Source organism: Streptomyces mesophilus, from assembly GCF_011044995.1.
Classification (GTDB): domain Bacteria; phylum Actinomycetota; class Actinomycetes; order Streptomycetales; family Streptomycetaceae; genus Streptomyces; species Streptomyces mesophilus.
In genome coordinates this window covers 113594-167493 of the sequence record NZ_JAAKZW010000004.1, presented here as the reverse complement: position 1 = coordinate 167493, position 53900 = coordinate 113594, and the positions used below count along the sequence as shown (strand labels likewise).

The 53900-nt window shown below is 70.7% G+C and carries 41 protein-coding genes (1 of these 41 cut by a window edge); 25 read left to right on the top strand and 16 right to left on the bottom strand.

The genetic code is table 11. The annotated features are described in order from the left end of the window. The coding region (locus G6045_RS02990) for an aminotransferase-like domain-containing protein (protein ID WP_165330163.1) at positions 1-1223 on the top strand (1223 nt) is incomplete at its 5' end. Here G6045_RS02990 and G6045_RS02985 read toward each other — a convergent pair. Continuing rightward, the gene (locus G6045_RS02985; protein ID WP_165330162.1) at positions 1199-1873 is read right to left on the bottom strand and encodes a hypothetical protein; all 675 of its coding nucleotides are present in this window, start codon (positions 1871-1873) and stop codon (positions 1199-1201) included. The genes G6045_RS02990 and G6045_RS02985 overlap by 25 nt on opposite strands. Before the next feature lie 31 nt (positions 1874-1904). Then, positions 1905-2315 (bottom strand): VOC family protein, encoded by a 411-nt coding sequence (locus tag G6045_RS02980; RefSeq protein ID WP_165330161.1) that lies wholly within the window; start codon positions 2313-2315, stop codon positions 1905-1907. A 406-nt stretch (positions 2316-2721) separates the two neighbouring features. Here G6045_RS02980 and G6045_RS02975 point away from each other — a divergent pair, with 406 nt between their 5' ends. The 5 genes from G6045_RS02975 (at position 2722) to G6045_RS02955 (ending at position 11596) form a co-directional block, all read left to right on the top strand. Beyond that, positions 2722-3990 (top strand): RNA-guided endonuclease InsQ/TnpB family protein, encoded by a 1269-nt coding sequence (locus tag G6045_RS02975; protein ID WP_235967501.1) that lies wholly within the window; start codon positions 2722-2724, stop codon positions 3988-3990. Positions 3991-4072: 82 nt separating this feature from the next. After that, positions 4073-5650 (top strand): alkaline phosphatase D family protein, encoded by a 1578-nt coding sequence (locus G6045_RS02970; RefSeq protein ID WP_165330160.1) that lies wholly within the window; start codon positions 4073-4075, stop codon positions 5648-5650. 77 nt (positions 5651-5727) lie between these two features. Continuing rightward, on the top strand, positions 5728-7149 hold the full coding sequence (locus G6045_RS02965) for an SWIM zinc finger family protein (RefSeq protein WP_165330159.1): 1422 nt from the start codon (positions 5728-5730) through the stop codon (positions 7147-7149). Continuing rightward, a complete protein-coding gene (locus G6045_RS02960; RefSeq protein ID WP_206343196.1) occupies positions 7146-9887 on the top strand; it encodes a DUF6493 family protein in 2742 nt (913 codons plus the stop codon). The genes G6045_RS02965 and G6045_RS02960 overlap by 4 nt, the downstream gene beginning before the upstream one ends. Positions 9888-10123: 236 nt before the next feature. Continuing rightward, positions 10124-11596: a GNAT family N-acetyltransferase gene (locus G6045_RS02955; RefSeq protein WP_165330158.1), complete on the top strand. Its 1473-nt coding sequence runs from the start codon at positions 10124-10126 to the stop codon at positions 11594-11596. Here the strand turns inward: G6045_RS02955 and G6045_RS02950 are convergent. Beyond that, positions 11538-12728 (bottom strand): trans-sulfuration enzyme family protein, encoded by a 1191-nt coding sequence (locus G6045_RS02950; protein ID WP_165330157.1) that lies wholly within the window; start codon positions 12726-12728, stop codon positions 11538-11540. The genes G6045_RS02955 and G6045_RS02950 overlap by 59 nt on opposite strands. Before the next feature lie 59 nt (positions 12729-12787). Between G6045_RS02950 and G6045_RS02945 the strand changes: the two genes are divergently transcribed. After that, complete coding sequence (locus G6045_RS02945) at positions 12788-13267, top strand: Lrp/AsnC family transcriptional regulator (protein ID WP_165330156.1); 480 nt, start codon at positions 12788-12790, stop codon at positions 13265-13267. Positions 13268-13368: 101 nt separating this feature from the next. Continuing rightward, complete coding sequence (locus G6045_RS02940) at positions 13369-15054, top strand: DUF885 domain-containing protein (RefSeq protein ID WP_165330155.1); 1686 nt, start codon at positions 13369-13371, stop codon at positions 15052-15054. Positions 15055-15140: 86 nt separating this feature from the next. Here the strand turns inward: G6045_RS02940 and G6045_RS02935 are convergent, their stop codons facing one another. After that, the gene (locus tag G6045_RS02935) at positions 15141-15986 is read right to left on the bottom strand and encodes an SDR family oxidoreductase (protein WP_165330154.1); all 846 of its coding nucleotides are present in this window, start codon (positions 15984-15986) and stop codon (positions 15141-15143) included. A 71-nt stretch (positions 15987-16057) separates the two neighbouring features. Then, on the bottom strand, positions 16058-16546 hold the full coding sequence (locus G6045_RS02930; protein ID WP_165330153.1) for a rhodanese-like domain-containing protein: 489 nt from the start codon (positions 16544-16546) through the stop codon (positions 16058-16060). A 95-nt stretch (positions 16547-16641) separates the two neighbouring features. Between G6045_RS02930 and G6045_RS02925 the strand changes: the two genes are divergently transcribed. Then, entirely contained in the window at positions 16642-17088 is a 447-nt protein-coding gene (locus tag G6045_RS02925) for an Lrp/AsnC family transcriptional regulator (protein WP_165330152.1), read from the top strand. A gap of 15 nt (positions 17089-17103) precedes the next feature. On the opposite strand, the gene G6045_RS02920 is transcribed toward G6045_RS02925, so the two are convergent. From G6045_RS02920 to G6045_RS02910, 3 genes are all read right to left on the bottom strand, one after another. Further along, the gene (locus tag G6045_RS02920; protein WP_165330151.1) at positions 17104-17337 is read right to left on the bottom strand and encodes a hypothetical protein; all 234 of its coding nucleotides are present in this window, start codon (positions 17335-17337) and stop codon (positions 17104-17106) included. A 124-nt stretch (positions 17338-17461) separates the two neighbouring features. Beyond that, positions 17462-20464 carry an AAA family ATPase gene (locus tag G6045_RS02915; RefSeq protein WP_165330150.1) on the bottom strand — a complete coding sequence of 1001 codons (3003 nt, stop codon included), beginning with the start codon at positions 20462-20464 and terminating at the stop codon, positions 17462-17464. Further along, on the bottom strand, positions 20461-21624 hold the full coding sequence (locus G6045_RS02910; protein WP_165330149.1) for an exonuclease SbcCD subunit D: 1164 nt from the start codon (positions 21622-21624) through the stop codon (positions 20461-20463). The genes G6045_RS02915 and G6045_RS02910 overlap by 4 nt, the downstream gene beginning before the upstream one ends. Before the next feature lie 242 nt (positions 21625-21866). On the opposite strand from G6045_RS02910, the gene G6045_RS02905 reads away from it, so the two are divergent. From G6045_RS02905 to G6045_RS02895, 3 genes are all read left to right on the top strand, one after another. Next, positions 21867-22403: a dihydrofolate reductase family protein gene (locus G6045_RS02905; RefSeq protein WP_165330148.1), complete on the top strand. Its 537-nt coding sequence runs from the start codon at positions 21867-21869 to the stop codon at positions 22401-22403. A 76-nt stretch (positions 22404-22479) separates the two neighbouring features. Continuing rightward, complete coding sequence (locus tag G6045_RS02900) at positions 22480-23091, top strand: dihydrofolate reductase family protein (protein ID WP_165330147.1); 612 nt, start codon at positions 22480-22482, stop codon at positions 23089-23091. 215 nt (positions 23092-23306) lie between these two features. Then, on the top strand, positions 23307-24251 hold the full coding sequence (locus tag G6045_RS02895; RefSeq protein ID WP_165330146.1) for a GNAT family N-acetyltransferase: 945 nt from the start codon (positions 23307-23309) through the stop codon (positions 24249-24251). Here the strand turns inward: G6045_RS02895 and G6045_RS02890 are convergent. Together G6045_RS02890 and G6045_RS02885 are read right to left on the bottom strand one after the other, a co-directional pair. Beyond that, positions 24246-27287: a helix-turn-helix transcriptional regulator gene (locus G6045_RS02890; RefSeq protein WP_206343195.1), complete on the bottom strand. Its 3042-nt coding sequence runs from the start codon at positions 27285-27287 to the stop codon at positions 24246-24248. The two genes, G6045_RS02895 and G6045_RS02890, sit on opposite strands and share 6 nt — an antisense overlap. A gap of 138 nt (positions 27288-27425) precedes the next feature. Next, a complete protein-coding gene (locus G6045_RS02885; RefSeq protein ID WP_165330145.1) occupies positions 27426-30167 on the bottom strand; it encodes a hypothetical protein in 2742 nt (913 codons plus the stop codon). Positions 30168-30434: 267 nt separating this feature from the next. Between G6045_RS02885 and G6045_RS02880 the strand changes: the two genes are divergently transcribed. Beyond that, positions 30435-32054, top strand: a complete 1620-nt coding sequence (locus G6045_RS02880; protein WP_165330144.1) for a serine/threonine-protein kinase — start codon at positions 30435-30437, stop codon at positions 32052-32054. A gap of 59 nt (positions 32055-32113) precedes the next feature. Here G6045_RS02880 and G6045_RS02875 read toward each other — a convergent pair whose 3' ends face one another. Next, the gene (locus G6045_RS02875; RefSeq protein WP_165330143.1) at positions 32114-32740 is read right to left on the bottom strand and encodes a YigZ family protein; all 627 of its coding nucleotides are present in this window, start codon (positions 32738-32740) and stop codon (positions 32114-32116) included. Positions 32741-32892: 152 nt separating this feature from the next. On the opposite strand from G6045_RS02875, the gene G6045_RS02870 reads away from it, so the two are divergent. Beyond that, entirely contained in the window at positions 32893-33792 is a 900-nt protein-coding gene (locus G6045_RS02870; protein WP_165330142.1) for an ABC transporter substrate-binding protein, read from the top strand. 114 nt (positions 33793-33906) lie between these two features. On the opposite strand, the gene G6045_RS02865 is transcribed toward G6045_RS02870, so the two are convergent. Continuing rightward, positions 33907-35634, bottom strand: coding sequence for a serine/threonine protein kinase (locus G6045_RS02865; RefSeq protein ID WP_165330141.1), 1728 nt, complete (start codon positions 35632-35634; stop codon positions 33907-33909). Positions 35635-35781: 147 nt separating this feature from the next. Beyond that, positions 35782-38004: a hypothetical protein gene (locus tag G6045_RS02860; protein WP_165330140.1), complete on the bottom strand. Its 2223-nt coding sequence runs from the start codon at positions 38002-38004 to the stop codon at positions 35782-35784. Positions 38005-38267: 263 nt separating this feature from the next. Here G6045_RS02860 and G6045_RS02855 point away from each other — a divergent pair, with 263 nt between their 5' ends. The 7 genes from G6045_RS02855 to G6045_RS02825 all read left to right on the top strand — a co-directional run bounded on the left by G6045_RS02855 (position 38268) and on the right by G6045_RS02825 (position 48997). Then, complete coding sequence (locus tag G6045_RS02855; RefSeq protein WP_165330139.1) at positions 38268-38675, top strand: CoA-binding protein; 408 nt, start codon at positions 38268-38270, stop codon at positions 38673-38675. A 415-nt stretch (positions 38676-39090) separates the two neighbouring features. Then, positions 39091-39528, top strand: coding sequence for a CU044_2847 family protein (locus G6045_RS02850; RefSeq protein WP_165330138.1), 438 nt, complete (start codon positions 39091-39093; stop codon positions 39526-39528). A gap of 3 nt (positions 39529-39531) precedes the next feature. Next, a complete protein-coding gene (locus G6045_RS02845) occupies positions 39532-41751 on the top strand; it encodes a VMAP-C domain-containing protein (protein WP_165330137.1) in 2220 nt (739 codons plus the stop codon). Next, complete coding sequence (locus G6045_RS02840) at positions 41748-42752, top strand: AAA family ATPase (RefSeq protein WP_165330136.1); 1005 nt, start codon at positions 41748-41750, stop codon at positions 42750-42752. Before G6045_RS02845 ends, G6045_RS02840 begins: the two co-directional genes overlap by 4 nt. A 6-nt stretch (positions 42753-42758) precedes the next feature. After that, positions 42759-46718 carry an SAV_2336 N-terminal domain-related protein gene (locus G6045_RS02835; RefSeq protein WP_165330135.1) on the top strand — a complete coding sequence of 1320 codons (3960 nt, stop codon included), beginning with the start codon at positions 42759-42761 and terminating at the stop codon, positions 46716-46718. Between the two features lie 208 nt (positions 46719-46926). Continuing rightward, complete coding sequence (locus G6045_RS02830) at positions 46927-47349, top strand: DoxX family protein (RefSeq protein ID WP_165330134.1); 423 nt, start codon at positions 46927-46929, stop codon at positions 47347-47349. A gap of 745 nt (positions 47350-48094) precedes the next feature. Beyond that, positions 48095-48997, top strand: coding sequence for a hypothetical protein (locus tag G6045_RS02825; protein ID WP_165330133.1), 903 nt, complete (start codon positions 48095-48097; stop codon positions 48995-48997). A gap of 197 nt (positions 48998-49194) precedes the next feature. Here G6045_RS02825 and G6045_RS02820 read toward each other — a convergent pair whose 3' ends face one another. The 3 genes from G6045_RS02820 to G6045_RS02810 form a co-directional block, all read right to left on the bottom strand. Continuing rightward, entirely contained in the window at positions 49195-49452 is a 258-nt protein-coding gene (locus G6045_RS02820) for a DUF6479 family protein (RefSeq protein ID WP_165330132.1), read from the bottom strand. 128 nt (positions 49453-49580) lie between these two features. Then, positions 49581-50003: a CBS domain-containing protein gene (locus G6045_RS02815; protein WP_165330131.1), complete on the bottom strand. Its 423-nt coding sequence runs from the start codon at positions 50001-50003 to the stop codon at positions 49581-49583. Positions 50004-50286: 283 nt separating this feature from the next. After that, a complete protein-coding gene (locus tag G6045_RS02810; RefSeq protein WP_165330130.1) occupies positions 50287-50910 on the bottom strand; it encodes a hypothetical protein in 624 nt (207 codons plus the stop codon). Between the two features lie 248 nt (positions 50911-51158). On the opposite strand from G6045_RS02810, the gene G6045_RS02805 reads away from it, so the two are divergent. From G6045_RS02805 to G6045_RS02790, 4 genes are all read left to right on the top strand, one after another. Then, on the top strand, positions 51159-52589 hold the full coding sequence (locus tag G6045_RS02805; RefSeq protein ID WP_328707634.1) for a helix-turn-helix domain-containing protein: 1431 nt from the start codon (positions 51159-51161) through the stop codon (positions 52587-52589). A 233-nt stretch (positions 52590-52822) separates the two neighbouring features. Next, positions 52823-52975: a DUF5133 domain-containing protein gene (locus G6045_RS02800; RefSeq protein ID WP_165330128.1), complete on the top strand. Its 153-nt coding sequence runs from the start codon at positions 52823-52825 to the stop codon at positions 52973-52975. Between the two features lie 9 nt (positions 52976-52984). Beyond that, a complete protein-coding gene (locus tag G6045_RS02795) occupies positions 52985-53491 on the top strand; it encodes a hemerythrin domain-containing protein (RefSeq protein WP_328707633.1) in 507 nt (168 codons plus the stop codon). Positions 53492-53501: 10 nt separating this feature from the next. Then, a protein-coding gene (locus tag G6045_RS02790) for an ABC transporter permease (protein ID WP_165330127.1) crosses the window boundary here: on the top strand, positions 53502-53900 show its 5' end (the start). The gene runs 702 nt beyond the window's last position; 399 of the gene's 1101 nt are visible here — the first part of the coding sequence; it begins with the start codon at positions 53502-53504; the stop codon falls past the right edge of the window.

The following is a 53900-nucleotide window of genomic DNA, read 5'->3' as shown; positions in this document are numbered from 1 at the left end:
CCTGGGTGGGCGGGGCGGTGGCGGCCTCAGCAGCCGTTCCGTCACCTGCTCCTCGCGGCGGCGCCACACCGCACACCCGGCTCAGCCTCCTGCCCGGCATCCCCGACCTGTCCCTGTTCCCGCGTTCCGCCTGGTCCGCGGCCCAGCGCGGGGTGCTCGCCGAACTGCCCCACGCCTCGCTCGGCTACCCGGATCCGCGCGGTCTGCCCCGACTGCGTACCGCCGTGGCCCAACTCCTCGTCCGCAGAAGGGGCGTGGTCGTCTCTCCCGAACAGGTCGTGATCTGCTCCGGGGTCTCCCAGGCCATGACGCTGCTCGGCCTGGTCCTGTACGCGCGCGGTGAGCGGACGGTGGCCGCGGAGGACCCGGGCAGCCCCGAACACGCGGAGCTCTTCGCCCACTCGGGGATGCGGACCGTACGGATACCTCTGGACGCGCAGGGCCCTGACCTGGCACTGCTGCGCGAGCACGGGGTGCGCACGCTGGTGGCCACACCCTCGCATCAGTTCCCGTCGGGGATCGCCTACTCGGCGCGGCGGCGTGCTCAACTCCTCGACTGGGCACGGTCGGTGGACGGCCTGGTCATCGAGGACGACTACGACGGGGACTTCCGCTACGACCGCGCGCCGGTGGGCGCCCTGCAGGGCCTCGACCCGGACCACGTCGCGTACACCGGCTCGGTCAGCAAGTCACTGGCTCCCGGGATGCGGCTCGGCTGGGTGGTCGTGCCCGAGGGACTGACCGAGGCGATCGTGGCCCGCAAACGCCTCATGGACCTCGGGAACCCCGCACTCGACCAGGAAACGCTCGCGCGGTTCATCGAACGCGGCGACTACGACCGGCACTTGAGGCGCTGTCTGCGGACGTATCGCGAGCGGCGCAACGTCCTGTTGGCGGCGCTCGCGCGGTGGCTGCCGGGCACAGATGTGACGGGGATCGCCGCCGGTCTGCATGTGATCGCCGCCCTTCCCCCGGGCGCAGGCGCGGGTCCCGCGCTTGCGGAGCGGGCGGCGGAGCTCGGCCTGTCCATCCGTCCTCTGGAGGCGTACTCCTCCGCTCCCCCGCCCGGCGGCCGGGCGCATCTGGTCATCGGATACGCGCACTTGGCGCCGGAGCGGATCGCCGAGGCCGTGGGACTGCTCGCTCAGGTGGTGCGGAACGCTCAGCTGCTGCGGAACGATCAGGCGGATCGCGGTGATCAGGGACTGCCCGCCGCCAGATAGCCGAGGATGAGCAGACCGAAGCCCACCGGCAGATAGACGAGGGTGAGCAGGACCGGCATCCAGCCGACGACCCAGCCGCGCAGGCAGCGGCCGGGCACCATCTTGTTGTTGGCCCTGCGCACCTCGTCCTCCAGTCCGAGCCGCTCGGCAGCCCGGGCGGACACCACGACGCCGGCGTCGATCGGCCGTTCCAGAAGCGCGCGGCGTACGAGCCGGTCGACGTCCCCGGTGCCGCCCCGCAGCTTGTTCACGATGACCCGTACACCATGGGCGTCCGTCAGGATGAGCCGGTCGTCCGTGGAGCCCTGGCCCGCGACCTCGCTCCGGCCGACCTTGGTGAGCCGGGCGAGGTCGAGGGTCCGGCGGCCGGTCAGCGTGCGCGCGGACAGCAAGTCCTTCTCGTACGGCGTGACATGCCAGCCGGTGGAGGCGTAGAAGAGGACCAGGAGGCTGATCAACGGCGTGGCCATGTTGCCGAAGACCAGGGCGTCGGAGACGAGCTCGGCCTGGACGAGGAGCGCCGTGGCCACCAGGTACACCGGGGGCAGCAGCCACGCGAACCAGTCCGTCACCTGACGCGCTCTGCGGCCTTTGCCCGGGGATGTCGCGAGATCGGGCAGGGCTGTGGAAGCACCGGAGTTGAGCGTCATGAGCATGACGCTATCGCGGAGGGCTCCCGGTTCAGGAGTTGGACCAGGCGCGGGTGCACAGGACGAGGCGGTAGCCGTCGGGGTCCTGGAGCGTGACGCCCCATTCGTTCCAGTACGGGTTCGGCGACTGGACGCGCTTGCCGCCGTGCTCCTCGATCCGGGCGATGAGCTCCTGCGGAACCGGTCCGTCCAGGTAGAGCACGAGGAGGTCCTCCTCGGTGGGGCGCGGGGCGACCGGGTGCTCCGCGTCGTGGACGAGCTCCAAGTGCCAGTCTGCGTCCGGCCGACCGAGCATCAGCAGGTCGTGGGCGCCGGGACCGTGGTCGCCCTCGGTGCGCCAGACCACGCTCAGGCCGAGCCCGTCCACGTAGAACCTCTCCGCGGCGGCGAGGTCCAGGGACGGGCGGGCGATACGGATGTGGCTGCGGCCGTCGATGGTCATGCGGGGCTCCCCCAGGTCGTTCCCGATCTTGCGGGGCAGCCTATGCGGCACCGATCACCAGGTCATCGGGCTCTGGTCGTACGACCTGGGGCGACCGGGCCGCGACCCTAGGACCCTGTGCCTCGCGCGGGCCCTGGGCCCCGGTGCCTGGAGCGCCGCCTCATGAGGGCGGAGTCAATGTGCCTTGTTCGGCGAAGCTGTGGCCCTCTTCAGGCTGGACAACAGACACACCCGATCCGGGAGGGCCCTCTGTAGACGCGCCGCGCATGCGAGCCATCCACTCATGAGGCCGCGTGTGCCGCCGATACAGGTTACAGGGCAACACATGTTCGACACATCGCCGGTTCGCGCAAACCCGAACGAAAGTCGTTCGCGCGTGCGGGATTTGGCCGTAGCGTCGACGGTCATGAAGCTAGTAGTGCAGGTGAAGCTACTGCCGTCACCCGACCAGGCGACGGCACTCAAGGCGACTCTGCGCTCCTGTAATCAGGCTGCAAACACGGCGTCCGAGGTGGCGTTCGCGAACGGCCTGAAGCGACGCAACACGCTGCAAAGCGTCGTCTACCACCGACTCAGGGCCGACTTCCGGCTCGGCGCGCAGGCTGCGGTGCGGGTCGTGAAGAAGGTGTGCGACGCCTACAGCGCGCTCAACGCGAACCTCGCGGCGGGCAATCTCGGGCGCGAGGGCTCCAAACGTCGCATCCGCGCCCTCGCGAAGCCGATCCGCTTTCGTGCGGATGCGGCGCAGCCGTTCGATGACCGCATCCTGTCCTGGAACCTCAAACAGCGAACGGTCTCCATCTGGACGATCGTCGGCCGGTTGAAGGGCATCAAGTTCATCAGCTCCGAACAGGCGCTCGTGCTGCTTACTTCGCGTCACGGCGAGTCGGATCTGGTGTGCAGCGACGGCGAGTTCTACCTGATGGCGACGATCGAGATCGCCGAACCGAAGCCATACGAGCCGAACGGATTCCTCGGTGTGGATCTGGGGATCGTGAACATCGCGACCACCAGCGACGGCCACAGCATGTCCGGCCGCAGCCTGAACCGGTACCGCAAACGGCAGCAGGCGCTGCGGGCGAAACTGCAGAAGAAGCGCACCAAGTCTGCGAAGCGCCGGCTCAAGCGGATGTGTCGCCGTGAGTCCCGGCACGCAACACACACCAACCACCGCATCGCAAAGGCGATCGTTGAAACCGCTGAACGCACCTCGCGTGGGATTGCCCTAGAGGACCTGGGCGGTATCCGGCAGAGGGTCACGGCCAAGAAAAACCAGCGGTCCCGCCTGCACTCCTGGGCATTCGCCCAACTCGGCAAGTTCGTCGAGTACAAAGCTCGCCGGGTGGGTGTGCCCGTGGTCTTCGTGGACCCGCGCAACACCTCCCGCCAGTGCTCGGAGTGCGGCTACACCCACCGTACAAACAGGGTGAATCAAGCAAAGTTCGTGTGCCGGTCCTGCGGGACCGTGCAGCACGCGGACCACAATGGCTCCCGCAACATCTCCGTACGTGGTGATGCTGTGTGGCAGCGGGGCGCAGTCAATCGCCCCAGTACGGCGACCGACCACCGTACCGGACGCAGGGGACCCACGCCGCAGCCAGCCGCGCTCCACTTGCAATCAACGCCCGGCAAACACCGAGTGACAAGCTCGGTCTGTTCAGGGACGAGAAGTTGACTTGGGGTTCGCATGCGCGCCGCTGTGCACCAGTAGGTCTGTTCCCGCGCACTTGTCGGTCCCGTCCCAGGAGGCTCACCCGATGTCATCAGGTCAGCAGGGCTCCGTTCCCGGCCGCCGCTCCGTGCTGCGCGGTTCGCTCGCCGCGTCCGCCGCGCTGGCACTGCCCGCGGTCGGCGCCGCTCCGGCGCTCGCCCTGTCGGGGCGTCCGCGCGCCGAGTGGGGTGTGCAGACCGGGGACGTGGACGCGCACTCCGGTCTGGTGTGGGTGCGCTCCGACCGGCCGGCCCGGATGATCGTGGAGACCTCCGCGAGCGAATCGTTCCGCCGTACGCACACTTGGCACGGCCCACTGCTCGGTCCGGGCAGCGACTTCACGGGAACGACGCGGCTGCGGGGGCTGCCCGCGGGTGAGCAGATCCACTACCGCGTGACGCTGGCCGATCCCGAGGACCCCCGGCGTACCGGACGTCCGATCACCGGCACGTTCCGCACCGCGCCCGAGCGGCGGCACCAGGATGTGCGCTTCGTGTGGTCCGGTGACATCGCGGGCCAGGGCTGGGGCATCAACCCGGAACTCGGTGGCTACCGGGTCTTCGAGGAAATGCGCCGCAGACACCCCGATTTCTTCCTGTGCAGCGGCGACACGGTGTACGCGGACGGGCCGCTGCAGCCGACGGTGACGCTGCCGGACGGGCGGATCTGGCGGAACGTGACGACCGAGGAGAAGGCGAAGGTCGCCGAGACGCTGGCCGAGTTCCGCGGCACGTTCCGCTACAACCTGCTCGACGAGAACCTGCGCCGCTTCAACGCCGAGGTCCCCTCGATCGTCCAGTGGGACGACCACGAGGTCCGCAACAACTGGTACCCGGGCCAGACCCTGGACGACGTCCGCTATACGGAGAAGAACGTCGACGTGCTCGCCGCCCGGGCCCGGCAGGCCTTCGGCGAGTACTTCCCGATCAGCACCCTGCCCGGCGGGCGCGACGAGGGGCGGGTGCACCGGGTGGTGCGCCACGGTCCGCTGCTCGATGTGTTCGTCCTGGACATGCGCACGTATCGCAACGCGAACTCCCCGAACCGGCAGACCGACGACCCGGTGGGCATCCTCGGTGCCGAGCAGCTCGCCTGGCTGAAGCGGGAGTTGTCGCGTTCGCGCGCGGTGTGGAAGGTGATCGCCTCCGACATGCCGCTCGGCCTGGTCGTGGCGGACGGTGCGGTGAACTTCGAGGCGGTCGCGCAGGGCGACCCGGGTGCGCCGCTGGGGCGCGAGCTGCAGATCGCGGAGCTGCTGCGGTACATCAAGCACCAGCGGATCACCGGCACCCTGTGGCTGACCGCCGACGTCCACTACACCTCCGCGCAGCACTACGACCCGTCTCGGGCGGCGTTCAAGGACTTCGCCCCGTTCTGGGAGTTCGTGTCCGGGCCGTTGGCAGCGGGCGGGTTCCCGGCGGTGAAGCTGGACGGCACGTTCGGGCCCGAGCAGTCCTTCGTGAAGGCGCCGACGCGCGCCAATGTGTCGCCGGCCGAGTCGCCGCAGTACTTCGGTGAGGTGGACATCGACGGTGGCAGCGGGGAGTTGACGGTGCGGCTGCGGGAGGACACCGGGGCCGTGCTGTTCACGAAGGTGCTGCAGCCGGGCCGGGTCGGGCAGTGAGCGGCCTCAACCCGTCCTGACCTGCGGATTGTTGATGCCCACGGCCGTTGTCAGTGGCGCCGTCTACGGTCTTTTGCATGACGCGATCACTGCAGGCCGTGGCCTATCACCGACCCTCCGCGCTGGAGTCGGGACCGCTGGGACAGCGGCTCGGACTCGAGACCTCGCGCGGGGCCACTCCCGCGGGGCGGGTGGACCATCCGCGGTTCTTCTCGGGGTTCGTGACCGAGCCGCGGACAGCCGCCGCGGCGCTCCTCGCCGTGGCCGATGTGGCGGCCGCGCGGTATTGGCAGCCGCAGCGGCCCGCGTCCTACGACCCGGTGGTGACGGGCAGCGGTGACCGCTTGCGGTTCGAGTCCTTCTCCGGGTGCGGTGGTGTGCTGGCCCGCCTCGACATCCTGAGTGAGGGCCTGGACGGGGGCGAGGTCGGGCACGGTACAACCAATGTGGACGTCAACCATCCGCTCAGGGAGGCGTTGTCGCGGGTCGGCTCGGACGATCCGCTCCATCTGCGGGTCGGCCCGGAGGAGTTGGCGGTCACCACCGTGGACGGTGCGGTGATCGAGAAGAAGGTGCCGCTGCCCGACCGCTGGCTGCGCGGCTTCGCTGAGGCCCAGGTGGTGGCCGCCGGCTTCGAGTTGCGCGCCGAGTTGCCGGCCGCGGAGGCGGTGCGCTTCCTGCGCGGTCTGCCGCGTGCGGGCGCACGGGGCGCCTCCCGAGGGGCGATGTGGGTGGTGCCGGCGGGACGGGGACTACGGCCGACCACCCGTCCGGTGCCCGGCGCGGTGTGCCTGCCGGGACCCGAGCGGCTTTCCGCGCTGCAACGGGTGCTGCGCCATGCCACGGCGCTCCGGGTGTACGGACCGGCCGCCACGGACGCGTCACCGCTGGCCGGAGCGTGGGAGGCCGTGCTGCCGGGGATGCGGCTCACCCTCACCCTCTCCCCCGATGCGGCCCGCGGATTCTCGGGCGAAGGCGGTGTGCTGGATGCGCTCGCGGGGGCCGAAGCGGCCGAGGACGCGGAGCTGATCTCGGTGCTGCTCGCCTGGGAGCCCCGGATCGACCTCGCCGAACTGGCCGCGTCCGCCGGGCTCTCCGTGGAGCGGGTGCGGGCGGCGCTCGTGCATTTGGGCACGTCGGGCCGGGTGGGGTACGACGCGGCGGAGGCGGCGTACTTCCATCGCGAACTGCCGTATGACAGCGACCGGGTGGAGCGGCACAACCCACGGCTGAAGGACGCGCGTGCCCTGGTGGCCCGCCACGCGGTCACGCTGGACGGACAGATGGCCACGGTGCGGGCCGAGGACGGGCATGTGCATCGGGTCCGCGCGGAGGGTGGCGTGCTGACCTGTACGTGTCTGTGGTGGGCCCAGTACAGGGGCGGGCGCGGACCGTGCAAGCATGCGCTCGCGGTGCGGCTGGTGCGGCGGGGTGAGACCGGCGTGGCCGGTGCGTCCGTTGAGCCGCGTACGCCGGTGACCGAGGGGGATGTGCGATGACCATCAGACTGTTGACCGGTGGGGCCGTGGACGCGGCGCTCGCCGAGGCCGGGCCCGGCGTGCTCGACGTGTACGAGGCGATTCAGCAGGGCAAGGCCGAGCTCGCGGCGCAGTACGTCGTCAAGCTCGACCTGGCGGAACGGCGCTCCTGCATGGGCCTGCTGAAGAAGCTGAGGTCGGCCAACCGCGGCGTGTGGAACTGGCAGAACCGTGAGCGCACGCGGGCACTCGCCGTGGCCGGAGCGGGCTGCCAGACCGGTGCCGCCGCGGCCGCTGCCTGGCTCGCGTCACGGGACACCTTGTGGACGGAACCTCCGCACGCGCTGCTCCTCGACGTCCTGGCCGAGCGCGACCCCGCGTGGCTGGCCGACGTGGCACACCGGCTGGCCGAGCGGCCCCGGTCGGCCGGGATCCCCTATGACTTGATGGCCGGACTCGTCGGAAGGTCGGGCTGTGCGGCCCCGACGACCGAGAGCTATGTGCACGGCTGGATGTTCTCGCACTTCCGCAGCCGGAAGGGGTCCCTGCTCACCCGGCTTCGCCACGATCCGGATCTCACCCGGCTCATGGCCGCGTTCTTCGTGACGCCGGACGTTGGCAGCTACGCCCAGTTCACCTTCCCCGGCGAGCCGGGCCAGAACACCTGGCCCGAAGCGCTGGCTCTGCTCACCCGGGACGGCGTCCTCGACCGGCCCACCATGATCGCCTCCAGTCTGGCCCGACTGCTGCGCGGCGGGCGTCAGATGGACGAGCGGATGTTCCTGCGGCTGCTCGAAGAGCTGGCCCCGACGCGTGCGGAGCAGCTCGCCCATCTCGCGGACTGGACCGCCCTTGCCGCCGATGCGAGCTCACCGGTCGCCGCACACGCGCAGTCCGTGCTCGGGGCCTTGGCCCTCGACGGCGGCCTGTCCGACGGGCGGCTGGCGGACGTGTCGCGCGCGATGCTGTTCCGTACGGAGAAGAAGCTGGTGCGGGCGCAGTTGGTGCTGCTCGGCAAGGTACTCAAGGCCCGGCCCACGGCAGCCGGGGAGCTGCTGCCGGCGGTGGCGGAGGCGTTCGCGCATCCGGACACCGACGCCCAGGAGCGGGCGCTGAAGCTGGTGGGCCGGCACACCGAGGCGCTCGACCGGATGCAGCTCGCCGAGCTGGCGACGGCGGCGGAGTTGCTCACGCCGGGGCTGCGGGGCGGCGCTGCGGAGATCTTGGGGCAGGCGATCGGTGAGGGGGACGAACTCCCTTACGCGTACGAGGAGTTCCTGCCTCCTGCGCCCGAGTGGACGCCGGTGAGCCCGGCCGGGGCGACACCTGCCGAGGTGGCGGAGGACGTCAGCGTGCTCCTGGCAGGGGCGCCCAATGACCTCGTCACGTTCGAGCGGGCCCTGGACGGGCTGATGCGGCAGGCCGCACGCGACCGCGCGGCGCTGACCGACGCACTGCGTCCGGTGGTCGAGGGCCGGCGCTGGTGGGAGCACATCGGCTCATGGATCGAGCGCCAGGACTCCTTTCACTTCCTCGCGAGCGGTATCGAGATCGTCGTCGCGGCAGTTCTCGGCCGGCTGCGCATGGAGGTGCTGCACCGCAGGGCCCAGCACACTTCGTCCGGAGCCTCGGCCACGCGGGGCGGGCCGGCCGCTGTCCACGATGCGCGCTGCTGGGAGGCGGCTCATCGGATCCACTCGGACCCCAGCCCGTTCCTTCTCGCGCCACCGACGGACAGCTCCGGCGCCATCGAGGCGGCGATCCTTGTCGAACGCCTGGAGGAGTACACGCGGTTCGGGGCCCGTGTCGGCGAGATGGACTTCGGTCAGGCGCTGCTGCGCGTTCGGTTCGAGGGCCCTTCAGGCATCGACGGCGCCACGGGTGCCGGCGTCCCCTCGGGACCTGACGGCCCTGCGGGAGATGCGCAGTTGAGTGCCCTGGCCGCCCGGGCCGATGCCCTCGGCACCTCCCACGGAACACGCCTGGCCCAGCATCTGCGCGAGGGATCGCTGCCGGCGCCGGCGTCGCACCGCGAGCACCGCGAGGTCTACCGCGCCCGCACGGTGCTGGTCGACCTCGGGGAGCTGCCCGGGCTGCGTGAGCGCTTCAGCGGGCCCCTCGCTCGCCTCGGGCGTCCGGTGACTCCGGCAGAACCCGATCACTCCCCTGTCACGCACTACCGGCATCTGCTCGCCGTGCTGCCCGCACAGCCCGAGCTGGTCGCCGCGCGGCTGCTGCACTTCATGTCGGGTGTGGCCTGCCACAACTTCGGGCCGCAGCAGGGCTACCTGCCCGCCCTCGCCGAAGCACCCGGCCCTGCGGGCCAGGCCGTGCACCTCTCGGTGGCGTACGGGCTCGCCGCCCGTCGGCCGCAGGACCGCCTCGAAGCCGTCGACGCCCTGCTCGTCCTGGCCGCCCGCGGCGTGCTGGATCCCGAGCGCTTGGGAGCGGACATCGCCGAGCTGTCGGAGCTGACGCTCATCAAGCCGGGCCGTTTCGCGGACGGGTTGCGCGCGGGGGCCGGCACGGGTGCGTACGCCACCGTCTGGGCGATACTCCGCTCCGCCCTGCCCGGGCTGCTCACCCAGGAGAATCTTCCGGCCAAGGCACTCGGCGACTTCCTCGAAGTCGGAGCCGACTGCGCGGAACGCTGCGGTGCCCGTGCCGAGATACCGGAACTGACCGAGCGGGCGGGCCGGACCGGCACGTCGCGCGTGCAGAACCAGGCCCGGCGCCTGCACCGGGCGTTGGGCGGATAGCGGGCGGCTCGGTGCGGACGGCCCGGCGCCGATGGAGAGCGGCTCAAGAACGGGTGGAGCCGTGCGCCGGCCGACCGACAGCCGCCCGCCCCGCCCCCGTTCACAGCCGCTCCGACCTGGGGCGATTCCCGATGCAACCCGGAAGCAATCTGACCGCAAAAAGGGCAGAAGGGAACTTAACCGCTCAGTCACAAAGCGTTCGTGATCACGCAACACCGATCGTCCAGAGTGCTGGCATGACGGAAGTGACTTCTGAGACCACCACCCGGTCCACACCCGGGACCCGGACCAAGCCCACGTCCCGACGGTGGGGCAAACTCCGCGCCGACCGCTCCCTGCGCACCGCACGCCATCACTGGCGTCGTGATGTCGTCGAGCTCGCCGCGCTGTTCACCGCCGTGGCGGTCGCGGACACCATCGCGAAGACCGTGGTCAAGGGGCCGCGCGGCCCGTTCATGCTGATCGCCTCGGCCGTGGCCCTGGTGGCCACAGCCGTATTTCACACCTGGTGGGCGCGACGACATAGCCACGCACCGCCGGCCCCGCCACCGCCCGCACCAGCCCTTGCCGAGGAGCACACCGACGCCACACCCCTGGAGCTGCCGACCACCCTGTGGCGGATGCGGACCACCGTGCGCGACGCACCGGGTTCGCTGGCCGCGCTGTGCGCCGCGCTCGCCGGGCTGCGGGTGGACATCCTGAGCCTGCAGACGCATCCGCTCGCGCAGGGCACGGTCGACGAATTCCTGCTGCGCGCCCCGCAGTCCCTCCCCACCGCCGACCTCACCCGCGCGGTCGCGGCGGCCGGAGGCTCCGGCACCTGGATCGAGCGGGCCGATACCCACGACCTGGTGGACGCACCCACCCGCATCCTGGGCCTGGCGACCCGTACGGCCCTGGACGCCGCCGAACTCCCGCTCGCGCTGAGGCAGTTGCTCGGGCGGTGCACCATCCGCTCCGTGCCCGCCAAGTCCCGGGCCCGCACCGCGCAGAACTCGCCCGTCGAGGGCCGTCTCGACGACTGTGTACTGCGGCTGCAGGACGGTGAGGGCGGCGAGATCGTGATCGAGCGGCCGTATCTGCCGTTCACGCCCACCGAGTTCGCCCGCGCCCGGGCCCTCGTGGAGCTGGACGCCCGGCTCGGGCCGCGGATTCCGCGCGCCCAGGACGTACTGACGCTGCCCGAGGGCAACGCGATCACGGTGCGCCGCGCGGACCTCTCCGACGTCGGAGCGGCCAAGGCGATGCACGAGCGCTGCTCCCCCGACACCCTGCGGCTGCGCTACCACGGTCCGGTCGGCGACGCCGACAAGTACCTCAACCACCTGCTCGGCCCGCGCCACGGACGCACCCTCGCCGTGCAGACCGCATCCGGCCGCCTGGTCGCGCTCGGGCATCTGCTGTGGGACGGCGACGAGACCGAGGTGGCGCTGCTCGTCGAGGACGACTGGCAGCGCCGCGGCATCGGCGCCGAACTCCTCGACCGCCTGGTCGCGATGGCGGTCGAGGCCGGCTGCGCGAGCGTGTACGCGGTGACCCGGGCCGCCAACACCGGCATGGTCGCGGCGATGCGCGGCCTGGGTCTGCCGCTCGACTACCAGATCGAGGAGGGCACGCTGGTGATCACGGCACGCCTCGACGCCGTCCCCGTCAACTCGCCGCTTCCGTCCGCCGTCCGTCCCTCGCCCGCAGACCCCGAGGACCGCTGAGCGCCTGGTCCAGATCGGCCCACAGGTCCTCGACGTCCTCCAGGCCGACCGACATCCGGAGCAGCCGGTCGCTCACACCCGACGAGCGGCGGTCCCCGGCGTCCACGATCCGATGGCTGATGGACGCCGGGTGCTGGATGAGGGTGTCGACGCTGCCGAGGCTGACCGCAGGGGTGATCAGCCGTACCGAGCCGATCACCTCGTGCGGGTCGCCCACCGTCTCGAAGGCCACCATCGCCCCGCCGATCCGCGGATAGTGCACGGCACTGATCCGCGGATCGGCGGACAGCCGCGCGACCAGTTCCGCGGCAGTGGCGGACGCCGCCCGCACCCGTACGGGAAGGGTCGCAAGCCCCCGGAGCAGCAGATAGCCGGCGAAGGGGTGCAGCACCCCACCGGTCGTGAACCGCACCTGCCGCAGCTTGCGCGCGAACTCCTCGTCGCAGGCCACGATGCCGCCCATGACATCGCCGTGCCCGCCGAGGTACTTGGTCGCGCTGTGCAGCACGAGGCGCGCCCCGCTCTCGACCGGCCGCTGCAGCACGGGTGTGGCGAAGGTGTTGTCGGCGAGCAGCGGCACCGAGCCGCAGGAGTGGGCGATGGCCCGCAGATCGAGCTCGCGCAGCGTGGGGTTGGCCGGGGACTCGACGAGGACAAGACCGGTGTCGGGCCGGATCGCGTCGGCGATGCCCGCCGGATCGACCCAGGTGACCTCCGTACCGAGGAGTCCGGCGTTCAGGAGGTGGTCGCTGCAGCCGTACAGCGGGCGGACGGCCACGACGTGGCGCAGGCCGAGGCTCGCGCGCACCAGGAGCACGGCGGTCAACGCGGCCATCCCGCTGGCGAAGGAGACGGCGCTCTCGGTGCCTTCGAGCTTGGCGAGCGCGGTCTCGAAACGGGCAACGGTCGGATTGCTCAGGCGCGCGTACACGGGCGGCCCGTCGTCGAGCGCGCCGGTCGCCGCGAAGGCGTCGATCCGGGCGGCTTCGTCGCGGCTGTCGTACGAGGGGTAGGTGGTCGACAGATCGAGCGGCGGGGCGTGCAGTCCGAGCCCGGCGAGGTCCTCGCGGCCGGCGTGCACGGCTTCGGTGGCGAGCGCCCGGGATACGGCGCTGAAGTCGTCGGTTGCCATACGCGGATTCTGAACACTGCACCGGAATCAGCCGCAGAACCCCGTGCTACGTTCGGCCGATGAACGACTCCGTCGCACTTGATCCGGTCGATCTGGACATATTGCGTCTGCTGCAGAACGACGCCCGGACCACCTACCGCGATCTCGCCGCCGAGGTGGGCGTCGCCGCCTCCACCTGCCTCGACCGGGTGGCACGACTGCGCCGGGCCGGTGTGATCCTCGGGCATCAGCTGCGCCTGGATCCGGCGAAGCTGGGGCGGGGACTGCAGGCGCTGTTGATGGTGCAGGTGCGGCCGCACCGGCGGGAGCTGGTCGGGCCGTTCGTGGAACGGATCCGGGCGCTTTCGGAGTCACGGGCGGTCTTCCATCTGACCGGCCCCGACGACTATCTGGTGCATGTGGCCGTGAGCGACACCGCCGATCTGCAGCGGCTCGTGATCGACGAGTTCACCTCGCGCCGGGAAGTGGCACGGGTGGAAACCCGGTTGATCTTCCAGCAGTGGGACTGCGGACCACTGCTGCCGCCGGCCGTAGGCTGACCGCTTATCGTGCGCTAGGTTCCGGATTCCGCCACGTCAGGCGGAAAGCCGAGAGCGGAATCCGGTGACGCGAGGCATGTCGCCGTATGAAGATTGCCCGCATGTCAGACACCACTCGCAGCCTTCTCCCCCGTCAGGTCGCCGATGCCTACGTGGACGACCTGATCGCCCTCGACCCGGTCACAGGCACTTATCTCGGCGACCCCGAAAGCGCCACCCGGCTCCCGGACTTGTCGCCCGAGGGCACCCGCCGGATGGCCGAGCTCGCCCGCACCACGCTCAGCCGGCTCGACGCCGCCGAGCAGGTGCCCGGTGCGGACAGCGAGCACGAGCGGCGCTGCGCGCGCCTGCTCCGCGAGCGGCTGACGGCGCAGCTCCAGGTGCTCGACGCGGAGGAGACGCTGTGCGCGATCAGCAACATCATGTCGCCCACGCATGAGGTGCACGATGTGTTCGCGCTGATGCCGGTGGACACCGAGGACGACTGGCGCGCGGTGGCCGCGAGGCTGCGGGCCGTGCCCGCCGCGTTCGCGGGATACCAGGAGTCGCTCGCGCTCGGTCTGGAGAAGAAGATCTACGGCGGACCGCGCGCGACGGCCACGTTCATCGAGCAGCTCACCGAGTGGGCGGGCACGGAGCGCGGCTGGTTCGAGGAGTTCACCGACCCGGCGCCCGCCGCGCTGCGCGCCGAACTCGACGCGGCCGGACGCCTCGCGACGGCTGCCGTGGTGGAGCTGCGCGACTGGCTGCGCGAGGTGTACGCCCCGGCGGTCGCGGACGCGTCCGACACGGTCGGGCGGGAGCGATACGCGCGCTGGTCGCGCTATTTCAACGGGACGGATCTCGATCTCGACGAGGCCTACGCGTACGGCTGGACGGAGTTCCACCGGCTGCTCGGCGAGATGCGCAGCGAGGCCGAGAAGATCCTGCCCGGCGCGGAAACCCCCTGGGTGGCGCTGGCGCATCTCGATGAGCACGGCCGTCATATCGAAGGCGTGGAGGAGGTGCGCGCCTGGCTGCAGCAGGTGATGGACGAGGCCATCGAGGCGCTCGACGGCACCCACTTCGAACTCGCCGAGCGGGTACGGAAGGTGGAGTCCCGGATCGCCCCGCCCGGGGGCGCCGCGGCTCCGTACTACACCTCGCCGTCCGAGGACTTCTCGCGCCCGGGCCGCACCTGGCTGCCGACGATGGGCCAGACCCGCTTCCCCGTCTACGACCTGGTGTCCACCTGGTACCACGAGGGTGTGCCCGGCCACCATCTGCAGCTCGCGCAGTGGGTGCACGTCGCGGACAACCTGTCGCGCTACCAGGCCTCCGTGGGCATGGTCAGCGCCAACGCCGAGGGCTGGGCGCTGTATGCCGAGCGGCTGATGGACGAGCTGGGCTTCCTGCGCGACGCCGAGGAGCGGCTCGGCTATCTCGACGCGCAGATGATGCGCGCGGTCCGCGTGATCATCGACATCGGGATGCATCTGGAGCTGGAGATCCCGGCGGACTCGCCGTTCCACCCCGGCGAGCGCTGGACGCCGGAGCTGGCGCATGAGTTCTTCGCGGGGCACTCCAGCCGGCCCGCGGATTTCGTGCAGAGCGAGCTGATCCGCTATCTGTCCACGCCGGGCCAGGCCATCGGCTACAAGCTGGGCGAACGCGCCTGGCTGCTCGGCCGGGAGAACGCCCGCCGTGCGCACGGCGACTCCTTCGACGCGAAGGCCTGGCACATGGCGGCGCTGTCGCAGGGGTCGCTGGGACTGGACGATCTGGTCGAGGAGCTTTCGCGGCTTTGAGTTCCACGGTCCACGCTCCACGGTCTACGGGGAGAGGGCTGCGTCGCAGTTGCCCGTGACGCAGCCCTCTCGCTGTCCCACCGGACTCAGCGCCGGAATCCGCCCTCCGAGTCGATCACGTTGCCGGTGATCCACTCGGCCTCGTCCGTGGCCAGCCAGGCGATCAGGCGGGCCGGGTCGTCGGGCATGCCCCAGCGGCCGGCGGGAAAGCGGTCCGCGATCGCGTCGTAGATCTCTCCGGTGAGGTAATCGGTGTCCACCGGGCCGGGGTTGACGGTGTTCACGGTGACGAGGTGTTCGCCGAGCGCCGTGGCGAGGGTGCGGGTGGCCGAGGCGAGCGCGCCCTTCTGCAGGGAGTACGCGATCTCGTGCGGCATACCGCCGGCCTGGTCCTGTCCGGAGGTCATCATCACCACCCGCCCGCCGGGAGCGGGTTCGGGCAATGCGGCCCGCAGGCGGGCGTAGGCCTGCACGAGCAGCAGCACCGAACGGGTGTCGACGGCCCAGTGCCGGTCGAGCATCGCGGCGTCGATCTCGTGCAGTTGGCCGTCGCTGCCGCTGAGCGCGTGGTTGGCGACGAGGATGTCGAGCCGCCCGCCGAGCGCGGCCGCAGCAGTCTCGATCAGCTGGGCGGGGACGGCGGGGTCGGACAGATCGCCCGGCCCGTCGACGACCACCGCTTCGGGGTCGCCGAGCACTTCGCGTACGCCTGCGACGACCTCCTCCAGGCGGTCACCGCCCCAGGGCATCTCGTCGTCGTGCGGCACATGGTGGTGCAGATAGACGCTCGCGCCGTACGCGGCGAGCCGTCGGGCGACCGCGTAGCCGATGCCGCCGCGCCGGCTCGCACCGGTCACCAGCGCGGTGCGGCCGCGCAGGGGAAGGGGGTCGCGGCGGAGCTGTCCGGGTGTGGGGTGCGGGAGTTGAGGCATGACGGATCATGATGCCTGCCGTCGGCGGCACCCTCAAACACCTTTTGCCGCCGGACACCCGCGCCCTCCCGTCAGCAGCCGCAGTCGCCCTCGACCGGCGCGGTCAGCGGGTCGGCGTCGCGCTGGGCGGAGCCTTCCCAGGTCTCGTACGCGAAGCCCTCACGCGCCCAGTACTCGAAGCCGCCCAGCATCTCCTTGACCTGGAAGCCGAGTCGGGCCAGGGCGAGCGCCGCGCGGGTCGCTCCGTTGCAGCCGGGGCCCCAGCAGTACGTGACCACGGGGACGGACCTGTCCAGGAGCTGCTCGGCCTGCTCGGGTATCTGCGCGGTCGGCAGGTGGATCGCGCCGGGCACGTGGCCCTGGTCCCAGGAGGCGGTGGAGCGCGTGTCGATGACCACGAAACCGGGGTCGCCGCCGGCGGCCAGGGCGGCCGCGACATCGGAGACGTCGGCGTGGAAAGCGAGCGAGGCGGCGAAGTAGGCGGCCGCCGCGGCAGGGGCGGCCGGGGGCACTCGCAGAACGGGGTTGTCGCTGGTCAGGGCGGTCTGTGTCGTCGTCATGCCCAGTAATCTATGGCCGGTGATCATGCGTCGGCCAGGGAATTCCCCCGGCGTACACCTTGATCGGCCGGTGATTCCCCTGCTATCTCTCGGACATGACCGGCTATTCCCCAGACGCCACCGACTGGCTGATCCTCGACGCCCTGCAACGTGACGGACGGGCCAGTTTCGCGGAACTCGCCCGCACCGTCTCCATGTCCTCGAGCGCCGTCACCGAGCGGGTGCGCCGCCTGGAGGAGGCGGGCGTGATCCAGGGCTATTCGGCCGTCGTCGTCCCCGAGGAACTGGGTCTGCCGATCCTGGCCTTCGTCCGTCTCAGGTATCCGAACGGCAATTACAAGCCGTTCCACGATCTGGTGGAGGTGACCCCGGAGATCCTCGAGGCGCACCATGTCACAGGTGACGACTGCTTCGTCCTCAAGGTCGCGGCCCGCTCCATGAGCCACCTCGAGGAGATCTCCGGGAAGATCGGCACGCTGGGCTCGGTGACGACGAGCGTGGTGTACTCCTCGCCCCTGCCCCGGCGCGCGATCAGCCGCTGATCAGCGGGCCGGGCATCAGCCGGCCAGGCGCTCGCGCAGCAGCTTCTTGCCGAACTCGGCACCCTTGCGGCTGTCGGCCTGCGCCTTGCGGAACAGTTCGACGACCGCTTCGTCCTTCTCACGCTCCGCATCCTGGATGTACGTCTCCAGACGCAGCACGTTGTTCAAACAGGACTCGACATACCAGACAAGGTTGTAGTCCTTGTCCTTGGTACCCGTGACGGCTCCGGTTTCGCGGCCGGTGGGCATGGTGGCATTCCCTCCTTCGGGATGGGTTCGCCGCCGCTTGCCTTGCTGATGGCGACGTGGCCGCCGAGTACCCGAGGGCAGCTGCCGTACGCACCGGCAGACCGTAAAGCGGGCCGCGAAACGGTCAGCCCGAAAGCCCCCGCTGCCGCACCACCGAGCCCGCGCGCCCTTTCACCACTTCCAGCTGGGCGTGGATGCGCCGCCGCAGGTCCGCGACGTGGCTGACGATGCCGACGCTGCGGTCGCGTTCGCGCAGCGAGTCGAGGACGTCGAGGACCTCGTCGAGGGTCTGGTCGTCGAGGCTGCCGAAGCCCTCGTCGATGAAGAGGGTGTCGAGGCGGACCCCGCCGGCCTCGTCGGTGACCACATCGGCCAGGCCGAGGGCCAGCGCGAGCGAGGCGAAGAAGGTCTCGCCGCCGGAGAGCGTCGCGGTGTCGCGCTCGCGTCCGGTCCAGGCGTCGATGACGTGGAGTCCGAGTCCGCTGCGCGCTCCGCGGCCTGCGCGGTCGTCGGAGTGGACCAGGGTGTAGCGGCCCCCGGACATCCGCTGCAGCCGCATGGTCGCGGCGGCGGCGACCTGTTCGAGGCGGGCCGCGAGCACATAGGACTCGAGGCGCATCTTGCGTTCGTTGTCCGCCGAGGTGCCGGCCGCGAGCGTCGCCAGGCGCGCGACCCGGTCGTACTCCTCGCGCAGCGGCGCCAGTTGGCGCGCCTCCGATGCGGCCTGGCGCGAGAGCCGGTCGAGCTCGCGGCAGCGCTCCTCGGCGGCCGCCTGGGCGCTGACCGCACGCCGCAGCGTCTGTTCCGCGCTCTGCGCGGCCTGCTCGGCCGCGGCCGGGTCGGCGGCCGGACGCCGGGCGGCGGCTTGCGTGTCGGGTTCGGCCAGGACCGCTCGTACGGTGAGGTCCTCCTGCTGCCAGGCGTCGAGCCGGCGCTGGAGTTCCCGGTGGGATGCGGCGTCGAGTGCGGCCGCGGCCGCGGACCGCGGGGTGTCGAAGCCGGCCCGGTAGGCGGCTTCGGCGAGCCGGCCGTCGGCCTCCTTGAGTCGCTCGGCCGCCTCCTGTGCGGCCCGTGACGCCTCGGCCGCTTCGGTGAGCAGTGCGGCCTGCCGCTCCAGCTGCCGTGCCCGGTCGGCGACGTTCGCCGCGCCGCCCCGCGCCTTGGTCAACTCCTCCTGGAGTAGCACCTGTTCGCGTACGAGGTTCTCGCGCCGCGAGGTGCGGGAGGCGGCGCGCCGCTCGGCGTCCTGTTGGGCGGCGACCCGTCGGTCGTGCTCGTGTTCGTCGTGCGCGTAGGCCTCGCGTGCGGCGTGCAGGGTGGAGGCGAGGGCGCGGACCTGCGCGTACTCCTGCTCCAACTCGCTTAGTGCGGCGGCGAGTTCATCGGCGGGAGCGCCGCCCGCGGAGGCGGTGGCGGCGGCGAGGGCCTCGCGTACGGAGGCGAGTGCGCCTTCGGCTTCGGCGCGCTCCTGGTCGGCTCGCTGGTATGCGCCGAGGGCCGTTTCCTCGGCCTGGCGGTCGACGTGTCCTTCGCTTCTGCGCGCGGGAGCGGGGTGTTCGACGGAGCCGCAGACCGCGCAGGGGTGGCCGTCGGCCAGCTGGGCGGCGAGTTCGGCGGCGATGCCGCGCAGACGCTGCTCCTTGAGGGTGAGCCAGTGCTCGCGCGCGTCCCCCGCCCGCCGGCCGGCCGCGAGCGCCTCTTCCTGGGCTTCGGTGACGGACGAGCCGAGCGCGTCACGGCGCCGGGCCGCCTCGACCTGGTCGCGGGCCGGGCCGATCCGGCCTTCGAGCTGTCCCGCGCGGGTGGCGGCTTCCTGTGCCTCGTCGATCCGGCTCTGGTGGCCGTGGCGTACGGCGTCCCAGTCCGCGAGCCACGCCGAGGCCTCCTCCAGAGCCGCTGCGTCGGCGCGCTCCTCGTGCTCCAACTCGCCGAGTTCGTGGCCCAGTTCGCGCAGGCGCTGCTCGGCGCGCCGGGCGGAGGTGAGCGAGCCCAGCTCTTCGTGGGCCTTGCGTGCGGCGGCGGCGAGCGCGGCGGCCTCGGCCCCGTCGAACGACTCGGGCAGGGCGCGCCGTGCCCGGCTCTCCTCGTCGGCGGCCCGCCGCTGTGCGGTATCGGCCGAGGAGCGCAGCGCAAGGGCGGGCGCCACGGCCTCCGCCTTGCGCGCCCGCTCCATCCGCTCCTGGTCGGCGCGGTGCTCCTCGATATGTCCGGCGAGCCGCTCGGCGTGCTCCTGCGCCTCGGTGTGGCGGCGCTGAAGCCGATGTGTCTCCCGTACGCCGTCAAGGTTGTCCTGGGCAGCGTCCCGCGTCCGCTGTGCGGCGTCCTGGGACACGCGCGCGACCGTGAGGGCCTCGCGCGCGGCGGACCGGGCGCAGGCCGCCCAGGTCAACACGCCTTCCGCCAGGCCTGGTTCACCCGCGGCGACCTCCGGAAGCGGCAGCTGCGCCACGCGCCCGGCGGCCTGTTCCATCCGCTGCGCGGCGGCGAGCAGCCGCTCGTCGGCGGATCGGACCTGCGCCTCGGTGCCCCGGCGCAGCTCGGCGAGATGCTGCTCGACGGCCGCGAAGCGCCGGGTGTCGAAGAGGCGGCCGAGGAGCTTTCCGCGCGCCTCGGCGTCGGCCCGCAGAAAGCGCGCGAAGTCGCCCTGCGGCAACAGGACCACCTGGCAGAACTGCTCCTTGCTCATGCCGAGCAGCTGCCCGATCTCCTCACCGATCTCCTGGTGGGAGCGGCTGAGGTCCTTCCACGCATCCGCCGAAGCGTCGTACTCGCGCAGCCACGACTGGGCCTTCTCCATGGTGGTGCCGGTGCCGCGCTTCTTGGGCCGCATCCACTGCGGCTGCCGCCCGACCTCCAAGTGCCGCCCGGCCACGGTCAGTTCGAGCACCACTTCGGTACGGGCCGCGGGCGCCGCATGATCGCTGCGCAGGGTCGTGCCGGCGCCCTGTCTGGCGCCGGGTACGGAGCCGTACAGGGCGTAGCAGACCGCGTCGAGGACCGAGGTCTTGCCCGCGCCCGTCGGTCCGTGCAGCAGGAAGAGACCGGCCTCGGACAGCGCACCGAAGTCGACCTCCTGTACGCCGCCGAACGGTCCGAAGGCCGTGAGGGTCATCCGGTGCAGCCTCATCGGGCCACCTCACGGAGGGTCTCGTCGACGCGTACGGCGTCGAACGCCCCGCGCAGTACGGTCTGTTCGGCGTCGTCGGGGCCCGCGCCGCGCACATGCGCCACGAAGTCCTCGGCGATCTGCTCGTCGCTGCGGTCCTTGAGCCGTTGCGCGTACGACACCTGCGGTTCGCCCGGCTGCCGTTCGGGAGCGAAGACGAGGCTGAGGACGTGCGGGAAACGCTCGGCGAGCTGCGCCATCGGCTCGTCGGGCCGTACGGGGTCGGTGAGCGTGGCCTCCACCCAGTGCTCGGTGACGCCTGCGAGGTCCGGGTCCGCGAGCAATTCGTCGAGCTTGCCCTCGATCCTGGCGAGCGGGCGGGGCACGGGGCAGTCGATGCGTTCGGCGCTCAGTTCGCCGCGGGGGCCGAGGTCGATCAGCCACATCGACTTGCGGTGGTGCTGTTCCGAGAAGGAGTAGGCGAGCGGGGAGCCGGAGTAGCGGACGCGTTCGGTGAGGGTCTGGCAGCCGTGCAGATGGCCGAGCGCCACGTAGTCGACGCCGTCGAAGACCCCGGCCGGCACGGACTGGACGCCGCCGACGGTGATGTCCCGCTCGCTGTCGCTGGGTTCGCCGCCCGTCACGAAGGCGTGCGCGAGCACGACGGAACGGGTGCCTGCCGCCCGTACGGAAAGATCGGCGCGCACGCGGTCCATGGCCGCGGCGAGCACCGTCTCGTGGGCGGGCTTGTCGACCTTGAACTCGTCCTTGACCAGGGCCGGTTCGAGATACGGCAGTCCGTAGAACGCGATGTCGCCGTGCTCGTCGGCGAGCACCACCGGGGTGGCGCACGCGGCAGGTGAGGTGCGCAGGTGGATGCCCGCCTTGCCGATGAGGCCGGCGCCCACGCCGAGGCGGCGGGCCGAGTCATGGTTTCCGGAGATCATCACGACCGGCACATCGAGGTCGGCGAGCCGGTGCAGGGCGTCGTCGTACAGCTCCACGGCGGACAGCGGCGGCACGGCCCTGTCGTACACATCCCCGGCGACGACGACCGCGTCGACCCGCTCCTCGCGTACGACGGATACGAGGTGATCGATGAACGCGGCCTGGGCGTCGAGCAGGCTGACGCGGTGAAAGGCCCGCCCCAAGTGCCAGTCCGATGTGTGCAGCACTCTCATAGAACCGCTCTGACCTGCAATTTCTCTCAGTGACCCCAGAAAACAGCACCCGTCGGCCCAGCAAGCCGGATCGACAGCCACCACGCTAACGCCTGACGGCACCTGACTTACCACCGACCTCGGAACGCATCGACCTCATCGACGCATTACGTCATGGCGCCCGATACCGGACCCTCCCGCTGCCCTCGTAGATTCGCACCACTTCCGTCACACTTCGCACCCGAACGTATCTGGAGACGACCATGCGCAAGCTGGTGGAGACGACGTTCCTGACCCTCGACGGCGTGATCTCGACGCCGGAGAAATACGGGCCGCCCTACTGGGACGACGAGCACGACGCCTACGCGGCCAAACTCGCGGACCGCGCCGACGCACTGCTGCTGGGCCGCAAGACCTACGAGGGTTTCGCCCAGGCCTGGCCGCAGCGGTCCGATGCCTACGCCGACCACATCAACTCCATGCCGAAGTACGTCGCTTCGCGCACGCTGCCCGCCGGGGATGCTCCCTGGAACGCGACCGTCCTGTCCGGCGACCTGGCGGAGGCGGTGGCGGAGCTGAAGCGGCAGCCGGGCCGGGACATCCTGAAGTTCGGTACGGGGGACAGCGACCGGACCCTGATCGAGCATGGCCTGGTGGACGAGTTCCACCTGTGGATCCTGCCCGTCATCGCCGGTGGAGGGGAGCGCATCCTGGACGGCCTGGACGTCACCCACCTCAAGCACACCGGCAGCACCACGCTCACCAGCGGGATCGTGGTGGCCACGTACGCACCGAAATAGCACGATTTCCTGGACCGTTCCCGGGCGGTCCGACGACCTCACGGCAACCCGCGACCCATCTTTGGGAAAGAGGCTGATGTCCGACACCACCTGCCACATGTCCATCTCGCTCGACGGCTTCGTCGCCGGACCCGAGCAGAGCCGCGAGAATCCGTTGGGCAAGCGCGGTAAAGAGCTGCATCTCTGGCATATCGGCGACCCGCGCGCGACCGGAGCCAACAAGACGGCCGTCAGTTGGCTGATGCGACCGCGTGGCGCCTACGTCATGGGCCGAAATATGTTCGGGCCGGTCCGAGGCGAGTGGAACGAGGCGTGGGACGGATGGTGGGGCCCCGAGCCCCCGTACCACGCCCCGGTCTTCGTGCTCACTCGCTACGCCCACGAACCGATCAAGATGGAGGGAGGGACCACCTTTCACTTCGTCACCGAAGGCTTCGCCGCCGCTTACGCGCAGGCGCTCGAAGCCGCCGACGGCAAGGGGGTGGACATCGCCGGTGGCGCTTCGACGGTTCGCCAGGCACTCACCGCCGGCGTGATCGATGAACTCACCCTCGACATCGCACCCGTGCTGCTCGGCAGCGGCGAGCGCATTTTCGACGGCGTCGAGACGTTCGATTTCGAGCCCGTCGAGGTGCTCCACTCACCGCTGACCACCCATATCCGCTATCGCAAACGCGACGCCGGCTGAGCAGCAACCGGGGCTTCGCCGTCTCCATCGGGGATCCCCCAACGAACAGCCGGCTTCTTGGACATCCAGGGACGGCGACCTGCGCGGTCGCCGTCCCTTTGTCATGCACCGATTGCCGTGGTCACGCCATGACCGCATTAAGTCATGGCGACCGATACCGGCCCGCCCGGCCGGCTTCCTAGGTTGATGGCACACACCAAGACCTTGGAGAACGCATGCTGTTCCGATCTGCGACCGACGCCGACACCGACCGCGTGGCGGCTGTCGTGGTCGACGAGCCCGTGGGCTGGATTCCCGCCGACCGTTACCTGGACGAGTTGCGCCAGCGGATGTACCGGCCCGAGTGGACCTGGCTGGCCGAGGACGAGGGCCGGGTGGTGGGCCGCGCGCTGTGGTGGGGGCAGTCGACCGCCGAGCACCCGGTCGATCTCGACTGCCTGTGGGTGGACGCCTCGGTGCCGGACCGCGCCAAGGTCGCGGCGGGCCTGCTGGCCGCCGGCCTCGAGAGCTTCACGGCGCGGGGCGCGGCCGACCTGCCGATCCTCACCGTGAAGCTCACCGACGGCTGGCGCGACGACCCGGCCGTGTCCGCCGCCGCCGAGTGGCGCCACGACGGCGCGCTGGCCGCCGGACTGAGCCACGTGGTGGAGCGGCTGCAACTGGAGTGGACACCCGACGCCGCACTGCCGGCCGCCGGGACCCGGCTGACCTTTGCCGCCGCCACGGACGAGGAGTTCCTGCCGGTGTTCCGCGGGATCGCCGAGGGCAGCCTGGACGCAAGTACCCGTAAGGACATCGCCGAAGTCGGCGCGGATGCCGCGGCCCGCAAGGCGATGGACTTCTATCTGGACTGCCTCGGGGAACGCGACTGGTGGCGGCTCGCGTACGACGCCGACGGCGCGGTCGTGGGCCTGGCGATTCCCTCGGCGACACCGTATGCCCGCAATGTCGGCTATATAGGGGTGCTCCCGGAGTTCCGCGGCCGTGGCTACGTGGACGAGGTGCTCGCCGAGATCACCCGCTTCCAGGCCGCGGCCGGCGCGGAGCGGATCACCGCCACCACGGACCAGGGGAACGTGCCGATGGCCGCGGCCTTCGCGCGCGCCGGCTTCCGGGTCACGGAGATCCGGATGGTCTACTCGGTGCCTTCCGCCTCATGACTCCAGAAGGTCGGACAGTTCCGTACGGGAGCTGACGCCGAGCTTGGGGAAGGCGCGGTAGAGGTGGTGGCCGACCGTGCGCGGGCTGAGGAACAGCTGCGTGGCGATCTCGCGGTTGGTCGCCCCGGTGGCGGCGAGCCGTACGACCTCGCGTTCCTGCGGACTGAGCCGGCCGATCCGGGTGTCCGTGCCCGGGTCGTGCGCTTCCCCGGCGGCTTCGAGCTCGGCGCGTGCCCGGTCCGCCCATGGCGCGGCGCCCGCTCTCGCAAAGATCTCCATCGCGGTACGCAGGTGCTCGCGGGCCTCGACGTTGTGGCGTCGGCGCCGTAGCCACTCTCCGTAGAGGAGTGCGGTGCGGGCGCGGTCGTGCGCGCTGCCGTGCTCGTGCAGGACCAGGGCCTGCGTGTAGTGCTCGGCCGCCTGCTCGTCCGGGCCGGTCAGGGCCGTGCAGCGGTGGGACAGCGCGGTGAGCGCGGGCTGCCCGACGGTGGCGGCCCAGGCCGCGAGGCGGGCCGCCGGTTCCCCCGCCTCGTCCGGCCGCCCGGCGCGGACGGCGGCCTCGACGAGGTCCGGGAGCAGGTGCTGCGCGAGTGCGGGGTGGGCCCGTTCGCGGGCCGCGGCACGCAACTGTGCGAGCGCCGACTCGGCGCGACCCAGACCGAGTTCGAGCAGCCCGAGCGCGTGCAGGGCGTCCGCCGTGGCCCGTCCGACGCCACGCGGGCGTGCGTAGGCGAGAGCTTCCTCGGCCTGCTCGCGCACGTCCGCCTCGCGGCCCTGGACGGCGGCGAGCAGCGCAAGGCGGGAGCGCAGATGGGCTGCCCGGTGGTCCAGGTCGTAAGAGTCGGCGAGGTAGAGCCCCTCGGTGGCGTGCTCCTGCGCGTGGCCGGTCCTGCCGAGCGCCGTCTCGACCCGCGCGAGCAGATCAAGCGCCGTGGGCAGCCAGCCGCCGATCCCGCTGGCGCGACACCGGGCGACGGCTGCGGTGGCGTGCTCGTACGCGCGGGGGTGGTCGGCGAGGAGATGCGCGCAGTGGGCGGCCATCAGGAGTGCCATGTGGTCGTCGCCGGTGGGCGGTGGGGAGTCGTGACCGGCGGGTGGCGGGTGTGCGGCGGGCGAGTCGGGCGCCCCGATCGGGAACAGCCAGGCCGCAACGGCCAGTTCGGGCAGGTGCGGAGCGCGGGCGGCGATCTCCGCCAGCAGCCCGGTGTCCTCCGCGGACAGCGCCGCGTGCAGCGCCTCGGTCAGCAGGGGCGCCATCTTGTCGGCGCCGGCGAGCCCCGACGTGTCGCTGCCGACGAGCCCGAATGTGTCGCGGTCGGCGAACCTCGATGTGTCGCCGTCGGCAAGCCCCAATGGGTCGCTGCCGGCGAACCCCAGTGTGTCGCCGCCGACAAGCCCCAGCTCGTCCACGCACGCGAGCAGCGTGCGAGCCGCCCGCACCGGGCTGCCGTATCCCAGCTCGACGACCGCGCGGGCCCGGGCGAGGTCCGCCGCCGAGGCCGGGTCCGACAGCGGAAGCGGGACCTGGTCGGCGAGGCGGCGGCAGCGTTCGTCCTGGCCGGACTCGCTCGCCTTCTGCGCCGCGTCGATCAGACGCCGTGCGCGCAGGTGCGGGTCGGCCGTGAGCTGCGCCGCCCGCTCGTACGCCGCGGACGCGGAGGCCGCCCCCTGCCGGCTGCCGGCCCAGGCGGCGACCCGTTCCAGCTCCCTGGCGACCTGCTCGTCGGGGCCGGTCGCCGCGGCGGCCAGGTGCCAGGCGCGGCGGTGCGCATGCCGTTCGGAGTCCAGCGCCGCCGCGAGCGCCTGATGGGCGGCAATGCGCCGGGCGAGCGGCGCGGACTGATAGGCCGCGTACCGGCTCAGCGGGTGCCCGAAGCGCACGGCCGCGGCCGAAAGCCGTACGATTCCGGCCTGTTCGGCGGGTTCGAGGTCGGCCACCGTGCCACCGAACCGGCCGATGGCCCCCACCACCACGGCGAGCTCCCCCGTGTCGTCGGCGGCGGCCACCGTGAGCACGGCTCGGGTGGCCGCGGGCAGCCGTCCGATCCGTTGCGCGATGAGATCCTGCAGGCGGCCGGGCAGCGGGGAGACGTCGTCCGGCAGCGCCAACGGGCCCAGCTGTCCCTCCCGTTGGGCCAGCGTGAGCGCGTCGGCAAGGACGCGCAGGGCGAGCGGATTGCCCTGCGCCTGCTCGGCGATCCGGTCCGCGACCGGCGGCAGCAGCCCGGTCAGCAGAGCCGCGGCCGACTGACGGTCGAGGCCCGCGAGAGGGAGCCGGGGTATGCCCTTGAACCGAGGCGCGTCGTCCGTGACAGACGCGTCGCCCGTATCCCCCGATCCGGACCCACGGCCGGTATGCCCCGCTCCGGACCCACCCCCGTCCCTCAGCCCGAACAGCATCACGACACCCTCGGCGCACAGCCGGCGGGCAGCGAACGCCAGGACGTCCACGGACGGTTGGTCGAGCCACTGCACGTCGTCGATCACACACAGCACCGGGCGCTCGGCCGCGGCCTCCGCGAGCGTGGACAGCGCGGCCAGGCCCACGACGAAGCGGTCGTGCACCGCGCCGCCGGCCAGGCCGAAGATCGCCCGCAGCGCCGTGGCCTGCGCGTCCGGCAGCCGGTCGAGGAGGTCGAGCGCGGGCAGGAACAGCTGGTGCAGCCCCCCGAAGGCGAGGTCCGTCTCCGACTCGACGCCCTCGATGCGCAGCACGCGCATCCCGTCGGCCGCCCGAGCGGCGGCGTAATCGAGCAGCGTGGTCTTGCCGATCCCGGCTTCCCCATGGACGAGCAGCGCCCCGCTCACCCCGTCGCGGGCGGCCGCGAGCAGCTCGTCGATCCGCCGCACCTCGTCGTCCCGCCCACGGAACACCGGCGCGCCTTCGTGCCGACCGCCGGTCACTCGCGCCTCTTTGCGGGGCCCACCGGCCACTCGCGCCTCTTCGCGCCGCTCACCAGGCACCTGCTGCTCTTCGCGGGGTCCGCCGAGCACCCGCAGCTCCTCGTCCCGCCCCCGCGGCTCGTCGTCCCCCACTGCTGATGAATCCTTCCCACGTACCGCGCCGACCTTGCACGATACGCCCTGCCCAGCGGCGGCTCAGGCCCCGGACAGGCGACGGGCGGCCGTCGTCAGGACCGGCCGCCCGCCTCCTACCCGTTCACCGCGCCCGGCTCAGGTCACCGGCCGGTACCCGAGCACGAACGTGGCCGGCGCCCCGCTGCCCGGGTTCCCCGGCGTACTCGGCTTGGCGAGCGAGTACACGGGCGCGTTCACCGCGTTGAGGGCCTCGAGTGCCTTGGCCTCGGTGGCCGCCGCACCGTAATAGAGGTGGAACTCGCCCACCAGACCCGCATTGGGATTGCCCGGCACCGGCTCCACCGGAACGCTCACGTCCAGGACGGTGCCCTGGTCGTACGGTCCGGCGTCGGTGAAGGAGCCCTCGTGGTGCAGCTTGGGCCGGCCGGATCCGGGGTCGGGTCCGGCGAGTCCGTAGTCGCTGGCGAACTCGACCTTCGGATGGTCCGCCTTGAGGGTGACGTACTCCTTGAGCGGTGTCGGCTCCACGTCCCAGTCGACGACCCGGCGATAGCTGATGTGCGGCTGGTCGCCGGGCGGCGCGAGGGACGTGACCGTCACGGTGACGTCGTACAACTCGGGCCGTGCGGACGGCCGGTACTCATGCGTGACGTACACCGGGTAGTCGGTGCCGACCAGACGGACCGTCGACTTCGCGGTGGTCGGTGTCGTGGTGAACTCCGTGATCTCGGCGTTCTCCGAGAGCCCTTGGACACCGTGCGACCAGCCGCTCCACTGGCCGACGCCGCCCGGCGGGGTGACCTGGATGCCCCAGCCCTCGCAGTGGCAGGCCACGGCCGAGACGGCCTCGTAGTTCGTGGGCCTGTGCCGCAGGCCCACCTCGGTGGTCTTGGTGCCCGCGCTGGGTGTGCCGCCCTGAGTGATCAGGTTGCCGCCCGGCTGGACGCCGATCTGCACGTCCGTGGTGCCGACCGAACCGCCGAACAGAGAGGTGTACTTGGTCTCCCAGCGGCCTTCCTCCTCGCCGTCACCGGGCCGGCCGTGGCTGATCATCAGCGTGACGACGTTGCAGTTGCCGCCGATACGCGTGTCGAGAGTCTTGTCCTCCTCACGGGCGCTCTTGTCGTCCGCGAGGCAACGGCGGGGAATCTTCTCCCAGTTGACGACGGTGAACGTCAGGCGCTTGTCGTCGTCCTGCATCGTGCGGACGGCCATGTTCCAGAGCTTGGAGGGGTCGGCCTGACCGACGAGGTCCACGTAGTGCACCCCGCCGCCCTTGACGGTCCACTTCCCGGAGGCCTTGCCGTCGGCGGGCAGGGTGATGGTCTCGTGCTTGGGGCGGGCCACCGCGAGGGGGCCGTCCGCTCCGGTGGTGCCCAAGGCGCTGCACCAGTCGTCGGCGTCGCCGTCCTGGTAGCGCCAGTACGAGCCGTAGTCCGCGGCCGTACTGCCGCCGCACAGCTGGTAGTTGGCGACACCGAAGACGCGGATCTCCTCGTGCACATCACGGTCGTAGTCGTCCGTGATCATGTCGCGGATCTCGGTGGCGCCGTCCGGGAACCAGGCGTCCTCGATCCGCTCCCACGAGTGCCGGATCGCATCCGCGCCGAGCCGCTCGTCGAGGAACTCGGCGAAGATGAACGCCCCGTACTGGCGTCCGCCGCCGAAGCCGTCCTGCTTGGTCAGCTCCTCCTCGGGCCGCGCCAGGAATTCGTCGAGGTCGTTGGCGTAGATGTAGCGGCTGCCGGAGGGAACCGCGGGGTCGGCGGCCACGGCCTGATGGGCGCCCCACTCGGCGGTCGCCTCCATCCACGCGTTGAGGCTCCGCATGTTCCAGATCAGGCTCCAGCCGACGTACTTGTACTGCATCGAGTGGAACAGCTCATGGCGCGGCAGATAGAACTCCTCCGCCACGTCCGAGGAGTCGAAGTCCGTGCCGATGTGGATGATGTTCGCGTCGGCGAGCTCATAGGGCTGGACGAAGCCCACACCGGGTTCGACGTGCGTCGAGCCGAGGAAGAGGGTGACCTTCTTGTCGTGGTCCTCGCGGGGAGCGTAGCCGAGCGAGGAGTACGTCTTGCGTCCCTCTTCGAGCGAACGGGTCATCCGCTCCACGTAGTTGGGGACTCCGTTGTCCTGCACGTCCCCTTGGGCGGCGTCACCGGAGCCGTCGTACGGGTTGACGGCGTTGTCGCCCGCGGCGTTGTAGAACACCGAGAAGTTGGCGCTCTGGTGCAGGCAGTCGAACACGCCCGGCAGCTTGCCCCGCTGCCCGCACTCGCTCAGCGGGACGGCGAGCGCCGCAGGAGTCTCCGCCTGGCGGGCGATCAGGGGACGCAGGATGTCGGCCTGGGCCATCCGGTTCTGGATGCTCCGGCGCACGGGGTGGCCGAGACCGGCGAGTTCACGGCCGAGCGTCATCCCGAGGATGACCCGCTGCTCCGCGGGCAGCTGGTCGTCCCGGTAGTGCTGGGGCACACCGCCCAGGTAACCGAGCTTGGCGTAGGCGTGGTTGACGAAGGCTTCCTCGTTGAGGCGGCCGGAGCGCAGGTCCTCGAGCAGCCTGCGCAGACCCGGCCGGAAGTCCTCGTACGACTCCGGTGCGGGCCGCGGCGGCGGTTCTTCGGCGCGGGTGCGCGGCGCCGGGTCGTACGTGGGCATCTCGTACGGCGCCGGTGCGGCCTGCGCGTTCACCGCCTCGCTCTTGGCGACCGCGCCGCCCGGGTCTCCCCCCTCGGGCTGCGCGGTGGCTGGCGCCTGGAGCAGCGTCACGGCGAGCGATGCGGCGGCCAGCGTCGTGATCGCTGTCCGCCGCGCTCTTCTGCGGGCACGGGGTCTGCGTTCGGGCCCGGGCGGCACACTCGATACGTGCCACATGGTGGTTCCCCCCACGGTGACGGCCCCCGGCCGGCCCTGCGCCGGCGGTGGGCCGTGGTGCGGCTGTGCTGAGCCGAGATTAGAGGCAACGCGAGGCACCTGAACATGGCCCTGACAAACGCGACGACTCGGCCACAGCTGTGCGCCGGCTCTGCGGCAGACCCGGCCAAGAGGCCTTTCGCGGCCAGGAGAGCCGATACGCTGCGAAACAGCCGTGAACCGGACGGAGTCGGGGATCGTGGCGGTCCGGCGGCGAGGGGGCGGGGCATGGATCCACGGATGCACGGCGCGGTGGCCGGATACGTCTGCGAGCGCGAGCTCGGCCGCGGCGGGCAGGGAGTCGTCTGGCTCGCCCGCGACCCGGAGGGCCGGCAGGTCGTCGTGAAGTTCCTGCTCCCGGGCAAGGAGTACGACGAGATCGCGCTCGCCCGTGTCCGCCGGGAGTTCGGCGCGGCCAGCCGGGTCGGCGAGCTGGCCACGGCGCGGGTCCTCGACGCCGATCTGACCGGGCGTACCCCGTACATCGTCAGCGAGTTCGTGCCCGGGCCGACGATCGGTGAGCACGTGAGCGGCAGCGGGCCGCTGGCCTCCGGCCGGCTCCAGTCGCTCGCCCTGGCCGTCGCGCACGCGCTGGCGCAGGTGCACCGGGTGGGGATCGTCCACCGGGACATCAAGCCGTCCAATGTGCTGCTCTCGCCGGACGGGCCGCGCATCATCGACTTCGGCATCGCCCGCGACGACCGTCTGCTCGAGTCGGCGCTCACCACACCGGGCAGCCTGGTCGGCTCCCCCTCCTACATGTCACCGGAGCAGGTCAGGGCGCAGCGTGTCACCAGTGCGTCGGACGTGTTCTCGCTCGGCAGCACGCTGTACTTCGCCGCCACCGGCCGGCATCCATTCGACGGCTCCGGCTCCTACGAAGTCCTGGTCGCCGTATGCGAGGACGAGGCCGATCTGACGGCGGTGCCGGAACCGGTGCGTTCGGTGATCGCCGACTGTCTGCGCAAGGATCCTGCGCAGCGTCCCACCGCGGCCCAGCTCGTCACCCGGCTCGCGGGGGCGGCGGAGGCGGTGGACGGCACGCCGACCGTGTCGCTCGCGCCCCGCCCATCGCCCGGAACCGTCTATGGCGACCGCGACGGCGACCGGGGCAGGCAGCTGCGCCTGTGGGGGTTCGCGGCCGGCAGCGCGGTCGCGGCCGTGCTGCTCGCCGTCGTGCTCAGCACGAGGGGGGACGGATCGGGCGGCGGTGCGTCGGGCCCGGGGAAGTCCACGGACTCGCCGCCGCAGTCGTACGCCGACGATCTGACCGACTCCGGCGACTGGACGCACAAGGACCCGGACCTGGGGAAGGTCACGCACAAGGGCGGCACCATGCTGGTGAGCCCCAGGCTCCAGCTGGAGGTGTGGCCGCAGGCGCCCTTCGAGCCGGCCACGTCCGCGGTGCGGATCAGCACCCAGGCGGCCTGGTTCGGGGGTGACGGCGGGATCGGTCTGTGGTGCAACGGCTCCGGCGACTACGAGAAGGGCTCCCGCTGGTCGGGCTATGTGACCACGGGCCAGGAGGCCTTGATCGTGCGGGAGTTCCGGCACAAGGGGGAGTTCCAGCACGACCGGGTCGTCGAGAAGAACCTCGCGGACCTCGGCCTGAAGGTGAAGAGCCAACAGGAGATCGACATGGCGCTGACCTGTACGCCGGCCGGTGACGGGCGGATCAAGGTGGAGCTCGCCCTCGACGGCAAGACCGTCGCGGCCTACACGGGCGACGCCTTCGCCGCCCGCGGCTGCGGCGTCTCGGCCTTCCACTACAACGAGACCGACCCCGAGGGCACGGCCTTCCACGCGGGCTTCGAGCGTTTCACGGCCGCGGAGCCGGGGGCGGACTGAAGCGTTGCGTACGTGCGGGGTTGGCTGTGCGTACGTGCGGTTGGCGCGTGCCGTCACGGTCACGCGTCCCCGTACGCCTCCGCGCCGATCTCGAGCGTCGCCGTGCCCGCCGTCGCGTCCGCGAGCCAGCCGCGGAAGGCGTCGACATCGGCGTCCGGAAGGCCGATCTCCAGCGTCACCGCCTCCCCGTACCGCATGTCCCGCACCTCGCGTCCGGCCGTGCGCAGATCGTTCTGCAGCTTGCCCGCGCGCTGGTGGTCGACGGTCACGGTGACCAGCCGGAACCGGCGCTTGGTGATCGTGCCGAGTGCGTCGAGCGCCTCGCCGACCGCGCCCCCGTACGCCCTGATGAGCCCGCCGGCACCGAGCTTCACGCCCCCGTAGTAGCGGGTGACGACGGCGACGACGTACCGCATCTCGCGGCGCGTGAGCATCTGCAGCATCGGCAACCCCGCCGTACCACCCGGCTCCCCGTCGTCGCTGGCCTTCTGCACCCCGCCGTCCGCGCCGATCACATACGCCCAGCAGTTGTGCGTCGCCGTCGGGTGCTCCTTGCGGATCCGGGCGACGAAGGCCTGGGCCTCCTGTTCGGTGGCCGCCGGGGCGAGCGCGCACAGAAAACGGGAGCGGTTGACCTCGGTCTCGTGCACACCCTCGTGGGCCACGGTGCGGTACTCGTCCTGCATCCGCCCAGCGTATGCGCACGTGGCGGGTGGTGAGCGCCATGCACCCGAGCCGCCCGGGCACCCCGGCAACGGCAACGCTGTGTGACGTTCCCCCCGGGGGCTTGTGGGCGGGCGAACAGGGGCAGGTACCCCGCGGAATGGATGGAGGCTCCATGAAATCCGAATCCGCACCTGATATCTCGCCCCCTACAGCGATCGCCCCCACGGCAGCAGCCTGGGAATTCACGGACGACCGCGGTCACTTGGTGGTCGCGGCCCGCAGGCCGACCCGGTTGGTCGCGTACATACAGGTCGGCGCGGCGCTGTGGGACCACGGTCTGCGCCCGGCCGGCATCTTCGGGTCGAGCCATGACGACCCGGCCGTACCGGACCCGGCGAAGGCGGGCGAGCTGCCGCTTGCCGGGCTTCCGTTCTACGGGGCCGGCGCGGCCCTCGACGTGGACGCGCTGCTCGCCGCGGACCCCGACCTGATCGTGGCGGTGACCTACGGCGGCGGGCAGACGTACGGCATCACGCCCGAGGCGGCCAAGCACCTGGAGGAGCACATCCCGGTGGTCGCCGTCGATGTGAGCCGGGGCCGTACGCTCACCCAGGTCCGCGAGAGCTTCGCGCAGCTGGCCCGCTCGCTCGGCGCGGCCGCCGACGAGGCCGCCGAGGCCGAACTGACCGCCGCGGAGCAGCGGTTGACGCTTCGCGCGGCCGCCGACCCGCGGCTGCGCGTCCTGGCCCTCTCCCCCGCCGACGGGGGCTCGGTGCATCTCGCCCGCCCCCACGCCTGGCCCGATCTGAGCGAGCTGACCGGCCTCGGCGTCCTGTTGCTGGAGCCCGCCGAGGGTCCGGGTGCCAATTGGTCGACGGTCTCCTGGTCCGAGGCCGCCGCGCTCGCACCGGATCTCGTCCTCGTCGATGTCCGCGCCCACGCGGGCGCCCTGCCGGCGGACTTCGCCTCGACCGTGCGCACCGCGCCCTGGAACCCGGAACTCCCGCCGAGCCCGCAGGCGCACACGCGCTTCCTGGACACGGTCACGGCGGCGCTCCAGGCCATCGCTTAGGCAGCATCCAGCCGTGGGCTCCCTGATCCGATAGGCAGCACCCGGCCGTGGCTCCCTGGTCCGGGCCCGGAGCAGGGAGCACGGCCGGTCGTGCACTGCCCGGACTCCTCGCGTTCAGTTCTTCTGGACGGTGAACGTGGAGCAGCTGTCCGACGGCGTCCCGTCGTCGTTCATGACGGTGCCCGTGATCGTCTGCGGCGACTCTCCGTCGACATCGGCCGCGAGCCCCACCATGAGGTAGTCCTCGGGCTGCTGGATCCAGCGGTCGCCCAGCAGCTCCAGGCGCCCTCCCGAGAAGGTGCCCTTCATGGCGAAGGTGCCCGGCGGGACGTCGGGGTTGGAGTCCACCGCGTAGAAGTCGAACGTGGCCGCTACGGTCCCCGAGTCCTCGGACATCGTCAGCGTCAGGCCGGTGTTTCCCTGAAGACAGGTGTACGTGCCGCGCCATTCGCCCGTCACAGGCGACGGGTCCTCGGCTTCCGGCTCGGTCGGCTGCTGCGAATCCGCCACGGGAGGCGCTTCGGAGCGCTCGACGGCGGGAGCGGACGAGGTCGCGCCGCCGCCCTGCGCACCCGACGATCCGTCCCCGTCACCGGAGTTGAGCGCGAGGGCCACGCCGACGACTCCGGCGACGGCGAGCGCGACGACAGCCGCGATCACCCCACCGCGGCGCCGCGCCACATCCTTGGCGGGCCCCGGATATGTGGGCTGCGGATACGTGGGCCCCGGAGGCGCGGGGTGGTGAAAGGCGCCATGTCCGGAGGCGTACGGAGGCGACGTCTGAGGAAAGGCGTGCGGAGCGGGCGGTGGGCCGAACCCGGACGGTGGCGGGGTCGGCGCATCGGCCCCGGCCGTGCGCGTGGGGGCCGTATGAGGAGAGGCGGGCCGGGGCGGTGTCACCTCGGTGACCACGGCGGTGGGCGGGACCCGGTCCGCCACCGAACCCGGGGCGATCTCCTCGGCCTCGAGGTTGAGCAGCACTTCGCCACGGCGTGCGATGGCCGAGGCGACGGGAGCGGGCAGCCAGTCACCACCTGGCTCGGTGCGCGCTGCGGCCCGTGCCTTGAGCGCGCTCGGACTCGGCCTGCTCTCCGGCCGTCTGCTCAGACACTCCCGTACGACCGAGGCGAACTCTTCCGGTGCACCGGTCAGGTCCGGTTCATGGTGCACGATCCGGTACAGCAGTTCGGGTCCTGAGCCGCCGCCGAACGGATTGTTCCCGGTCGCCGCGAACGCGAGCACCGCGCCCAGCGCGAACAGGTCTCCTGCCGCGGTCACCATCTGCCCCTCGGCCTGCTCCGGCGACATGTATCCGGGCGAACCCACCACGAGTCCGGTCCCGGTCAGCGCCGCATCGTCGGCGGCCCGTGCGATCCCGAAGTCGATCAGCACCGGGCGGTCGAGGGACAGCAGGACGTTCGACGGTTTCAGGTCCCGGTGCACGAGCCCGGTGGCGTGCACCACCTCCAGGGCCTCGGCAAGGCCCGCAAGGAGGCGCCACAGCGCGGGTTCCGGCAGAGGTCCGTACCGGTACACGGTCTCCGACAGCGAAGGCCCGGGTATGTACGCGGAGGCCAGCCAGGGCACATCGGCCTCCGGATCGGCGGCCACGACGGGCGCGGTACCCGCACCGGAGACGGCGCGCGAGGCGTGCACCTCGCGGGCGAACCGCTCCCGGAAACCCGGGGTCGAGGCGAGTGGGGCGTGCACGAGCTTCACGGCCACGGTCCGGCCGCCGGGCGAGCGCCCCAAGTAGACCCGCCCCATCCCGCCTTCACCGAGACGCATCAGGATCCGATAGGGGCCGACCTGCCGCGGATCCCCGCCGGTCAACGGCTCCACGGGCAACTCCTCGGCACAGTAGGGGACTTGATCCCCAATCGTGCCATGCGTATGCACACACGGACAGTGCAGAACGAACTGTGCGGGCCACCCGTGACGGCGCATTCCGGGGCGCAGGCGCCGAACACGCCCTGTGGGGGCCGCAGTTCACAGGGCGGGCGCGAGGCCCTCCCAGCGCACCGTCCAGCCCTGGTCCGGGAATCCGGGCGCGGTTCCTCGCGGTCCAGGACGCCCCCGTTCCCCCACCGGACCGCCGGGTGAGTCGCCCCAGCCGGCGCACATCATGGCGGCGGCATAGAGCAGGCCTCCGGCGGCGGGGAAGTACGGGGAGGGCACCCCGCTCTTGCCGCTGGCGGGCAGCCCGGTGTCGGTGAAGCCGAACCGTTCGTGCAGCAGGTAGTCCACGGCGCGGCCGGGTTCGCCGAGCCGGGCGGCGTTCATCGCCAGGAGGGGGAAGTCCCAGCTGTACAGGTCGGTGACCGGCCATGTCTCACGGACCTTGCGGGTCGTCGCCCGCATCACCTCCACGTCGACGCCGTCACCGGGCAGCATCCCGAACGGTGCCACCGGATCGGGGTGGTTGGTGTTGCGCTCGGTCCACATGTCGGGCACACCCTCGTACAGGACGTAGACGCCGTCCTCGACGGGCAGCGGGGCGAGGCCGTCGAGGACGGCGTCCCAGTGCGGCTCGCGCGCCAGGCCGAGGCGCTCGCGCCACTCCTGTGCGATGCGCAGCCCGAAGCGCCAGTACGACAGCTCGAAGGCCGGGTTCAGGGTCTCGGCCGACGGGTTGCGCTCGTTGCAGCACATGATCGGCGGGCCGATGACGTACCGGCCGCTGTCCTCGCGGTGGGCGAACGAGGCGATGAACTCGGCGCTCTCGTGCACGACTTCGCGCCACTTGAGCAGCGTGGACCGTCCCGGGTGGGCCTGGTGGTCGAGTTCCGCGAGGAAGAGCGGGTGGGGCTGCTGCCAGATCAGCAGGCAGGTCGGGGTGCCGGGTGACTCGCGGCCGATGGCGTCGCCGTACGCCGTCGTCATCTTCGGCCAGCGGGCGCCGGAGAAGCCCTGGGACGTCGCGAGCCTTCGTGCGGTGGGCAGCAGGCGGGTGTAGATGTCGGTGCTGCGGTCCAGGAGCGGCCAGCGGTTCCAGAGCCCGTACTGGAAGGCGTGCCACCAGTACATCTCCATGTGGAACTTGCCGAACCAGCCGTTGTTGACCAGTCCCGACTCCTGGGCGGGGTCGTTGCCCGCGTCGTTCACGGCGAGGTGGTACTGGCTCAGGACGATACGGCGCTCCAACTCGTGCGCCCGCGGATCCTCGCTCGCCGACAGCTCGACCGCCCCGCCGGTCCGCCAGAACCGCGGCCACCAGGTCTCGCTCTGCCGCACCACTTCGGCGGCGGGTGGCACGGCGCCGTCGATCTCCGGTGCGAAGTGAGCTGTCACATCGAGTCGTTCACCGCCGCTCGTCACGTCGTAGCGGTGCCGCGCCGGGTCGGGCCGGCTGATCCGTGCGCCGGGCGAGAGCGCGAGGCCGACCTCGTACCGCGTGGCGTCCATGGTGTGCGTGACGACCGGGGTGCGGCCGCGGCGGCGGAGCGTGGTGGTGTGCTGCTCGGGACGGTCCCAGAGTCCGACGTACGGGGCCTCGAACTTGTTCCGTCCGGCCGCGGTCGCGTACGGGAAGTGCAGGAACAGCGACAGGCGGCCGAGCCGCACGAGCGGCGACTCGATGCGTACGGCGACGGCGTCCTTGCCGGGGTGGCAGGCGGTCTCGACCGTCACCGCATACCCGTCGAGCCGGAAGGAGCTGCGCAGCACGCCCGTCCACGGGTCGAGTTCCTGCACCGTGTCCGTGAGGTCGGCCTCGGCGGCCTCGCTGCCGTCGTCCTTGAGCAGCCGCAGACCGATGCGGCCGAGGTTGGCCCGGTGGGGGTTCTCCCGCAGCCAGTTGTGGAGTTCGGGTTCGTTGTCGTCGTCCGTCCAGTAGAGGACGTCGCGGCCGTACGTGTCCCAGACGGTGCCCCGGTAGTCCGCGATCTCCTTGCCGGGCGGCAGCGGGTCGGCGTGCCAGGCCCAGTCGGACAGGGTGTTGAACGGGACGAAGGTCTGCAGGCCGGTCACGTCGGCGCCGAAGGCGAACCGGCCGTTGCCGACCTGGACCGGCAGGTCGAGGTCGCTGCGGTGGCGCACGACGCGATGCCGGGACACCAAGGCGTGTCGGTCGATACGCGTGCCCTCGCGCTCGCTGCCGGGTGCGGCCGCCGCCGACTCCGCCTGCGCGACGCGGGACATCAGCGTCGCGGCGGTCAGCGCGGAGGCCGCGCCGATGAACCCTCTGCGGGAGAAGTGCCGCTGGTCGGTCATGAACCGTTCCCTTCGTTGCCGGCGTGCGCGCCCGGGACCACCGGCAGGGCGACGGTGGCTGTCACATTGACGGGGACCGCGACCTCGGTGTTCACGCCGCGCAGTCTCATGAATGCGCTGAGGCCGGTGTCAATGGGTGTGCACCGTGAGCCGGAGCGGGCGCAGGCGGCAGGCGGCAGGCGGCAGGCGGCAGGGCCGGGAATCGCACAGCCCGCTGCCTCGTTACTCCCCCGAGAGCCTCGCCCACCGATCAGGAGCCGCACATGTACGGGACATCGCAGACGGTCCGCAAGATCCTCACCGAAACCGGCGACACCTGGGCCGTGGTGGGCCTGTCCAACAACCAGGACCGTGCCGCCTACGGAGTCGCCCGGGTCCTGCAGCAGTTCGGCAAACGCGTCGTCCCCGTCCACCCCAAGGCCGAAACGGTCCACGGCGAACAGGGCTACGCCTCACTCGCGGACATCCCGTTCCCGGTCGACGTCGTCGACGTCTTCGTCAACAGCGACCTGGCCGGCCCGGTCGCCGACGAGGCGGCCTCGATCGGCGCGAAGGCCGTCTGGTTCCAGCTCGGCGTGATCGACGAGGCGGCGTACGAGCGAACGCGTGAAGCCGGGCTCGAGATGGTGATGGACCGGTGCCCGGCGATTGAAATTAATTCACTGCGTTAGCGCGTTCGCGGCCTTGAGGGGCACCGCTTCCACACCCTGCCCCCGCTGCCGCCAACCTTCCCATCACGGATCCGCACTGAGGGTCCTTGACCTGTCGAACCGAACGACGTGCGCTGGCGCCCGCGTTGTCTCCGGCCGTATGTGCTCAATGTGCCATCTAGCCCCAAAGGCGACCACACGAAGAGTCATGCGGCCGCAACAGCAGCCGCTGGCCTTGCAACCCACCGGCCACGGCTACGGACGGCCGTGTCGGCGCACCGCTCCGACCACAGCCCAAAGACCTGCACGATACGAGCGAAGGATGCAGACGCGCGGCCAGAACTGACAGCCACCAGCAAGACATGCTCGCGCGCCGATTCTTCGAGGCTTCCCAGAAACCGCCGCCCCAGGAAGACTTGATCGGCACAATGAGCGCATGGCCCAGTACATGGATCTTGCGCTGACCGACGGATCACAGGTGCGGCTCGAGCTGTCCGATGTCGGCGAGCCGCTCGCCGTGCCGATGGACGTGGCGGAGCACCCTGGAGCGCACGACCTGCCTGAGGGTTTCGGCGCCGCGATTCCGGTTTCCCGGCGGGACGGAAGTCGCTCAGCCACAGCCGCCGTGACCGCACTGAGGACTGCTCTGCGTCCGCTCGGGCCATTGCTCGACGAGGTGCACGATGCTCTGTCGGCCTCGGCGAACCCTCCTCACGAGATCAGGGTCGAGTTCGGCTTGCAGATCGGCCAGGACCTCAGGCTGGGCATCGTCGGCGCCTCGGGCAGAGCCACCATGACGGTGGCTGCGACCTGGCAGAACAGCCCTATTGCTCCTACCGATCCGCCCACTGCCGGTGGGGACCGACAGGACTGATCCATGGGATGGTTCAGACGTGCGGCGCAGTCAGTGCCGCGAATCGCCGTGTTCAGCGGCAGCTCCTCCATGGCCGCCGGCGCGGCGGCCCTGCTGTCCCCGCGATCGCTGCTGACGTGTGCACATGTCGTCAACGAAGCGCTGGGGCGGGCTCAGCAGGATCCGAGCCACCCGGACAAGGCCATGTCCGAGGAGCACGGGACGTTACGGATTCACGTCCACGGCCAGGTCGAAAGCTGGGCCTGCACGGCACGGCTCGACCTCTGGATACCGCCGCGCCCTGGCGCGCACGCACTGATGTGGCACGGCGATCTCGCCGTGCTCGCCCTGACGGAACCCGCGCCTGACTGGCTGCGCCCTGTGACCTGGCGCGAGATGAGCGAAGGGCAGTCGCTGCGGGCTTGGCACGGTGGCGGCGAACAGATTGCCTTCGCCGATACAGAAGTAAAGCGGTGCGACGGCCCCTTCGGGGTTCTGGACGGGCAACTGTCCGGAGCTGCCATCGGTCCCGGGTTCAGCGGCGGTCCGCTCTGGGACAGAGACGACGACACCGCGGTCGGTCTCGTGGTGGCGCATGTGATGTCGGGCAACGGGCCGTTGGGTTCACAGACCACGGTCCGGCGCAGCTGGGCCATTTCCTGGCAGGCCATTCGGGAGGAACTAGTCCGGGCTGGGGCGTCCTGGCCCGTGCTGGAGCCCGAGCAGCACAGTGCAGGGTACGGCGCAGGTTCCGTATCCAGTGAACTCACCGCCAGGTTCACCACCGAACTGTGGTCGTTGCTGGAGACGCCCGCCCAGCGCGCCCAGCATGCCCGCACTCTCGCGGCTCGTCTCGGCTACGACACTCCTCCAGGTGAAACGGCGCCATCCATCGAGGAGTTGGCGGGATTCCTCGCATCCGAGGCACGTGCGCTGCCCACTCTGGCGGAGACGTTAGCGCCGGCCGTCCAAGGCGCACAAGGACGCCGGTCCCTTGACCAACTACTCTTCCTCGGCCGTACAAGCGGCGCATCCCGGCTTCTGTCCGTGGCAGAACATCGGCTCCTGCTCAAGGAGTTGGAGCAGGCCACGGCACAGGACGCGGGTCTGCTGCCCCGCGCGGCGCGTGAAGCCCTGCGGTACACGCCTCTGCCCTTCGCCTTGCGCGGCGCTCGCACCACACAGGGCGAACTCGCCGACGTGGTCGATGAGCTCGAAGCCCTGGCGGACTGCGGCCCGCTGCCGGACGGTTCACCACCCGTTCCGGCCCTGCTCAAGCTGGTCGAATTCGTGGCCGCCTGCACGGGTGAGCCACGGCGCACGGCCCTGTGGTACTGGTCCGAGCAAGTGTGTGCTCGGCTCGGCGTCCACTCCTCCGCACTGCACCAGCGCCGCGCCGACGCCCGCACCTGGGCGGAACACCGCCCCTCGCCCGTGGTGCGGCTCATCGCCGAACTGTGCGGCGCAGTGCGAAAGCCCAGGCAGCCGGAATCCTTCCGCTGTGCCCTGTGGGCGGTGCGCGCGGACGGGACGACGTCAACGGTCGTACCGCCAGATCTGCCGCTCTCTCCGCACGAGGTCGGACGGCTGATCCGGGAGACCGCCGAGTCCATGGCGGTCGCGGTCGGCGACAGCGGTCACTCTGCGGACCAGGTGGGCCAGATCGACATCGTCGTCGGCCGGGACGGATTGCATCTGCCCTTCGACGAGTGGGACGCGGGCAGCTCGATGGAGTTCCTCCCAAGTCTTCCGCTCGGGGTCAAGTTCCGGCTGGCGCTGCGCTGTCCGGAGGTGACCCTTCGTGCACCGGACAGGGCAGCCGCTCTTCGCCGCCGCTGGGAGAGCGGGCAGACCGCTCCGTTCGTCGTGGACGAGACGTGTTCTTCGCCCGAGAAGATGTACGCGCTCCTGGAAACCAGCCACCGCGACACCACGCAGGTCGTGCTGCACGGCCCCCGTGCGGTGCGCGACGAACTGCTGCAGATCTGCCTGGCCGTGGGAGTGCCGGTGGTGCTGTGGGACCGCTCCGCGGAAGGTCACGAGCACGCCCATCGCCTCAATGACGTGACATCCGCGGGTCCGCTGCATCAGCTGCCCGAACGTATTCGGTACCTCCGGGCCGACAGACACGGCGCCCCCGACCTCTTCCCCGCCCAGCCTTCACTGGTCTGGGAGGACACCGAGCTGGCGTTGCCCGGCGGGCTCGGACTCATGGACCCTTCGGAAGAAACGGATGTCCGATGACGGATCATCATGGTGCACTGTCAGGTGAACCGGGCAGCGGCTGGCGGCTGTTCCGCGGAGACGGGCAGTCGCATGCGGTCGAGTTCCCCGATGCACCGCCATGGCGCCGCTTCGACGCCGCGTCCTCCACGAGGACCGAGCCGGCCCAGCCGCTGCCCTATCTCATAGGCCGAGCCGAGGCTGACGTCGTCAACGCCGCGCTGTATCTGAGGCGGCCCCTCCTGGTCACCGGCCGACCCGGCACCGGGAAGTCCTCACTCGCCCACGCCATCGCGCATGAGCTCAGGCTCGGTCCCGTCCTCAACTGGCCGGTGAACAGCCGGACCACGCTGGCCGAGGCCCTGTATCGATACGACGCCATCGGCCGGCTGCGCGAATCGAACCTGCTCCGGGACCGGAACGGGGCCTCTGGCGACAGCACGACCGATGGGCCGGATATCGGCTCGTACTTGCGCCTCGGTCCGCTGGGCACCGCCCTGGTGCCAGGTGCGCGCCCTCGCGTGCTACTCGTCGACGAGCTCGACAAAGGCGACGTCGACCTGCCCAATGACCTCCTGAACGTCTTCGAGGAAGGCGAGTTCGAGATTCCCGAGCTCGCTCGCCTGCCCGAGGAACAGTCGCACATCGATGTCCTCACCGCGGACGCGAACTCCCGCACCGAGGTGGTGCGAGGCCGGGTGCGCTGTTCCGAGTTCCCTGTCGTGGTCATCACCAGTAACGGCGAGCGCGACTTCCCTCCGGCCTTTCTGCGCCGGTGTGTCAGACTCGCCCTTCCCGAGCCCGACGAAGAGCGCCTGCTCGCCATCGTCCACGCCCATCTCGACTCGGTCGGTCCCCTTGCGGTCGACGACCTGCTGCATGCGTTCCTGACCCGTCGTGCTCGGGGCGAACTCGCCACCGACCAGCTGCTGAACGCAGTGTTCCTGCGTACGGGCGGCGTGGATCTCGACGCCGACGGGCTTCTGGACGCGGTTCTGCACCGGCTCGGCGGGACGGTATAGCGGGCGATGCTGGACGAGCTTAGGCGCATTCTGGCAGGCAGTCGCTCCGAACTGTCCTCCGAGGAGCTGCTCGATGCGTTGTGGCTCGCGGCGCGACTGCCCCAGGGAGCGTCGTCGGCGCTGGCCGGGGCTGCGGCGAGCGAGGGGGCCCGTTCCCGCGGGTCCGGTCAGGAACCGGCGGAGGACGAACCGACGCAAGACAGGCCGGCGGTAGACAGCGCCAGACCGTCCGCCGCCGAGGCGGGCAGCATCCGCGAGACGCCCTCCACCACCGACCACACCCGCCACCCATCCGAGCTGCACGCTGCGCCGGCGCCCGGCAACGGGGCCGTCGAGCGAGCCGCACCACAGAGACGGGCCGACACGCCGAGGCCGAAGAAGACCGCGGATCGGGCGGAGGCCGACGCATCGGACCGCCCCGCGGTGCCGGTACGCAGCCCGGAGGAGAAGGCACTCGCGGGTGTGGAACTCCGCCTCGGTCGTGCTCTTCGCCCCCTCAAGCAGCTCCGACCGGATCCTCATGCGTGGGACCTGGACATCGCGGCGACAGTGTCGGCGATGGCGGAGACCGGCCTGCCGGACGCAGTGCTGCGCCCCGCACGTACGCGCTGGCTCGATCTGGTCCTCCTCGTCGACGACGGGATCTCGATGCTGCTCTGGCAGCGACTCGTCACGGAGTTCCGGCTGCTTCTGGTGCGCAGTGGTGCCTTCCGCACCGTCCGCGTGCACGGACTCGACAGCCGCAGTCCCGGGTCCCCCAAGCTCGGCCGCCGCCCGTACGAAGCGGACCCCGCCCCCTTGCCCCCGGCGGCACTGACGGATCCGACGGGTCACACCCTCCTGCTCGTCATCAGTGACGGGGTGGGGCCCGCCTGGCGGGACGGCCGCATGCACGCGGTCCTGGAGCACGCGGCGAAGTTCGGGCCGACTGCCGTACTGCATGCGTTGCCCCAGCGGCTGTGGGACGGCTCTGGCATCCGGGCCCAGGAGTGGCAGGTGACCACCCGCCTACGCGGTGCTCCGAATCGAACCTGGCAAGTGCGGGATCCGGTGCTGCCACCCGATCTCGCTCCCTACCGAGGCGTTCCCGTCCCCGTTCTCGCGCCGAGCCCGGAGTCGGTGGGTGCCTGGGCCGCATTGGTGGGCTCCCCCGGCACCACCGCGAGGCTGTCGCTCATGGCGCCCATGGGATCTGACGCGGCGCCTCGCCCGTACGCGGCGACACGCGCGCCGGCCGGAGTCGGCCTGCTGCGCTTCCGTGACGCGGCTTCGCCCCAGGCCTATCGACTCGCCGCCCACCTGGCGGCCGTGGCCCCGGTGTCCGTGCCCGCCATGCGCCTGGTGCAGGAGGCGCTGGACCCGGAGATCGACGCGGGTCATCTGGCCGAGGTCTTCCTCGGAGGACTGATGCGGCGTCTTCCAGCGGAGGGCGAACTGCTGCCGCAGCACCAATGGTTCGACTTCGCGGAGGACACCCGCCGCATCCTCCTCGACACGGTGCCTCCTGCCGCTCTTGTACGGTCCGCCGGCGCAGTCAGCGCGCGTCTCGCCGAACTGGCCGATGCGAACGGGGGGTTCCCGGCCTGGATGCCGCATCCGTCGGGCGCGGACCTGGTGCGGAGGGACGGGCAGCCGTTCGGGTGGGTGGACGAGAGGCTGCTGCGGCGCCTCGGCGTTCCGGGCAGATCACACGAGACGACCAGCTCCGCTCCCGCCGTGCCGCAATGGGAACCCGACCTCCCCTTCGTCGGCCGCCCCGGTTCGCTGTGGGTGCCGGTGTCCCCCGAGTCGGAGGAGGGCGATCCGCATGCGCTGGGACCCTATCGGATCGTGGCGCGCTTCCGGGGTGGATCCCCCTCGGTCAGGCAGTATCTCGCCTCGCACGATGCCGGAAGACGACTCGTCCTGATCCGGTCTCCGCGCACAGGTTCTTCGGCAGCGGACCAGGCAGCATGCGCCGCCGAAGAGGAGGTGCTCGCCCGTCTCGAAAACCACCGGGTGCCCCGGCTCCTTGAGGTCGGGTCCGATGACGGGCATCACTGGCTGGCCGTCGAGTACCTGTCAAATCCGGGCTCACCCGAGCCGGCTCTCTCTTTGAGCGAGCACGTACGCCGCCATGGCGCCCTCTCCCGGAAGCAACTCCTCAGTTACGCGACGCAATTGGCCCTGACCGTCGCTGTCGCACACCAACGGGAGGTCGTCCACGGAGTCCTGAGCCCTCACAAAGTCTTGGTCGTCGGCGAGGAGTTGCGCCTTACGGGGTGGTCGACCGCCTCAGTGGACGGATCACACAGCGCCTACTGGACCCCCCTCTCCTGTCTGGAGGGCTTCCGCGCTCCCGAGCTCCAGAACGCACAGGCGCCGACGAAAGCCGGTGACGTATTCGCGCTCGGCCGGGCCCTCATGAGCACGGTGGCGGCACAACCGCCGAACGAGTCCTTCCCCATCGACGACGCCCTGCGTCAGGTGTTGCGTGCCTGCACGGCGACATCTCCCCAAGCACGGCCCACAGCGGACGAGGTGCTGACCGCGCTCACGGTCGAAGGTGACAGGTCGGACCCCCGGGAATCCTCACCTCCCGAGCCGGCACCTCAGGGCGAGTCCTCGCCTCCCGACGCGGTGCCGTCCGACGAGACTCTCCGCTTCGCGAAAATAGGACTCGGCTACGCCGAGGACGGCACCCGTGTGGCACTCGACCTCAACGCGTCGACGGTCGGCGGGATGGGCCCGCACGGTGTCGTCCTGTGCGAGGACGACACCGTGCGGCATCAGATGCTCGCCGGGCTCGTCCGGCACCTGGCAGGTGCACACCCCGAGGGCGATGTGGTCTTCCTCTGCGCCTGGTACGAACGCGCCGACGTGCTGGCCGAGCTCGCGGAACTGCCACAGGCCGAATGGGCCGGAGGGCTGGCGCTCTCACGGCAGGGGCAGGCTGCCGAACTGCGGCAGATCTTCATGGACCTGTTGTCCTCGTTCGGCTCGGTAGAGCCCAAGGTGCTCATCGTCCTCGACAATTACCACCTGCTACCGCTCGGCGGGCTCTCCAACGCCGACGACCTGCTCGCCACCGCGTACAAAAACGTGCACCTGCTGATCGGCGAACGCGACCGCAGCAGGCTCACCCCAGGCAGGCGCAATGCCTTGTCCTACGAGGTCGAACTCACGGGGTCAGACGGCGGTGGAACGCTCACGTCCCAGGCCGGCAGTCTCGCGTTCCTCCCCTACCCATCCAGACCTGACGCCCGCTTCGAGACTCTGCACGAACAGGGCGTCGCTCTGCTGCGGGCAGGCCAGTTCAGCGACGCGTACCAACACCTGACCGAAGCGGCGGACGGCCGGTCCGCGCTCCATGGCCCCGATGGCGCCTCAACGCTCGACTCCGTATTCGAACGGGCTGTCGCACTTCGCAGCCTCGGCGACTTGACCCGGTCCTTGCGAGACTTCCAGCGAGTTCACGCGTCAAGAGGGGCAACTCTGGGGCGTCTGGACCCTACAGTGCTCGACGCCTTGGAGCAGATCGCTTTCACCTTGAACCACCTGGCCCGCCACGATGAATCCCTGGATGCCTACCTCCAGTTGCTGGCTGGCCGTACCGCCGACCAGGGCGACCGCCATCCCGACACACTGCGGTGCCGACACAACCTCGCTTACACTTACCGCCAGTTGGGGCGCGCCGACGAAGCCCTGACTGCCGCAACCCAGGCGTATGACGCACGTCTCACCGCGCTCGGCGCCGACCACGCCGACACCCTCGACAGCTTGGAAGAACTGGGCCACATCCAGGCGCACCTCGGCGAGTGGACGCTCGCCCGCAGTTCGTACGAGCAGGTATACGCGGGGCGCAACCGGACGCTGGGAGCAGTCCACCCCGACACGTTGTCCGTCCAGCAGTACATGCTCGACGCCGCCGGCGGTGGAGGCGGGTTCCTCGGGCCACCCAAGGGACGCCCTGCCGGCGAGGGTTGACCCGGCTACCGCGGTGCGCGGCCACATTTCATCGTACCGCCATGTCCCACGGGCCAGCTCTTTGTGCGGACGACGTTTGTGCTGGTCAGCTCCGTTGCCCAGGTCCCATTGTGTCCCATCGCGCTGGGATCTTCGGCGAGCGCAGTCTGTGATGGGCCATGCCGCAGACGCGGCACCAGCCCACAGCCACAACCGTCAGGGAGTCCCCATGTCCACCACCACCGCCGTCGTCACCGTCCCGACCGTCCTGTGGGTCGGCTTCTCCGGCATCTCTTTGTTGCGAGGCGCGGCCTTCGTCGTCGGACCCTTGCAGGAGTACGGCGTGCCGCGTTCGTGGTGGACGCCGCTTGCGGTCCTCAAGCTGCTGGGCGCGTCCGGCCTGTTGGTGGGCCTGTCCTTCCCCGTTCTCGGGGTGGCGGCGGCGACCGGGCTCATTCTCTACTTCCTCGGCGCAATCGTCACGATCCTGCGCGCACGCTCCTACAAGACCGTTGTGTTCCCGTTCCTGTACTTGGCCCCCGTCGTTGCTACCGGGGCGCTCGCCTTCGCCCAGAGGACTTTCCACACCCGCTGTTCACGGGCAGGACACTCTCAGTGCGAACGACATGGCGTACCCGGCGCACGAACATGATGCCGCGCCGGCGCGCCCCGCCCTTTGAAGACTCCACATCGTGCACCGCCGCAGGAAACGCGACACGAAGGCCCGGACGACAGCTACCGCCCTGCACGTTGACCGTCCGCACCCAGCGTGATCTCCCCGATCACGCTGCTGACAAGAACTCCGTACACGCCCACTGTTAAGCCCCCATGCGCAACTTGCATCAACTACTAGTTACCCACCGCTAGTTGTGCGCACAGCGCGCAGGCACCATACGCATATGGACGGTCAATCCGGGGCATCGAACCCTCCGCCGCAGCCTGCTCCGAGACGACGCAACTCGGTGCTCCGGCTGTACGACGCCCCGTTGCACCGGGACTGGGCATTCTGGATGAGTCTCGGTTGGGGACTGATGGCAGCGGCCGCCATCCCGACCAGCAAGGAACCCAGCCCCCTGCCCACGTGGCTGGACACGATGCTTGCTGTGATCTTCTTCGTTGCCGCCTTCGGTGTAGCCCCGGCCTGGATCCGATTGCACATTAGGCGGTGGCGATGGCGTCGGCTGCAGCAGGCGAGTCAACCGCTCACCCCGGCACGGGCACCGCTCAGGGAGCCCCCTGGCGTACCACGGCCCCATCACGCGCCCCCGGCGCCACCTGACACCGCCGCCTCACCACGACCGCCACGCTCTGGTCGGGCTTCCGGGCCAACACGCTCAGGCAGGCCTCGCAGTGTCCACCAGCAATCTGCCACCCGTGTCCCCCTGTCCTCCTCACCGGTGCTGATGAACGCGCGGAACTCCTTGCCGCATCCGCTGGCCCGGGCCGTGCACGCATTGCAGCGAGCGCATTCCCCCACGGACCAGTACCAGGCGCTGTTGGAGACTGCCGAGATCTTGGCCATCACCCTCAGCGCAACTGCAGCCGCACCACTACAACGGCAGTGTCTCGGCAAGATCCAAAACAGCGGGGTTGAGCTTCCCGAAGCTCTGGAACTCCGCGCCCTCTCGGCACTGCGCAACACACTCCTCAGCAACACAGGCGCCACATTCGGTACCTGGACGAACTGGCTCACGGCTCACATCCAGCCCCTGGCCACCGCTCAGCCCGAGCTGGTCCCAGGCCTCTCGGACGCATTCCAGAGCCAGGCCGACAACAACGGGATCCTCCAGGACCTCAAGGTCCTGCGCGATGAGCGAAATCGCGCATCCCACGGCGACAAGCCCCGCAGCATGGAGGAGGCCCGGCTGCGGGTCACCGAGTACTCGCCACACCTGGAGAGGGCCCTTCAGAAGGCTCAATTCCTCAGTGATTTCCCCTGGCTGCTCATCGATTTCTGCGCGTACCGACCGCGGACGGAAACCTTTGACGTGGTTGCGCAGCGAGTGATGGGGGACCACCCGGATTCCGAATACCAGAACTTCACCTGGGAAGACCCCGTCGCCAACGACACGTTCTACGCCTTGAGCCCTGAGGGCCCCTGTGCCCTGTCACCTTTCGTGGCGAGTCGCCTGTGCCCACAGTGCCTGCGGATGGAACTTTGCTACGCCTGCCGGACCGACAAAGAATCAGACTCCGTCATACTCAAGAGCTTCGACCGTGGGCACGAAATCTCCGCGCCCGAACTGGGCGAGGACATCCGCGCACTGCCCGACTGTCGGAGAAACGGTGGCACACGATAACCGGGCCGCGACGCCGGCCGAACGCAGACGCGGCGGGATTTCGGTGAGCAGACAGCGCAGCGTGGAGTGCGCAGTAGTTCCAGACATTTGGCGCCCGGAATGCACAACTCCCCGGCGATCGAGATTCCTGCGCTGGGTTGACTCGGCCCCGGTGATCACACCTGGTAGGCGACGTTCACGGCGCCGGCGGAGGGGGATCAGCGGTGGGGGTTGCCCTGGTCCGGGTCGTCGTCCGGCGTCTGCCAGCCGTCGCCGCGCTGTGCCTGGCGGTCGGCGGAGCCCGGGCTGTGGCCGGGCGAGGTGCCCGGCAGACTGCGCCTGCGCCGGGCGGCGCGGCGCTGCCCCATGACGAACATGCCGAGCAGCGCCAGGACCAGGATGACGCCCACGATGATCAACAGCAGCGGAGCTGTGCTGGATGCGGCGAGGACCGTGATGTCGTGATGAGTCTGCATGATCGACTTGTACCCCCTCAGGGCCCGGCCGGCACGATTTGTTCGCCCGGCGCGTTCGCCCGGCGTGCCGCGGTGCACCAGCACACCGCCTCAGCAGGTCACGGCGAGCTCGGGTGATCGGCGCAGGCTCAGTCGGTCGACAGGGCCTCGATCAGGCGACCGGCTGCGGGGTCGTCCAGCGCTCGCGCGGCGTCCGCGAGCGCGACCATGCCCACCAGATCCGTACCGTCGATCACCGGCAGGCGTCGGACCTTGTGCCGGGTCATGGTGGAGAAGATCTCGTCCGCGCCGTCGTCCGCGCCGATGGTCACGGCTTCGCCCTGGGCCAGGGTGCCCATCTCCACCTCTGCCGGATCAAGGCCGTTGCCGAGGACGCCCACCACGATGTCCCGGTCGGTCACGACCCCGACGAGCCGGTTGTTCTCTCCGCAGATCGGCAGCGCGCCCACGCCCAGATCCTTCATCTTGCGGGCCGCGTCCAAGGCGTTGTCGTGGGCCTGTACGCACTCGGCGCCTGCGGTCATGATCTCTCGGGCTGTCGTGGTGGGCATGGCGGATCACCGTTCCTCTCGGAAGGGTCGGTCAGTTGCGGCAACCCCGAAGCCGGGGTTGCGACTCGGGTGACCAACTGCATGACCCGCGAAACGGAGCGGAAGCAAATTCCTCAAGGCGGTGGAACGCAGATCGGGGGCGGTGGAATGCAGAAGGGATCAGGCGTCGCCACGGTCCAGGAGATCCGGTGCACCGGCGCCGGCGCACCGCAATGGGGCCGTCCTTCCGCTCCCCCGTGGCGGACGGACGGCCCCGCGGCCTCCCTTTGAGGTGGCCGGTCGGTCAGTAGAGCTTGTTGACGGCCGTGGTCGTGGTCTTCTTGAAGGCGGCCACCGGTGCGTCCTTGAAGCCCCCCATCTGACCCCACTTCACGACGGTGACGGTCCGGCCGTCCCGCCCGACCGACAGCAGGGCGATGTCGGTGGCGCCCCAGGACGTCTCGGTGTGCAGGCCGCGGACGCGTGCGCCCTCCTCGACCGGCAGCTTGCCGTAGTTGCGGCCCTCGGCCTCGACATCGGGCGAGGACTGCTCGATCCGTGTGGCGCAGGTGCGGATCAGGTCGTCGTAGTGCTTCGCCAGGGCTTTGGCGTGGGCGGCGGAGTCCGTCACGACGGTCAACTGCACGGCGCCCGCGTCCAGGTCGGTCCAGAACTGCCGGTAGCGGTAGTCGTAGTCGAGCACGCCCTCCGTGCTCACGCAGAAGCCGAGTTCCTCCGGGAACCCTTCGGTGACCGGACCGGCGGTCCAGGACGACGTCGGGTGCGGCGGCAGCTGGGAGGCCGACAGGAACTTGGGCGCGGCGGCCTTCGAAGTGGCGCCGGCGACCGGCGCCGTGAGGACCGTGCCCGCGGCGAGTGCGGCGACGGCGAGTGCGGCACAGGCGCTGGTTCGGATGTGCATGGACATGGATGTTCCCCCGTGCATGAGTGCGTGGACATCGGTGCGTGGACATGAGAGCCGCGGCGAGGCCGGCTGGTCGGCCCGGGCCTGGCCGGTGCGACACCAAGAGCATCAGCTTTCCCAGCACCCCGGCGCAACAGCCGACGGCCGATCGGGCACGGTGGAACCATCCCAGCCCATCTGACGTGCAGGTATACGGGTGCCTGGGATGCCGTCCCAGGCCGGGTGAGGTCGTACGAGGACAGGGGGACCCCGTGGCGGCACAGGGCGACGGCGACGGCATCGACGAGGTGGCCGAGTTCGCGGCGCTGCTGCGGGCGTTGAAGGAGCGCACGGACCGCAGCTACGGCTCGCTGGCCCGCCGTCTGGGCATGAACACCTCGACCCTGCACCGCTATTGCGCGGGCGATACGGTGCCGCTCGACTTCGCCCCCGTGGAACGGTTCGCGAACCTGTGCGGGGCGACCTCGGAGCAACGCCTGGAACTTCACCGCCGTTGGCTCCAGGCGGTGGCAGCCCGCCGTCGGCCTCCCACGGCAGAGGTGGAGCAGAGCGCGCCCGATGCCGGGGCGGCGGAAGCCGGAAACGAGGGAGGGGAAGGGCCGAACATCGCGGTGGCGGGCAACGCCACACCAGCCGTGGAGCTCAAGCCCGACGGCGGCCCGGTCGCCACGCCCGACACAGCACCGCAGTCCAACGGCAGCAGCCCGGTCGCCGAAACGGAATCTGCGCCCCGACCGCCCGGCGCCACCACGCCCTCGCACCCGTCCCGCCCCTGGTACCGCCGCAGACGTCTCGCAGTCGGACTCGCCGCCGTCTGCGCCGTATTGGCGACGCTCGGGTCTTTCTCCACGCTGCCGGACGGACGGCAGGCCTCCGCCGACGGTCCTGACCGGGTCGCCGATACGGCGCGGGCCACGGCCCCCGGGCAACGGGGCTCCTCACCCGCCCCGAGCAACACCCCCAGCACCGAGCCGCCTTCCGGGTCCCCCACCGCGAAGGCGAAGCCGGGCACCTCCCGTCCGTCCGGCGCGACATCCGCCCCGCCCCGCGGCGAACAGCCCGTCGGGCTGCCGCTGACCTGGTCCGTCAACTCCCAGGCGTGGAAGCTCGGTTGCGGTCACGACTACGTCATCGCCAAGCCGCCGAGCCAGGTTCCTCCTCCCCCGGCCCCGCAGGACGCGGCGCCCTGGGCGGCGGCACAGAGCGCGGTGCACGGCGGCGAGACGCTCGTACAGCTGTCGGTCCAGGGACGCAGCGACACGGCTGTCGTCCTCGAGGCGCTGCGCGTGCGCGTGGTCGGCCGTACGGAGCCGGCCGAGGGCAACGCCTACGCCATGGACCAGGGGTGCGGCGGGGCGCTCACTCCCCGGTACTTCGCGGTGGACCTGGACAAGGACCGCCCCCTCGCCCGCGCGGTCGCCGGAAGCGACTCCGGCACGCCGATCCCGGCCGTACGGATGCCCTACCGCGTCTCGGCGAAGGACCCCGAGGTGCTGCTGGTCACGGCCGGAACCACCTCGTGCGACTGCCGCTGGTACCTGGAGCTGGACTGGTCCTCCCAGGGCCGCAAGGGCACCGTCCGCATCGACGACGACGGCCGCCCGTTCCGCACCAGCGCCATCGACGGACTGCCCCGCTACATGTACGACACCCTGGGACGCCGTTGGGGCTCCTACAGCTGAGGGCGGGACAGACACACGGCCCGGTACAACAGGTGCCTGGTACGCCTGATCGTTCGCATGGTTCGGCTTCCTCCTCGGTCCCGCCGGCACCTGCGCCGGCTTCGCTTCCGTGCCCCGAACGCGGCGCCTTATTCCAGCTGCCCCTCTCCTTCCCTGAGGGAATCTTTGTGTGCACCGGCGACATCGGGGCAAATGAGGCATCGGTCCCCCGCCCTCGCCGAAGGAGCAACGTCGTGCTGATACCCGACCCGAAGTTCGTACGCACCCTCTTGAGCCGCTACGCCGAACTCCAGATGCGCGCGGCACAAGCGCCGGACAAGCTGGTGCGGCCGCGAGCCCCGGCCGGCCCGCGCAGGCAGCCTGATACGCCCTCGGAACAGACATGAGGAGAACTCGTGGCCACTGACAAGAAGGACGCCGTAGAGCTGATTCTCGACGACCACCGGCGGATGGAGGAACTGTTCCGCCGCATGCGCAGCGTCGAGGAGGACCGCGGCAAGGCGCTCGGCGAATTCTCCGATCTGCTGATCGCGCACGGTGAGGCCGAGGAGGAAGAGGTCTACCCCGCGCTCAAGCGCTTCCGCGATATCGACAACGAAGAAGTCCAGCACGGAGTGAAGGAGCACGCCGAGGGCAACGAAGCGCTTCTGGCGCTGCTCGAGGTGCCGGTGGTGGGCTCGGAGGACTGGGACGAGAAGCTGGAGAAGCTCTCCGAGGCGATCACGCACCACATCGACGAGGAGGAGCGGACCATTCTCAACGGGGCCCGGGAGAACGTCCCGCATGAACGCCTCGTCGAACTCGGCGCGTCCTTCATCCGGGCCCGGCAGCGGCACCTGGACGCCGGCAGCGGCGATGTCGACAACGTCCGTCGCATCGTGGCCGACGGCCCGGACGCCTGATCCGCCCCGCATGGCAGGCAACACGCATAATTCACGACCGCAACTCCCGCACGACCCCCATGGGGCGCACGGCCGGGTCCCCTCCTTCGCCGAGCGGTGGCGGCGCTTCAAGGAAGGGCCGTTCCTGCCGGCCACCGTGCTGCTGTTCATCCTCGCCGCGGCTGCCGGCCTGTTCGCCGGCAGCTATACGTACTCCATGGCCAACCCCACTCCGCGCCACATCCCCACCGCGGTCGTGGGTGCCTGGGACTCCGGCCGGAGCGAACAGTTCGTCGCCGGTATGGAGAAGGCCCTCAATGCGTCCCTTGAGCTGAAGCCGTATGCGGACGGGAAGGCCGCGCGGGAGGCCGTCGACGACCAGAGGGTCTTCGCCGTCCTGCAGCACGGGAACGGGGACCGCGTGACGCTC

Bases quoted from the DNA above. Each gene is read 5' to 3' on its own strand.
- G6045_RS02815 (WP_165330131.1), bottom strand. From the start codon at position 50,003: ATGCCCACCACGACAGCCCGAGAGATCATGACCGCAGGCGCCGAGTGC.
- G6045_RS02950 (WP_165330157.1), bottom strand. From the start codon at position 12,728: ATGGCAACCGACGACTTCAGCGCCGTATCCCGGGCGCTCGCCACCGAA.
- G6045_RS02830 (WP_165330134.1), top strand. From the start codon at position 46,927: ATGTCCACCACCACCGCCGTCGTCACCGTCCCGACCGTCCTGTGGGTC.
- G6045_RS02885 (WP_165330145.1), bottom strand. From the start codon at position 30,167: ATGTGGCACGTATCGAGTGTGCCGCCCGGGCCCGAACGCAGACCCCGT.
- G6045_RS02925 (WP_165330152.1), top strand. From the start codon at position 16,642: ATGACCGGCTATTCCCCAGACGCCACCGACTGGCTGATCCTCGACGCC.
- G6045_RS02855 (WP_165330139.1), top strand. From the start codon at position 38,268: ATGTACGGGACATCGCAGACGGTCCGCAAGATCCTCACCGAAACCGGC.
- G6045_RS02955 (WP_165330158.1), top strand. From the start codon at position 10,124: ATGACGGAAGTGACTTCTGAGACCACCACCCGGTCCACACCCGGGACC.
- G6045_RS02920 (WP_165330151.1), bottom strand. From the start codon at position 17,337: ATGCCCACCGGCCGCGAAACCGGAGCCGTCACGGGTACCAAGGACAAG.
- G6045_RS02850 (WP_165330138.1), top strand. From the start codon at position 39,091: ATGGCCCAGTACATGGATCTTGCGCTGACCGACGGATCACAGGTGCGG.
- G6045_RS02840 (WP_165330136.1), top strand. From the start codon at position 41,748: ATGACGGATCATCATGGTGCACTGTCAGGTGAACCGGGCAGCGGCTGG.
- G6045_RS02975 (WP_235967501.1), top strand. From the start codon at position 2,722: ATGAAGCTAGTAGTGCAGGTGAAGCTACTGCCGTCACCCGACCAGGCG.
- G6045_RS02870 (WP_165330142.1), top strand. From the start codon at position 32,893: ATGAAATCCGAATCCGCACCTGATATCTCGCCCCCTACAGCGATCGCC.
- G6045_RS02895 (WP_165330146.1), top strand. From the start codon at position 23,307: ATGCTGTTCCGATCTGCGACCGACGCCGACACCGACCGCGTGGCGGCT.
- G6045_RS02940 (WP_165330155.1), top strand. From the start codon at position 13,369: ATGTCAGACACCACTCGCAGCCTTCTCCCCCGTCAGGTCGCCGATGCC.
- G6045_RS02905 (WP_165330148.1), top strand. From the start codon at position 21,867: ATGCGCAAGCTGGTGGAGACGACGTTCCTGACCCTCGACGGCGTGATC.
- G6045_RS02875 (WP_165330143.1), bottom strand. From the start codon at position 32,740: ATGCAGGACGAGTACCGCACCGTGGCCCACGAGGGTGTGCACGAGACC.
- G6045_RS02930 (WP_165330153.1), bottom strand. From the start codon at position 16,546: ATGACGACGACACAGACCGCCCTGACCAGCGACAACCCCGTTCTGCGA.
- G6045_RS02900 (WP_165330147.1), top strand. From the start codon at position 22,480: ATGTCCGACACCACCTGCCACATGTCCATCTCGCTCGACGGCTTCGTC.
- G6045_RS02985 (WP_165330162.1), bottom strand. From the start codon at position 1,873: ATGACGCTCAACTCCGGTGCTTCCACAGCCCTGCCCGATCTCGCGACA.
- G6045_RS02810 (WP_165330130.1), bottom strand. From the start codon at position 50,910: ATGTCCATGCACATCCGAACCAGCGCCTGTGCCGCACTCGCCGTCGCC.
- G6045_RS02880 (WP_165330144.1), top strand. From the start codon at position 30,435: ATGGATCCACGGATGCACGGCGCGGTGGCCGGATACGTCTGCGAGCGC.
- G6045_RS02915 (WP_165330150.1), bottom strand. From the start codon at position 20,464: ATGAGGCTGCACCGGATGACCCTCACGGCCTTCGGACCGTTCGGCGGC.
- G6045_RS02820 (WP_165330132.1), bottom strand. From the start codon at position 49,452: ATGCAGACTCATCACGACATCACGGTCCTCGCCGCATCCAGCACAGCT.
- G6045_RS02835 (WP_165330135.1), top strand. From the start codon at position 42,759: ATGCTGGACGAGCTTAGGCGCATTCTGGCAGGCAGTCGCTCCGAACTG.
- G6045_RS02970 (WP_165330160.1), top strand. From the start codon at position 4,073: ATGTCATCAGGTCAGCAGGGCTCCGTTCCCGGCCGCCGCTCCGTGCTG.
- G6045_RS02945 (WP_165330156.1), top strand. From the start codon at position 12,788: ATGAACGACTCCGTCGCACTTGATCCGGTCGATCTGGACATATTGCGT.
- G6045_RS02960 (WP_206343196.1), top strand. From the start codon at position 7,146: ATGACCATCAGACTGTTGACCGGTGGGGCCGTGGACGCGGCGCTCGCC.
- G6045_RS02910 (WP_165330149.1), bottom strand. From the start codon at position 21,624: ATGAGAGTGCTGCACACATCGGACTGGCACTTGGGGCGGGCCTTTCAC.
- G6045_RS02845 (WP_165330137.1), top strand. From the start codon at position 39,532: ATGGGATGGTTCAGACGTGCGGCGCAGTCAGTGCCGCGAATCGCCGTG.
- G6045_RS02860 (WP_165330140.1), bottom strand. From the start codon at position 38,004: ATGACCGACCAGCGGCACTTCTCCCGCAGAGGGTTCATCGGCGCGGCC.
- G6045_RS02935 (WP_165330154.1), bottom strand. From the start codon at position 15,986: ATGCCTCAACTCCCGCACCCCACACCCGGACAGCTCCGCCGCGACCCC.
- G6045_RS02980 (WP_165330161.1), bottom strand. From the start codon at position 2,315: ATGACCATCGACGGCCGCAGCCACATCCGTATCGCCCGCCCGTCCCTG.
- G6045_RS02965 (WP_165330159.1), top strand. From the start codon at position 5,728: ATGACGCGATCACTGCAGGCCGTGGCCTATCACCGACCCTCCGCGCTG.